This window comes from Nonomuraea cavernae (assembly GCF_014646355.1).
GTDB classification, from domain to species: domain Bacteria; phylum Actinomycetota; class Actinomycetes; order Streptosporangiales; family Streptosporangiaceae; genus Nonomuraea; species Nonomuraea cavernae.
The window spans coordinates 168356-225020 of the sequence record NZ_BMNH01000005.1; the positions used below are offsets into that span (position 1 = coordinate 168356).

Here is a 56665-nt window from a genome sequence, read left to right on the forward strand (position 1 = left end):
CGTCGCAGTGCCCGACGATCGCACCCGAATGGCAGGACCCCAAGGGCGTGCCCATCTCGGCGATCCTGTTCGGCGGTCGCCGCGCCACCGCGGTGCCGCTCGTGACCGAGTCACTGAGCTGGGAGCACGGCGTCTTCCTCGGAGCCAACGTCGCCTCCGAGAAGACCGCCGCCGCCGAGGGCAAGGTGGGCGAGCTGCGTCACGATCCGTTCGCGATGCTGCCGTTCTGCGGCTACAACATGGGCGACTACTTCGCCCACTGGCTGAAGATCGGCCGTCGCGAGGGTGCCCGGCTGCCGCGCATCTACTACGTCAACTGGTTCCGCAAGAGCGCCGACGGCCGCTACATCTGGCCGGGTTTCGGCGAGAACAGCCGCGTGCTCAAGTGGATCGTGGAGCGCCTCAACGGCGAGGCCAAGGCCGTGCCCACGCCGATCGGCCTGCTGCCCGAGACGCTCGACACCGAGGGTCTCGACCTGCCCGAGGAGGACCTGCGCACGCTGCTCTCCGTCGACCGCGAGGTGTGGCGCGAGGAGGCGGCGCTGATCCCGGACCACTTCGAGACGTTCGGCTCCCACCTGCCCAAGGAGCTGTGGAACGAGTACAACGCCCTGCTCGACCGCCTGTCCTGATCCTGTCCGGTACGGCTCGACGCGACGAGCCGTACCGGTTGATCCCGTTCTGTCCGGGGCCAAGGTACGGTGTGCTCGTACTTCAACCAAGCGCTTGGACGGGAGGCGGGATGCGGATCGTCGACCTGGGCGGCGGTGCACTCGGGCCGGGGGACGAGGCGCCGCACGAGCCGGGCCCCGAACTCCTGTGGAACGAGTCCTACTACTTCGACTTCGTCTCCGAGGACGGCGAGCTGGGCGGTTACGTCCGGCTCGGCCTCTACCCCAACTGGAACCGCGCCTGGTACTGGGCCTGTCTGGTCGGTACGGACGGCCGGCGGCACATGGTCGTCGACCACGACGCCAAGCTCCCGACCGGCGCCGACCTGGACGTCAGCGGCGACGGCCACACCGCCACCCAGCGGACCGTCGAGCCCATGGAGGCGGTCCGTCTCACGCTCGCCGCCGACGACCTCCGGCTCGACCTGGAGTGGCGGACCGCCGGCGGTGTCTACGGCTACGCGCTCACGTCGCGCTACGAGATCCCTTGCCGGGTGAGCGGCACCGTCGACGGCCGACCCTTCGCCGGCCACGGGCAGCGTGACCACTCCTGGGGCGTGCGCGACTGGTGGTCGGTCTCCTGGCTGTGGAGCAGCGGCCGGCTGGAGGACGGGACGTACCTGCACGGCATGCAGGCCAACGTCGGGGTCGCGCTGCCCTGGCCGGCGTTCACCGTGCCGCCCGGCGGACAGGTCGAGCACGTCGAGGGGTTCTCCGCGGCCACCGAGTTCGCGGGCGACCGGCCGAGCACCGCCCGGCTGGCCTTCCCCGGCCTGGGCACGACCGTCGAGCCGCTGGCCGACGCCCCTGTGGAGCTGACCTCACCGGACGGGGCCCTGGCCCGGTTCTCCAGGTCGATGTGCCGGTTCGTGACCGACGACGGGCGGGTGGGCCACGGCTGGACCGAGTGGCACCAGCCCCCGGGCTGGCGCGAGCACGGCTGGGGTCCCTTGCTCTGACGTGGCCGGACATCCTAGGTTCGGTGCATGATCGTGGACGCGCACCAGCACTTCTGGGACCTCGAAACCGGTTCCTATCCCTGGCTCACTCCCGAGGCCGGAGTGCTCTACCGGACCTATCGCCCGGAGGATCTGGCGCCCGAGCTCGCGGCGGCCGGGGTCGAGGCCACGGTGCTGGTGCAGGCGGCCGACTCCTACCAGGAGACCGACGGCCTGCTGGCCCTGGCCGACGCGCACGACTTCATCGCCGGGGTCGTCGGCTGGGTGCCGCTGACCCGTCCCGACGAGGCCGGCGAGGCTCTGGAGCGCTACCGCGGACATCCGCGCTTCTCGGGGATCCGTCATCTCATCCACGACGAGCCCGACCCCGACTGGGTGGTCCAGGACACCGTGCTGGAGTCACTCGGGCTGCTCGCGGAGGCCGGCCTGACCTTCGACGTCGTCTCGCTGCTGCCCCGTCACCTCGACCACGTGGTCACCGTCGCCGAGCGTCATCCCACCCTGCGGATCGTCATCGACCACCTGTCGAAGCCGTCCATCAAGGACCACGTGTGGGAGCCGTGGGCCTCCGGGCTGGCCCGCGCCGCCGCCTGCCCCAACGTGTACGCCAAGGTGTCGGGGCTCGTCACCGAGGCCGACCACGCGGACTGGACGGTGGAGGACCTGCGGCCCTACGTCGAGTACGCGGTCGAGACGTTCGGGCCCGAACGCCTGATGGCCGGCAGCGACTGGCCCGTCGCGCTGCTCGCGGCCGACTACCAGACGGTCTGGCAGGTCACGTCCGCCCTGCTCAGTGGCACGGACCGGAGCCTCGTCCTCGGCGGCACGGCGGCGCGTTTCTACGGGTTTAGCTGACTTTCGGGGGGAAACCCTTGTGTGGTGGGCGGACTTCGTTGCGTCGACGGATCTTTCCTGACCGTCACGCCCGTCGCGTGCACGGACAGCGTCGGCGCCCCGTACGAGATCACTCTGGAGCTCCGTCGCGACGGCACGCCGTACGGAACGGTGGGTGAGCGGTGCGGGTGGGTGCTCGCGCGGGTGGCGCGCGGCGTCGACGAGGCGCGGCAGGGGCGCGGAGAGGCGCGGCGCTGGTCCGACCCCGACGACAGGTTCCCCGACGAGGCGCCCGACAGTGAGCTGTTCTCGTTCCGCTATCGCACCCGGTCGGGCACCGTCGGCGGTGGCGAGCTGCGCTGCCAGCTGCGGACGATCCCGATGTGGGTGCCCGGACGGGAGCGTCCGGGCACGTGGCGGCTGACGCGGCGGGCCTTCGTCGAGGCGTGGGGCGCGGGCGGCGTGGGCATGCGGGCGGTGCTCACCTCGGCGGAGCTGGCATCGTTCGTACGGGAGCTGGTCGACGAGGCCGAGGGGTGTCTGGGGGGCCGCAACCTGGCCCGCAATCCGGTCGAAGATCTCGGCAGGAATCACATTGAGGGGGCGGGCAGGGGCTAAACCCGGTGATAATTGCCTGTTAGGTCATTCGACCCGAGGCACAGCACCGCTGGGGAGGACTCCGTGGGCCTGCGCGACCTGGTCTACCGGGTGTACGAGCACCGCTTGGAGACCAAGCTGTCCAAGGACAGTGTGCCCCGGCATGTCGGGGTCATCATCGACGGCAACCGCCGCTGGGCGCGTGCCATGGGCATGCGCGACGTGGCCAGCGGGCACCGCAAGGGGGCCGACAAGATCTCCGAGCTGCTCACCTGGTGCCACGAGACCGGGGTCGAGGTCGTCACGGTCTGGATGCTCTCCAACGACAACCTGAACCGGCCCCGCGAGGAGCTGGAGCCGCTCCTGCGCATCATCGAGGACGTGACGCAGGAGCTGGTGGACGCGGGCTGGCGGATAAGTCCGGTAGGGGCGCTCGACCTGCTGCCGGACAGAACTGCCAATGTCCTGAAAAATGCAAAAGAAGTTACATCACACCGTCCGGGCCTGATTGTGAACGTTGCAGTTGGGTATGGAGGAAGACGTGAGATTGCCGATGCGGTGCGCTCACTCCTCCAGGAGCATGCCAGCAAGGGTGCCAGCATCGAGGACCTCGTCGAGGTACTCGATGTCGAGCACATCGCGGAGCATCTTTACACTCGCGGCCAACCCGACCCGGACCTCCTCATCCGGACCTCGGGCGAGCAGCGCCTGTCGGGCTTCATGCTCTGGCAGAGCGCTCATTCCGAGTTCTACTTCCACGAGGCCTACTGGCCCGACTTCCGCAGGGTGGACTTCCTGCGGGCGCTGCGCGATTACGCTGCGAGACATCGACGTTACGGTTCATAACCGGACATCTGGGTATGATGCACGTAACGTTGTAAGTGTTCGACCGCAGGTCGGACGCTACGGAGGGGGCCCGCCTTTGCGCCAGGACACTGCCGAGGGGGGCCGGCACCCCGGCACCACCGGCCGGTCACGGCCGGAGATCCCGGGCCCGGTCCGAATCCCACCTCGTCTGCAGGGCGCCCGTCCTCTTGGGCGCCCGGGGGAGAACGTGTGGCAGTGTCCTCGAGCAACCCTTCGACCAAGCCCGCCAAGCGCACCTACGTTCTGGACACCTCGGTCCTGCTCGCCGACCCGGCGGCCATGACCCGCTTCGCCGAGCACGAGGTCGTCCTCCCGATCGTGGTGATCACGGAGTTGGAGGGAAAGCGGCACCATCCCGAACTCGGCTACTTCGCGCGGAAGGCCCTGCGCTACCTCGACGACCTGCGCGTGCAGTACGGCAGGCTGGACGAGCCGATGCCGACAGGGGATGGCACGATCAGGGTCGAGCTCAACCACAGCGACCCATCCATCCTGCCCGCCGGGTTCCGTCTGGGCGACAACGACACCCGCATCCTGACCGTGGCCCGTTCGCTGGCCGCCGAGGGCTGCGACGTCGTCCTCGTCTCCAAGGACCTGCCCATGCGGATCAAGGCGGCCTCGATCGGCCTGGCGGCCGAGGAGTACCGCGCCGAGCTGGTCGTCGAGTCCGGATGGACCGGCATGGCCGAGATGCAGGTGACGACCGAGGACGTCGAGACGCTCTTCGAGCAGGGCACCGCCGAGGTGGAGGAGGCTCGCGAGCTGCCCACGCACACCGGCCTGAGGCTGCTGTCGTCCAAGGGGTCCGCGCTCGGCCGGGTGCTGCCCGACAAGTCGGTGCGCCTGGTGCGCGGCGACCGCGAGGTGTTCGGCCTGCACGGCCGTTCCGCCGAGCAGCGCATCGCGCTCGACCTGCTGATGGACCCTGAGATCGGCATCGTCTCGCTCGGCGGCCGGGCCGGCACGGGCAAGTCGGCGCTGGCGCTCTGCGCGGGCCTGGAGGCCGTGCTGGAGCGCCGCCAGCACCGCAAGGTGATCGTCTTCCGGCCGATCTACGCCGTGGGCGGCCAGGAGCTCGGCTACCTGCCCGGCACCGAGGGCGAGAAGATGGGCCCGTGGGGGCAGGCCGTCTACGACACGCTGGGCGCCATCACCTCGCCCGAGGTGATCGATGAGGTGCTCGACCGCGGCATGCTGGAGGTGCTGCCGCTCACCCACATCCGGGGCCGCTCGCTGCACGACGCGTTCGTGATCGTGGACGAGGCGCAGTCGCTGGAGCGCGGCGTGCTGCTCACCGTGCTCAGCCGGATCGGCGCCAACTCGCGGGTGGTCCTCACGCACGACATCGCCCAGCGCGACAACCTCCGGGTCGGTCGGCACGACGGCGTCGTCGCGGTGGTGGAGAAGCTCAAGGGCCATCCGCTGTTCGCGCACGTCACGCTGACCAGGTCCGAGCGGTCGCCGATCGCGGCGCTGGTGACCGAGATGCTGGAGGACATCACGCTCTAGAGCATTCGAGAGCGGATCATTTGAGATCGCCGCAGATGAGCCGCCCCTCCGTCTTGGGGGGGCGGTTCCTGTACGTGTGGATGATCTTGACCTGTTCGAGGGCGGCGTCCTGCTGGGCCGTACAGACGATCTGAGCCATGGCCGGCCTGCTCAGCTTGCCCTCGCCCCTGACGTAGACCGTCAGCGTGGAGGTCCTGGGCAGCTGGACCTCGTCGCGCTGTACGGGATTGAGAGAGTCCTCGATGCGCTCCAGGGTGAATCCGCGCAGCGCGGTGTCCAGCTCGCCGAGCGGTTGCGAGGAGGCCGCGAACAGCGCGGTGAGCAGGCTCTCCACCGCGTCGGACTCGACGTCGGCCGGCTCCCTCGTCAGCTTGCCGTCCTTCAGCAGGAAGATGGTCTTGGACGGGGGCGGGACTTGGATCACCGGGGGTCTGGTCCGCTCCTGGACGTCGTTGGGCGAGATGCCGCAGCCGGCCACCGCGAGCCAGGCGGCCAGCACGAGTGCCGTACGGGTCCTCATGGCCGCGGCAGCCAGACCGTGAAGAGCGTCCCCGGGTCCTGGGCGCGTACGGAGATGGTGCCGCCGTGCAGGTGGACGTTGGCCCGTGCGATCGACAGGCCGAGACCGCTGCCCTGGCTGCGGGCCCGGCCCGCGCCCGCCTTGTAGAAGCGGTCGAAGACGTGGGCCAGCGCCTCCGCCGGGATGCCCTTGCCGTGGTCGCGCACCTTCACCTCCAGGCCGTTCTCGGTGCCCCTGGCGTTGACCAGCACGGGAGGCTGCCCGTGCTTGAGCGCGTTGCCGACGAGGTTGGCCACGACCACGTCGAACCTCCTCGGATCCAGGTTGACCGTCAGATTCCGCGGGGCGTTGACCCGCACCTGATCGCTCCAGCCGCGCACCTCCAGGCAGTCCTGGATCGCGTCGGCCACGTTGACCGGCTCCAGGTTGAGGGTCGCGGTTCCGGCGTCGAAGCGGCTGATCTCGATCAGGTGCTCGATCAGCTCGCGCAGCCGCTCGATCTCGCCGAGCACCAGCCGCACCGCCTCGGCCGACTCCTCGGGCAGCCGGTCGGCCTCGTCGTAGAGCACGTCGGCCACCGCGGTCATCGCGGTCAGCGGGGTGCGCAGCTCGTGCGAGACGTCGGCGACGAACCGGCGGGACATGGCCTCCAGCGAGCGCAGCTCGGCCACGCTCAGCTCCAGCGCCGCCGCCGCGTCGTTGAACCTGGCGGTGAGCTCGGCCAGCTCGTCCTGGCCGTGGACCGGCAGCCGGGTGTCCAGCCTGCCCTCGCCGAGGGCCTGGGCGGCCGCGCTGAGCCGCCTGACGGGCAGCAGCACCTGGCGGGCCGACAGCCAGGCCACGACGAGGGCGATCAGCACGATGACCGCGCCGCCCTGGGCGAGCGTGCTCCGCAGCGTGCTCAGCTGGCTCTCCTCGTCGCGCAGCGGGAAGAAGACGAAGGCCCGCAGCCCGGTCGGCTCGGCCGTGGGCCCGCTCTGGCGGTAGACCTCCGAGCCGACGATGAGCCAGAGCTCGCCGTGGATCACCTTGCGCTGACTGACCATGTTCTGCTTGGCCCTGCCGTACAACTCGTTGGGCACGTCGGCCATGGTCAGCGGGCCGTCGGCGTAGGCCAGGTTGCGGTACTCCACGGTGACGCTGCGGCCGGGGCCGTCGAGCGCCTGGGCCAGGTCGGCGAGGTTCTGGCTGGTGGGCGGCGCCTCGCCCTGCCTGAGCCGGCCGACGGGGAAGGTGATCCGGTTCAGCTCCCGGGCGACCACGTCCAGGGCGGTGTCCTCGGCCCGCTTGACCAGGGCGGCCTTGGCGAGTTCGAAGCCGATGGTGGCGACCAGGACCGAGGCGGTGACCGCGACCAGGGTGAAGGTGATGACCAGGCGCGCCCGCAGTCCGGTGGGCAGCGGGATCACGGTGGGCTGAACCGGTAGCCGAACCCGCGGACGGTGTGGATGAACACCGGCTCCGCCGGGCGTGGCTCGATCTTCGCCCGGACCCGCTGCACGCAGGCGTCGACCAGGCGCGAGTCGGCGACGTGCGTGTGGTCCCAGACGGCCCGCAGCAGGTAGCGCCGGTTGAGCACCTGGCCGGGATGCCGCACCAGCTCCAGCAGCAGCCGCAGCTCGGTCGGCGTCAGATGGATCTCCTTCTCGCCCAGCATGACCTTGAGGGCGCCCCGGTCGATCATCAGGTCGCCGAACGCGATGCGGTCGGAGGCGGCCGACTCGGCCCGGCGCAGGATGGCCCGGATGCGGGCGTCCAGCACCCGGGGCTCGACCGGCTTGACCACGTAGTCGTCGGCGCCCGCCTCCAGGCCCACGACCACGTCGAGGTCGTCGCCGCGGGCGGTGAGCAGGATGACGGGAAGCTGGTCGAGCCGGCGGATCCGGCGGCACACCTCGACGCCGTCGATGCCGGGCAGCATGACGTCGAGGATGGCGATCTCGGGGCGGCGCGACCGGATGTGGTCGAGGGCCTCCTCGCCCGTGGCGTAGGAGGTGACGGAATGTCCCTGTCTGGTCAGCGCGAGCTCGAGAGCCGTACGGACTGAGGGATCGTCTTCGACGAGGAGAATTCCGGCCACGCGCACATTATTCTTCCAACCTGCCTATATGTAGGTTGTGTCATAGAACTGTGACATGCCACGCACATGACCACAAAGAGCGCGCGAGACCCTGAAATACGGCCCTCCCTTCGGTTACGGGAGCCCGAGGGGCGGGCCAACCATGTGATAAAAGTCACACTATTTACGAAATGCCACGATAGCGCCATGGTTGCCCCGTGGAAGGTAAACCGAATATCCCGTTTCGGTTGCGGACCACCCCCCCACACAGGGCAAGCTCATAGGTCGTGAGCCCAGGTCCGCAGTTGAGAGAGCGCCGTGCGCCCGAAAGCTCCCGCTCGCGCCGTTCGTCCTCGCGGCTGACCCCGAAGCGGGTGCTCGGTGTCGGCCTCACCGTGGTGATCGTCCTCGGTGGCGGCGGCTATGTCGCCTACCGCGCGGTGCAGAACGCCAACACCCCGCCCACCCCGTTCTCGGCCGAGGAGTTCGGCAAGATCGCCAGCGGCGACCTCAACGCGCCCGACCCGGAGACGGACGCCCTCAAGGAGGCGGCTGTTCAGGCCTACAAGGCCGACGAGCTCAAGAAGGGCCGCGCGGGCGGCAGCAGCAAGGACTTCGACTGGGTCGAGGTCAAGGAGAGAGGGCCCGGCGGCAACGGGTTCCCGCCCGCCAACTTCCCGCCCGGCAGCAACCCGTCCCCCGGCAGCAACAAGGCCGCCGCCAGGGGCATGCTGGCCTCGTTCGGCTTCGGCGCCGACCAGTGGGGCTGCCTGGAGAGTCTCTGGCAGAAGGAGAGCGGCTGGAACGAGCGGGCGATGAACCGCTACTCCGGCGCCTACGGCATCCCCCAGTCACTGCCCGGCAGCAAGATGGCCAGCGCGGGCGGCGACTGGCAGACCAACGCCGTCACCCAGATCAAGTGGGGCCTCGGATACATCAAGGGCCGCTACGGCACGCCGTGCGGCGCCTGGGGACACTCCCAGGCCAGGGGTTGGTACTGACAGGTCATCATTTCCCTCTGTAATCGGCAAGCCGTCGCGCCCGGCGAGATAGGGCGGCGCACGCTGACCCCATGGGTGTGAAGGTCAGTGTGATCGTCAATGTCCACAACCCGGGTGATACGGCCGACGCGTGCCTGCACTCCGTGCTGGAGCAGACTCTGCCCGCGGACGACTATGAAGTGATCTTCGTGGACGACGGGTCCACGGACGGGATCGCGGAACGGCTCGACACCGTCTCCGCGGTGCGCCGGAACGTGAAAGTGCTGCACCTGCCCCACACGGGCTCGCCGATGCGGGGCCGCAACGTCGCCATCGCGGCCGCCCAGGGCGACTACGTCTACCTGATGGACCAGTGCGACCGGCTGGAGCGCGACGCCCTCGCCCGGATGTACGACAGGGCCGTCGAAACCGACGCCGACGTGCTCGTCGGCCGGCTCGTACGCGACTGGGGTCCGCCGGTGGCCGCCTTCGAACAGAGCAGGGCCCGCGCCGACATCCTGCGGGACCGGCTGTTCAGCCTGCTCACCCCGCACAAGCTCTACCGCCGGGCGTTCCTGGAGGAGCACGGCCTGGGCTTCGCCGTGCCCGGCGGGCGCGTCGCCGAGCAGGCGTTCGTGGTCCGCGCGTACCTCCAGGCCAAGATCATCTCCGTGCTGGCCGAGCACGTCTGCTGCCACCTGGGCGAGCGGACCGAGCCGGAGGACGACCCGCGCACGCTCGTGGCCGAGCTCCGGTCGCTGCTGGACGACATCGACGCCTTCATCGGCGAGGGCCGCCACCGCGACCGCATGTACGGCCACTGGTTCCGCTCCACCGTGCTCAGGCCGTTCGTGGGAGCCAGGTTCGCCGCCTCGTCCGTCGACCGCAGCCTGTACTTCACCCTGCTCAGGGAGCTCGTACTGGAGCGCTTCCCCGAGCGGCTCGACCGTTACCTGCCCGTCCAGCTACGGGTCGTGGCGGCCCTGCTGCGCCTCGGCCGGCTCGATCAGCTCGTCATCCTGGCCAACTCCAGGGGACGCACCGGGCTGCGCGCCGACCTGACCGAGGTCCGTTGGGACGCCCAGGTGCTGGTGCTGGAGCTGGCCGTCGAGCTCCTCGGCAACGACGGCCAGCCGGCCAGGTACCGCACCGAGAACGACCGGCTCTACTGGATCCCGCCCCGCTCCGTCGACGCCCGGCTCCTGCCGGACGACGTCACGGAGGTCAGCTCCGCCGTCGAGCGCGCCCGCATCGAGGTCTACGTACGGCACGCCGAGACGGGCGTGGTGCACTTCCTGCCCGTGGCGTACCGGGTGGAGCGGTTCAAGGACGGGCGGCGGCACACCAGAGTGCGGATCCTCGGCGAGGCCCGGGTCGACGTGACGGCGGCCGCCCTGGGAGAGCCGCTGCGACCCGGCCAGTGGGAGGTGCACGTCCGCATGTACGGCGGGGCGCACCAGGCCAGGAGCCGGGTCGGGCGGCCCGAGGGCCCGCTCAACTGCATGGGCGTGCTGTCGCAGCGGCCCAGGACGCGGTTGGTGGTGCCCTGCTGGAGCGACGTGGGGGAGCTGGGCCTGGCCATCGAGCCGCGCTCGTTCTCCGAGTCGGTCGCGCTGGTGTCGCCGGGCGTGTCCATCCGGCGGCTGGACGGGCACGTGTACGTCGTGCTGCCGGTGCCGTACGTGCCGCCGAGCGGCGGGCCGCCGGTGGAGCTGGTGCTGCGCAACGCCGCCAGACGGTCGCGTGAGGTGTCAGCGCCCGCCCTGGTGGAGCCGGGGCTCCCGGGCAGGCTCGCCGGCCAGCTCGTCGCCAAGGTGCCGGTCAAGCGGATGCTGCCGGGACGCGACCAGCTCGGCCCCGGCGCCTGGCTGTCGTCGCTGCGCACCGCCGACGACGAGATCGGACTACGGTTCGGGCTGGAGGTGCGCAGGGGGAAGATCCTGGTGCGCCCGTCGGCCGCCGTCGACCCCGAACGCCGCTCGCCGATGGGCAGGGACACGGTGTGGCACCGGCTGGGCCGCCGCCTGCCCGGCGCGCGGCACCTGGTGCGGCTGGCGCGCGCGGGCAAGCACCGCTACCTCAGGGACTGAGCCGCTGCTCGGTCGGCGAAGGAGTACCCGAAGACGGGACGCCCGGCAGCACTTCCTGATCGCGTGATCACGAGCGGCTGATAAACTGGCGTCATGACCGCGTACCTGTCCAGCTGGTGGCCCGCCTCCTAGGCGGCATCCGCAGCGACAGTTACGCGTCCGGCCGCCTCGACGAGGCGGCCGTCGGCATTTCCAGGGGCGTCCCGTCGAGCATCTCGACAGACGAAAGGCACAACCCGTGACCACCACCTGGGCCGCACTGCTCGGCACACTCCTCGACGGCACCTCGCTCACCACCCGGCAGGCCGCCTGGGCCATGGAGCAGATCATGTCCGGCGCCGCGACGGACGCGCAGATCGCCGCGTTCGCGGTCGCCCTGCGGGCCAAGGGCGAGACCGTCGCCGAGGTCGCCGGGCTCGCCGACGGCATGCTGGCGAGGTCGTCCGCCATCCGCGTCTCGGGCGACACCGTCGACCTGGTCGGCACCGGCGGCGACCGGGCCAACACGGTCAACGTCTCGACCATGGCCGCCATCGTCACCGCGGCCGCCGGAGCGCGGGTCGTCAAACACGGCGGCCGGGCCGCCTCGTCCTCCACGGGAGCCGCCGACGTGCTGGAGGAGCTCGGCGTCCGGATCGACCTGCCGCCCGCCGCGGTCGTCCGGGTCGCGGAGGAGGTCGGCATCACGTTCTGCTTCGCGTCCACCTTCCACCCGGCGCTCAAGCGCGCCTCCGGTCCCCGGCGCGAGCTCGGCATCCCCACGGTGTTCAACTTCCTCGGGCCGCTCACCAACCCCGCCCTGCCGGCGGCCCAGGCCGTGGGTGTGTTCGACCCGGGCATGGCTCCGGTGATCGCGGGCGTCCTGGCCGAACGCGGCGGCTCCTCGCTCGTCTTCCGCGGGGACGACGGCCTCGACGAGCTCACCACCTCGGGCCCGTCCACCGTCTACGTCGTACGGCGGGGCACGGTCACCCGCACCGCCCTGGACCCCGCCGACCTCGGCATCCCCCGGGCCCGGCCCGCCGACCTGCGGGGCGGCGACCGCGCGCACAACGCCCGGGTGGTCCGCGCGGTCCTCGCCGGCGAGCCCGGCCCGGTCCGTGACATCGTCCTGCTGAACGCCGCCGCCGCACTGGTCGCCGCCGAGGGCGCCCCGCCGCCGGCCGACCTCACCTCGGCTCTGGGGGCCGCCCTCAAACGCGCCGCGGACGCGGTCGACTCCGGTGCCGCCGCCGGCCTGCTCTCCCGATGGGCCGCGGCGACCTCCCGCTGACTCCCGGAGCCGTCAGGACGGGGGCCTGGTCATGGCCAGCACGTCGAGGGCGGCGTCGAGCTGCTCCTCGGTGATGCGGCCCTCGGCCACGTGGCCCCGTTCGACGACGACCTCGCGGATGGTCCTGCGTTCGGCCAGGGCCTGCTTGGCGATCTTGGCGGCCTCCTCGTAACCGAGATACCGGTTGAGCGGGGTGACGATCGACGGCGAGGACTCCGCGTACTCGCGCAGCCGTTCCACGTTGGCCGTGATCCCCGACACGCACCGGTCGGCCAGCAGCCGCGACACGTTGGCCAGCAGCCGGATCGACTCCAGGACGTTGCGGGCGATGACCGGAAGCTGCACGTTGAGCTCGAAGGAGCCCGAGGCGCCCGCGAACGTGATGGCGGCGTCGTTGCCGATGACCTGCGCCGCGACCATGGCCGTGGCCTCGGGGATCACCGGGTTGACCTTGCCGGGCATGATGGACGAGCCCGGCTGCAGATCCGGCAGGTTGATCTCGCCGAGCCCGGCCCGAGGGCCCGACCCCATCCAGCGCAGATCGTTGGCGATCTTGTTCAGGGAGACGGCCACCACCTTCAGCTGGCCGGAGAGCTCGACCATGGAGTCCTGGGCGCTCTGGGCCTCGAAATGGTCCATCGCCTCGCGGAACGGGATGCCGGTCGCCTCGCGCAGCCTGGCGATGGCCTTCTCGGCGAACCCCGGCGGCGTGTTGATGCCGGTGCCCACGGCGGTGCCGCCCAGCGGCAGCTCCAGCACGTGGCCGAGGGCCGACCTGACCCGCACCAGTCCGTGCTCGATCTGCGAGGCGTAACCGCCGAACTCCTGACCCAGTGTCACCGGTGTCGCGTCCATCAGATGGGTCCGGCCCGACTTCACCACCTGGTCGAACTGGATCGCCTTGGCCCGCAACGCCGCCGCCAGATGTTCGAGGGAGGGCAGCAGATGGTAGGTCACCTCGGTCGCGGCGGCCACGTGGATCGAGGTCGGGAACACGTCGTTGGACGACTGCGAGGCGTTGACGTGGTCGTTCGGGTGCACCGGACGGCCCAGCCGCTCCTGGGCGAGCGTCGCGACGACCTCGTTGACGTTCATGTTGGACGAGGTGCCCGACCCGGTCTGGAAGACGTCGATCGGGAAATGCGCGTCATGCTCGTTCTCCGCGACGTCGGCCGCCGCCTGCGCGATCGCCTCCGCGATCTCCTTGTCGACGACGCCCAGCTCGGCGTTGACCTCTGCGGCGACCGCCTTGATCAGGCCCAGCGCGGCGATGTGAGACGGCTCCAACCGCCGCCCGGAGACCGGGAAGTTCTCGACCGCCCGCTGCGTCTGCGCCCGCCATCTGGCCCCCGTGGGTACGCGCACTTCGCCCATCGAGTCATGTTCGATACGGAACTCGCTCATGCCTCCAGTCTGACCCACGGGTGCCGGATCAGCTCGGCCCGAGCCCGCCGGATCGGCTCGCGCACCGGCCCCGCCAGGTCAGCCCGACAGCACGGCCACGATCAGAATGGCGATCACCACGGCGGCCGCCGCGGCCACGGCCATCAGGATGAGCATTCCGGTGCGGTTGCCGCTCGACGGCTGCTCGGGCCCGACGATCGAGAACAGGTCGGTGCCGAGCCCCTGGGCGCGATCCTCCTCGCGCGAGGGCAGCGGGGCCGGGATCTGCTGCGGCCCCGCCGGCGACATCGGTGGCGACATCGGTGGCGAGGGCAGCGGGTAGACCTGCTGTCCCGGCGAGTTGTTGTGGGGTTTGGGCTGCTGCACGCGCCGGGTGGTGACCGCGCCCTCGTCGCCCGGCCAGCCGGGAGCGGGGCTCTGCGGCAGCGGCGTCTTGGGCCGCATCATGCTGACGGTCCGCTCGGGATCGTGACCGCCCTGAGCCTGGGGCCCGGGAGCGGCTCCGCCCTGCGTGGGCCGCGGGACCGTGCCGGGCCCGCGCGGGCCGGCCGTGTCCGCCTGCTGCCCGAACTGCTGCGGGCCTCGCCCTCGCGGTTCCTGCGGGCCGGGTCCTTGCGGGGAACCCTGCGGACCCGCCGGGCCACGGCCGTAGGCGGCGTCGGCACCCGGCCCCTGCGCGCCGGGCCCGCGCGGACCTGGCGCCTGCGGACCGGGACCGTGCGCGCCAGGTCCGTGCGGACCTGGCGCCTGCGGACCGGGTCCGTGCGGACCTGGCGCCTGCGGACCGGGGGCGTGCGGACCGGGGGCGTGCGCGCCGGACGCGGAGCCGCGGCCATGGGCTGGCTCACCACGCACCTGTTCGTACGGCGAGCCGGGCCCGGTGCCCGGACCGAACGCGCTGGGCGCCTGGTCGAATGCGGAGCGCGCTCCCTGGAAGGGCGGCTGGGCATGGGGCACGGGGGCCTCCCGAGCGGTCAAGGCCTCCGCCGTGATCGCCGGCATCTCGTTGGTGGGCGTGTCGGCGACCATCCGGAGCAGCGTCTCCGCCTTCGCCGCGGACAGCCGCTGCTGGTAGTCCTTGTTGAGCAGCCCGACGAGCACCGGCCGGAGCTGACCGGCCTGGGTCGGCGGATCGGCCGTCTCGCTGAGCAGTGCCGCCAGCGTCTCGGCGATCGTGGCCCGCTCGTAGGCGGGACGCCCCTCCACGGCGAAGTAGAGCGTGGCGCCGAGCGACCAGATGTCGGACTCGGGGCCGGTGTATTCGCCCCTGGCACGTTCCGGGGCGGTGTAGCCGGGAGACCCGATCACCATGCCGGTCTTGGTGAGCTTGGGGTCGCCCTCGGCCTTGGCGATGCCGAAGTCGGTCAGCACGACGCGGCCGTTCTGGGTGATCAGCACGTTGCCCGGTTTGACGTCGCGGTGCGTGATGCCCTGAGCGTGCGCGGCGCGCAGCGCGCCCAGCAGGTCGACGCCGATCTCGGCCACCAGCCGGGGCGGCAGCGGACCCTCCTCGTCGATCACCTGTTCCAGCGAACGGCCCTCGATGAGCTCCATGATGATCCACGGGCTGTTGCCGTGGATGAGCACGTCATGGATCGAGGCCACGGCCGGATGGTTGATCCGGGAGGCGATGCGCCCCTCGCGGACCATGCGTTCGCGCAGCTCGGCGCGTTGTTCTTCGGTGAGCCCGGAGTCCTGGCGGATCTCCTTGACAGCCACCTCGCGCCCCAGAGCACGGTCACGGGCCCGCCACACGGTGCCCATGGTGCCTCGGCCGAGCGGCGAGATCAGCTCGTAGCGCTCTGCGAGCAGGCGTGTCTGCTGTTCCGGCATGAAAAGAAGATATCGATTCTCGCTTGGGAAGTGCTTTAGCCTCGCTTGCGAAGTTCTCTTGGCCAGAACCGTCGAGGGAGGCACAACTTTATCACCGTCGTCTTGAAACGGGCATAAGCGGAAGGCACCGGTCGCGCTTCGACTCGTTTCCGGTGCACTCCCTCGCCGGCCTTGCGCTCCTGCCGGGGCGCGGGCACGGTGACCGCCACCGGCTCGGCCCGATGCAGGCCGCGATGCGTCGATCTGCGGGCGAACGCGGGCGTCGGGGGAGCGGCCGGTGAGCGTACGGGCCGCCGCGCGGCCAGTGGCTCCTCGGCCGAGCCGCCCGCCGCCACGCGCGCCAGCATCAGCGAGGCTCGTACGGAGTCGAGCCTGGTCTGCGGGTCGATGCGGAGCAGCGCGTCGAGCACCGGGGCCAGCGGGCCCGCCTTGGTCATCGGGATCGGCTCGCCGCTGGTGAGCGCGGCCAGCGCGGCGGCGGCCGTGCGGCGGCCGTGCAGGCCCCTGCCCTCGACGGCCGTGTAGAGCGTCGCGCCGAGCGACCACAGGTCGCCGGCGGGGCTCGCCTTCGAGCCGAGCACCCGCTCTGGCGCGATGTAGCCGGCGGAGCCGAGCACGATGCCCGCCTGGGTGATGGAGACGTCACCCTCCAGCGCGGCCAGACCGAAGTCGGTGAGCACCGCGCGATCCTCGGTCACCAGCACGTTGCTGGGCTTCACGTCGCGGTGCAGGATGCCCTTGGCGTGGACGGCGCGCAGCGCGCCGAGGATCTGCCGGCCGATCTCCGCCGCCTGGCGGGGGTGGAGCGGTCCGTTCTGCTGCACGAGCTGCTCGAGTGACCTGGCCTGGAGCAGCTCCATCACGATCCACGGGCGGTCGTCCTCGGTGACCACGTCGAACACGGTGATGACCGACGGGTGCGCGACCATCGCGGTCGCCCTGCCCTCACGCTCGGTGCGCGCGCACAGCTCGGCCCGCAGCTCCTCGTCGAGCACGGCCGGCAGGCGCACCTCCTTGACCGCCACGTGACGGTCGAGCAACTCGTCGTGCGCCCGCCAGACGGTGCCCATGCCGCCGCGTCCGACCGGCTCCAGAAGCCGGTAGCGCGCGGCGAGGAGGTAACCGGAGGGCGCACGCATGCCTGGCAGCTTACCTATTTGTGTAAACCGACCAGTAGAGGCGTGGCCGATAAAATGTTGCGATTATGAGTCAACCCGCCTGACTCGGCGCGTCAGTAAAGCGACGGTCATATCAGGCCGGCCGACCCCGGCTTTCCGCCGTCGGAGTGACGGCCGCCATGCCGCCTTTCGGGCCGGCGAGGCCGCCGAAGCCCTGGTCGATGCCGGGTCCGGGCGACGGACCGGTCGATCATGGTCGCGATCCGAGGAGGCCGGTCCGGCGTCTGACCCGGAGCCTGATGCGGCGGCCCCGACTCGCCGGGACCTCCCGCCGCCACGGGCCTCCACGCCGCTTCGGGGGCCGCCCGGACGGCCCCGTCAGGGGCTCGCTTCCCTGCCGCCGGGCGCCGGGCGCGGAGCCCGGACAGTGCCGGGACCCGAATGCGGACGTGTTCGCGCAGCTCACCGCATTGTGTGCGCTGTCCGCTCACTTCGTACGAAAAGGTGTGTGTTGCCCAGTAACTGCTTCGCAGGTGTCAGGCCTGGTTGCTGACAAGAACTCTCCGGAAGGCGTCAGCAGGTTGTAAGGGTGCCGTAAGGGGCCGGGGGCAGAGTGAGGGCACACGTAAGTAAGCCCGGTGAAGAGGTCCGGAAAGCGCCGCCTTCTGAAACCCGCGCAACAGGAGCGTCATCTGAGAGGTGCACCATGTGCAGTCACTTCCCCCTTTGCCCCAGCGCCGACTCGCCCGACCGTGAGGCGTCGCACGTGATCTCGGCCCACCCCGACCAGGGGTGGAGCCTGCTCTGCAACGGCGTGGTGCTGTTCGAGGACACCGGCCTGCTGCTGCCCGACGGCCGGGTCGTCGCCCCCCACCGGGCACCCGTCGCCGCGTGAGCCCCCGGCGGGTGGTGCCGAGCGGCGGGAGCGCCCACCCGGCACCTTCGCGGCCGCCCGCCTAGCGGCGGCCGATGCTCAGCACCGGCCCCGTGGTGTCGGTGAAGAAGTCTTCGCCCTTGTCGTCCACGACGATGAACGCGGGGAAGTCCTCGACCTCGATCTTCCAGACCGCTTCCATGCCCAGCTCGGGATACTCCAGGACCTCGACCTTCCTGATGCAGTCCTGTGCCAGCCGGGCCGCCGGGCCGCCGATGGAGCCCAGGTAGAAGCCGCCGTACTTCTGGCACGCGTCCGTGACCTGCTTCGACCTGTTGCCCTTGGCCAGCATCACCATCGAGCCGCCCGCCGACTGGAAGCGTTCGACGTAGGAGTCCATGCGTCCGGCGGTCGTGGGCCCGAACGAGCCGGAGGCGTAGCCCTCGGGCGTCTTGGCCGGGCCGGCGTAGTAGACCGCGTGGTCCTTCAGATATTGCGGCATCTCGCCGCCGTCGTCGAGCAACTCGGCGATCTTCGCGTGCGCGATGTCGCGGGCGACCACCAGGGGGCCGGTCAGGGAGAGCCGCGTCTTGACCGGATATTTCGTCAGCTCGGCCAGGATCTCGGGCATCGGGCGGTTGAGGTCGACCGAGACGACGTCGTCCGAGAGGTGCTCGTCGGTGGTGTCGGGCAGGAAGCGGGCCGGGTCGGTCTCCAGCTGCTCCAGGAAGACGCCCTCAGCGGTGATCTTGGCCAGGGCCTGCCGGTCGGCCGAGCAGGAGACGGCGATGGCCACCGGGCAGGAGGCGCCGTGCCGGGGGAGCCGGATGACGCGGACGTCGTGGCAGAAGTACTTGCCGCCGAACTGCGCGCCGATGCCGAGCTTCTGGGTCAGCTCGAAGACCTTCGCCTCCAGCTCCAGGTCACGGAATCCGTGCCCGGCCGGCGACCCTTCGGTGGGGATCGAGTCGAGGTAGCGGGCGCTGGCGTACTTGGCGGTCTTGAGGGCGTACTCGGCCGAGGTGCCGCCCACGACGATCGCCAGATGGTACGGCGGGCAGGCGGCGGTGCCGAGCGAGCGGATCTTCTCCTCCAGGAAGGCCAGCATGCGCTTCTCGTTGAGCACCGCCTTGGTCTCCTGGTAGAGGAACGACTTGTTGGCCGAACCGCCGCCCTTGGCCATGAACAGCAGTTTGTACTCGTCGGCGTGGCCGAAGGGGTCTTCGGCGTAGAGCTCGATCTGGGCGGGCAGGTTGTCGCCGGTGTTCTTCTCCTCCCACATGGTCAGCGGGGCCATCTGGGAGTAGCGGAGGTTGAGCTTGGTGTAGGCGTCGTAGACGCCGCGCGAGATGTGCTCGGCGTCGCGGCCGTCGGTCAGCACGTGGCGGCCGCGCTTGCCCATGACGATCGCGGTGCCGGTGTCCTGGCACATGGGCAGCACGCCGCCGGCCGAGATGGAGGCGTTCTTGAGCAGGTCGAGCGCGACGAACCGGTCGTTGCCGCTGGACTCGGGGTCATCGATGATCTTGCGGAGCTGGGCCAGGTGCGACGGCCGCAGGTAGTGCGAGATGTCGTGCACGGCCGTCTCGGTGAGCAGCCGCAACGCCTCGGGGTCGACCTCCAGGAACGTACGGCCCGCTGCCTCGACTCTCCGCACCCCCTCCGATGTGATCAGCCGGTATGCGGTCTCGTCGGCGCCCAGCGGAAGCAGGTCGGTGTAGTCGAACTCGGCCATGACCATCCTTTCGATTGCCCAAAGGGTACGCCCACGGCCACCCGCGTTCGTGCCATGGGGGCGTACGGTATGGGTGGTCTGTCAGGTGGCGTCGGCGGTGAGCCGGACCGGCTCGGGGGTGCGGTCGGCGGTGAGACCCACCACGATGCCCGCGATCACCAGGCCCGCGCCGAGCAGGTCGTAGCCGGAGGGCGTGGCGACGCCCAGCACCAGCCCCGTGACGATCGCGCCGACCGGGATGAGCCCGGCGAACAGCCCCGCCCGGCCGGGCCCGAGCTTGGGCAGCGAGGTGTACCAGAGGAAGAACGCCAGCACCGTCACCACCGTCGCCAGGTAGCCGAACCCGAGCGCCTCGGCCGCCGTCGGCGTCCGCAGCATTCCGGTGCCTTCTCTGACCAGTCCGATCAGGGCCAGCATGGGCACCGCCAGCATCGTCGAGCAGGCGCTCACCCGGATCGCCCCCAGCTTGGGCAGCAGCGGGATGGCCAGCAGCGAGAAGCTGATCTCCCCGGCCAGCGCGCCGAGCGCCCACAGCAGACCGGGCAGGTTGCCGCTGCCGAGCCCGGTGGCGAGCGTCGCGCCGGTCACCACCACGCCGGCCCCGGCGAGCAGCCGGGGTGAGGGCCGGCCACCGGCCAGCGCGAGGGCCAGCGGCACGGTGCCGAGCACGGTGCCGACCAGCGCGGGGCCCGAGGCGCGGGTCGACTCGATGACGCACACGTTGAAGATGACCAGTCCGAGCATGGCCAGCCCGCCGAGCAGCGCCCACTCCTTGGCGGTGAGCCGGACGAACCGCAGGCCCATCGCCCAGGTCACGATGAGCAGGATGACCGCCGCCACCAGGTAGCGCACGGCCTGCCCGCCGTAGAGGGGGTAGTCCGCGATCAGTCCGGACACGCCGGCCAGCGTCCCCACGATGAACATGGCGCTGGCCGCGCCGGTGACGCCGTTTCTCATGGAACGGATGGTAGGGAGACAATGGTTCTACTAAACAGTCCAATCAGCCGACATGTGAGAGGACCAATGTGGCCGACCTTCATGTGTCGATCAATCCTGCCGAAGGGGGCATCGCCGCGCAGATCGCCGCCCAGCTGCGCGAAGCCATCCGGCGCGGGCGCCTCACTCCCGGCATCCGCCTGCCCGCCAGCCGTGACCTGGCGGCCGACCTGGCGGTCTCGCGCGGGGTCGTCGTGGAGGCGTACGAACAACTGGTGGCCGAAGGCTTCCTGATCTCCCGCGTCGGCTCCGGCACCCGGGTGGCCCCCGCCGCCGCCCGCCACCCGGCTCCGCCGGCCCCGTCGGCACCCGAGGGCGCCGGCCCCTACTACGGCCACCGTCCCACCTCTCCCGACCTGGGTCACTTCCCGCGCGAACGCTGGCTGGCCTCCGTCAGGCACGTCCTCACCACCGTGCCCTCCGACGCGCTCGACTACGGCGACCCGGGTGGTGTCCGGGAGCTGCGCGAAGAGCTGGCCGGCTATCTCAGGCGGGTGCGTGCCGCCGACGTGGCCCCGGAGAACCTGGTGATCGTGGGCGGCGTGGCGCAGGGTCTCAGCCTGGTCCTGCACGTCCTCACCCAGCGGACCGGAGCCGGGCCGTACACCCTGGCCGTCGAGGACCCGACCAGCCACCGCCAGGTCCCGCTGCTGCGACGGGCGGGCGCCCACCTGCTGCCCGTGCCGGTCGACGACCAGGGCCTCGACGTGGCGGCGCTGCGCGGCGGGCGGGCCGAGGGGGTGCTCGTCACGCCCGCCCACCAGTACCCGACCGGCGTGGTGCTCTCCCCGGCCCGGCGGGCCGCGCTCATCGCCTGGGCCCAGGCGGCCGGCGGCTTCGTGCTGGAGGACGACTACGACGCCGAGTTCCGGTTCGACCGTGACCCGGTCGGCTGCCTCCAGGGGCTGGCCCCCGGCCGGGTGGTCCTGTCGGGCAGCGTGAGCAAGGCCCTGGCGCCCGGCCTGCGGCTGGGCTGGGTGGCCGCGCCCGCCGAGCTGGCCGAGGCGGTGCGCCGGGCGCGCGGCGAGCTCGACCTCGGCTCCCCGGTCGTCGAGCAGTACGCGCTGGCCCACTTCCTGCGCACCGGCGGCTACGACAAGCACCTGCGCCGGATGCGCCGCGAATACCATCGCCGCCGCGACGCCCTGGTGGCCGCGCTGGCCGAGCACCTGCCCGAGGTCCGGGCGCACGGCATCGAGGCGGGCCTGCACGTCCACCTGGCACTGCCCGACGGCTGGGACGAGAGCCGGGTGTCCGAGCTGGCCCAGGAGCAGGGGCTGGCCGCCGAGCCGGTCGCGCCGATGCGCTTCGCGAAGGGCGGCCCGGCCGTGGTCGTGGGCTTCGCCCGGCTCCCGGCCCACCGAGCGGCGGAGGCCATCCGAGGCTTAAAGGTAAGAATGTCTGGACAAATCATTGACTGAGGGAGAAATTCTCGCTTACAAAGAAAGCCCACTTCCCTTGGAGGCGTCATGCGTGTGGGACTGCTGGGCCTGGGCCGGATCGGCGCGTTCCACGCGGCCACCCTGGCCGCGCATCCGCTGGTGGACGAGCTGATCGTGGCCGATCCCGTCCGCACGTCCCCGTACGGCCGGCCGGGTGATCCGTTCGACGCCGACGCCGTGGTCATCGCCACCCCGACCGGCACGCACGCCGAGCTGCTGATCGAAGCCTGCCGCAGGGGCATCCCGGCCTTCTGCGAGAAGCCGGTGGCCGGTGACGTCGAGCGAACACGGGAGGTGCTGGAGGCGGCCCGGGGCAACCGGGTGCAGATCGGCTTCCAGCGCAGGTTCGACGCCGGGTACGCCGCGCTGGCCCGCGCGCTCCGCGACGGCGAGCTGGGGGAGTTGCAGCGGATACACATGATCACCGCAGATCCGGCGCCTCCGCCGCCCGAGTACATCCGGCTCTCCGGCGGCATCTACCGCGACTGCCACATCCACGACTTCGACATCCTGCGCTGGGTGACCGGCCGCGAGGTCGTCTCCGTCTACGCGACCGGCTCCAACCGGGGCGCCGCCTTCTTCGACGAGGCCGGCGACGTGGACAACAGCGCCGCCGTCCTCACGCTCGACGACGGCACGCTGGTCACGCTGCAGGGCTCCCGCTACAACGGCGCCGGCTACGACGTGCGCATGGAGGTGGCGGGCACCAAGGGCACCCAGGTCGCCGGGCTCGACCCGCACGTCCCGCTGCGCTCGGCCGAGGGGCTGCAGCCGTCCGGGGCGCCCTGGCCCGACTTCGTCAGCCGCTTCCGCCAGGCCTACACCGACGAGATCGACGGCTTTCTGCGCAGCGACCGCAGCCTGTGCTCGATCGAGGACGCCCTGGAGGCGCTCTACATCGCCGAGACCGCCGAGCTGTCCCGCCGCGAGGGCCGTCCCGCCCGGCTGCACGAGGTCCGTACGACCGACGAGAACGAGGTGCCCAGGGTTGGCTGACTACCGGGAGCTACGCGAGACCAGGGCGAGGTTCCCGGAGCGCGTCGCCGAGGCGGCCGCGGCCCGGCGGCGCAGGCCGCTCTTCGGCGCGCGCGACCAGCTACTGATCATCGCCGCCGACCACCCGGCCCGGGGCGCCCTCGCCGTGGGAGGCCGCCCGCTGGCCATGGGCAGCCGCGTCGAGCTGCTCCAACGGCTCACCGTCGCGCTGTCCCGCCCCGGCGTCGACGGGCTGCTGGCCACCCCCGACATCGTCGAGGATCTGCTGCTGCTCGGCGCGCTCCATGACCGCGTCGTCATCGGCTCGATGAACCGGGGCGGCCTCCAGGGAGCGGTCTTCGAGTTCGACGACCGGTTCACCGCGTACGACACCGGCACGATCAGGCGGATGCGGCTCGACGGCGGCAAGATGCTCTGCCGCATCGCCCTCGACGAGCCCGGCACCGCCCCGACGCTGCAGGCGTGCGGCCGGGCGATCACCGAGCTGGCCGAGAGCGGGCTGGTCGCGATGATCGAGCCGTTCTGGTCCGGCAGAGCGGGCCACGACCTGTCCCCCGAGGGCGTGATCCGGGCGATCAACGTGGCCCAGGGCCTCGGCGCGACCTCGGCCCACACCTGGCTGAAGATCCCCGTCGTCGACGGCATGCAGCAGATCATGCAGGCCACCACGCTGCCCACCCTGCTGCTCGGCGGTGACCCCGGGGACACTCCCGACCTGGCGTACGCCTCGTGGCGCAAGGCGCTGCGGCTGCCCGGCGTGCGGGGGCTCGTGGTCGGCCGGGCGCTGCTCTACCCGCCCGACCACGACGTGGCGGCGGCCGTGGACACCGCCGTGGCTATGCTCGGGCCTTGACCGCCGGCTCGAAACCCCTGGCCAGTGCGATGATCGCGGCTGCCAGCACGAGCGGCGCGGCGAACGCCACCCGCATGTCCGCGGCGTCCGCGATGCCGCCGACGAGCGCCGCGCCGACAATGAAGCCGACGTAGTTGAACAGGTTGACCCGGGCGATCGCCACCCCGGTGCCCGCCGGGTCGAGCCTGCCCGCCGCCGAGAACGACTGCGGAGCCACCACCGACAGCCCGACACCGGTGAGCCCGAACGCCACGATGGCCAGCGGCTGGCTGGGCGCGAAGACGATGCCGAGGAACCCGAGGGTCGCGATGGCCCCGCCGATCCTGACGATGGCGGCCGGGCCGTACCTCCGCACCGCGAGGTCGCCGCCGAGCCGTACGGCCAGTGTGGTGGCCTGGTAGGCGGCGTAGCCGAGCGGCACCACGCTCGCGCCCGCGCGCAGGACGTCCTGCATGAAGACGGTGCTGAAGTTGGAGACCGCGGCGTCGCCGACGTACAGGAAGCCCATCGCCAGGCAGAGCGGGATGATCGGCTTCCACGGGAACCGGCCGGCGACGGCCTGCATGGACTCGACTTTCTCCTCCTGGATCGTGCAGAGCCGCGGCCCGGCGTAGACCGAGCCCGCCACCGCCAGCAGCATCGGCGCGCTCATGATCACGGTCAGGTCGAGCGAGGCCGCGGCGGACGCCCACAGCGCGCCGGCCAGGCTGAAGACGCTCCACACGCAGTGGAAGCCGTTCAGCACGGCCCGCCCGTACCTCCGCTCGACCGCCACGCCCTGCATGTTGATGCCCGCGTCGACGGCGCCGACCGCCAGCCCGAAGAGCAACAGCGCGAGCACGAGCAGCACGACGTCGGGCGCGAGCCCGGCGAGCACCACGCCGGACGCCACCGCCGGCTGCGCGGCGCGCAGCAGCGGTTTACTGCCCTTGTGTGAGGCGAACGCGCCCGCGGCCACGCTGCCGATCCCGGCGAAGACGGGGACGATGAGCAGCAGCAGGGTCAGGGACCCTTCGCTGAGGTGGTGCTTGTTCTGCAGGTTCGCGACCTGGGTGAGCAGTGTCGCGAACGACAGCCCCTGTACGGCGTAGGCGACGAACGTGGCGATGCGGGCCTGGCGATCACGCGGGGTCGGCACGGAGGCCTCCAGATGGGGGGAATCAAACGTGAGGCGCGGTCAGGTTATTCGCTTCACCGGCGCCTCCGCCAGCAGGCGCCGGCCGGTGCCGGGCGCCCCACACGCCGAGGGCGACCACGGCGGCCACCTCGGTCGCCGCGAGACCGCGTTCGACCAGGCCGAGCGGCATGACCTGCCACCAGGACAGGCCGGCGCGCGTCCCCACCAGCACCGTCGCGCCGATGCCCAGCACCCAGAGCACCGACAGCAGACCGAAGCCGAAGGCGAACCGCGCGTGCCCGCGCCCCTCGGTGTGCCGCCAGGGCCGGGCGATGACCAGAGCCGCCAGCGGCAGGCCGAGGAACGCCACCAGACTGCCCGCCCGGTGGATGCTGCCGCTCAGGCTCGGGCCGACCGACCAGTCGTGCTTGGGAAACCAGGCCGTCACCAGCAGCCCGGCGCTCCACGCCATCAGCGCGAACGTGCCGAAGATCCCGGCCAGCCGGACCCGGGCCAGCGCGACGCCGATGGCCGCGGAACCGCCCGCCAGCGACGCGACCGCGAAACCGAAGATCCACCCCTGCGCGCCGAGGCCGTGCTCGCTGATGGTCCGCCGCAGCGGATTGATCTCCCCGAGGCTGACCAGGTCGAGACCGGCGATCACCACCACACCGGCTCCCACCGCGCCGAGTCCCCACCGTGCCGCCTGCCGCACGACCACCCCTCTCCGTACGGGCCGGGAGAGTCCTCCCTGCGGCCGGTCTCCGCGCTCGCGCGGGCCGGTCTTCACACCGGTCTTCACACGGGTCTTCACACGGGCCGGAAGAGTGCCCGGAACCACCGGTCCTGTCCGGTCAACGGGCGAATGGCCCGGCGGATTCCGCGGTTCGGCCGCTGGTGCCGACGAATCGGATGACACGGTCCAACAGACCTGAGCGAACATCCCGCCTGCCGGATATCGTCGGAAGTGTGAACGAACGCCCGGGGTCTTGGCTCCCACGCCTGCAGGAAGTCGGAGAGCGACTGGCCGAGGAGTGGGTCACCGCGCGTCGATCCACGCCCAAGCAGGCGGGGCCGCAGCCGCACGAGCTGCGCGCCTCCGACTACGACCGCGAGCGCATCGCGCAGGTGCTGCAGGACGCCCACGCCGACGGCCGCATCACCCTGGAGGAGCTCGAGGAACGGCTCGGCACCGTCTACTCCGCCCGCACCCTCGGCGAGCTCGCCGGAGTCACCGTCGACCTGCTCCCCGCCGAGCAGCAGCCGCTCAACCTCGACGGCCGACCGGTGTCGGCGATCTTCAAGCAGCAGGAGCGGGGCGGCCGGTGGGTGGTGCCCGCCGAGCTCGACGTCACGGCCATGTTCGGCACCACCAAGCTCGACCTGCGTGACGCGATCCTGCAGAACCACCGCATCGTGATCAACGCCACGCTGGTCTTCGGCGGCCTGGAGATCCAGGTGCCGGCCGACCTCGAGGTCGTCCGCGTCGCCAAGGGCAAGACCGTGCGGCTGACCAAGCAGCCCACCGAGCCCGGAGCGCCCGTGGTCGAGGTGCGCACCAACAACTTCGCGGGTGACGTCAAGGTCAAGGAACCGCCCCGCCGCAAGCGCCGCCGCTGACCGGCCCCTCCGCGACCGGCCCGCGGCCGTCCTGCCCTCATGCCGTTCCGCCCGCGATCGGCCCGCGGCCGTCCTGCCCTCAGCCGCTCAGCCGGCGGAGTCGAAGTTGATCGCGCTGTAGGCCCGCAGCTTCCACAGCTGGTGCTCGCTTTCGACCTTGCGGATCGTCCCCGAACGCCCGCGCATCACCAGCGAACTGGTCCGCGCGACCCCGCCGCTGAACCGTACGCCCTGCATGAGCTCGCCCTGGGTGATGCCCGTCGCCGCGAAGAACACGTCGTCGGACCTGACCAGGTCGTTCGTGGTGAGCACCTGGTTGAGGTCGTGCCCGGCGTCGAGCGCCTTGCGGCGTTCGGCCTCGTCGCGCGGCCACAGCTTGCCCTGGATGACGCCGCCCAGGCACTTGAGCGCGCACGCGGCCACGATGCCCTCCGGGGTGCCGCCGATGCCCAGCATCAGGTCGATGCCGGTGCCGTCGCGCGCCGCCGTGATCGCGCCCGCCACGTCACCGTCGACGATGAACTTGATCCGCGCCCCGGTCGCCCTGATCTCCTTGACCAACTGCTCGTGCCGGGGACGGTCGAGCACGATCACGGTGACGTCGGAGGCCGAGCAGCCCTTGGCCCTGGCGACCGCGTTGATGTTGGCGGACACGGGCGCGTCGATGTCGACCACGTCCGCCGCCTGCGGGCCGGTGACCAGCTTCTCCATGTAGAACACGGCTGACGGGTCGTACATCGACCCGCGCTCGCTCACCGCGATCACCGACACCGCGTCGGGCATGCCCAGCGCGGTCAGCCGGGTGCCGTCGATCGGGTCGACGGCCACGTCGCAGTCGGGGCCGCTGCCGTCGCCGACCTGCTCGCCGTTGAACAGCATCGGGGCATGGTCCTTCTCACCCTCGCCGATGACCACCACCCCGTTCATCGAGACGGTGTTGATCAACTGGCGCATCGCGTTGACCGCGGCTCCGTCGGCGCCGTTCTTGTCACCCCTGCCCACCCACCGTGCGGCGGCCATCGCGGCGGCCTCGGTGACGCGGACGAGCTCAAGGGCGAGGTTTCGATCAGGGGCGTGCTCGCCCGTGGCCAACGCGGGAGGGACGGACGTCTGATCGGACATGATGAAGGGACCTCCTTGTGGGCAACTGTCTCGATGGTAGTTGTCCCTGTATCCCCGGTCAGCGGAGGATAATGTGCCTGCCATGAGCAGCGATGTGGAACAGCCGGTCACACCACGCATCTCCGAGCGCGGTGCGGCCACGCGCGGCGCGCTACTCAAGGCCGCCCGGGAGGTCTTCATCTCCAAGGGCTTCGCCGAGGCCGGGGTGACCGATGTGGTGGGCCGGGCCGAGGCGAGCGTCGGTAGCCTCTACCACCATTTCTCCGGCAAGGCCGACCTCTACCAGACGCTGTTCGAGGAGTTCCAGGCCAGGCAGTCCCAGCGGACGAAGAAGGCCGCCCGCGAGACCAGGGCCGCGGGCGAGAACGACCCGATGCGGGTCTTCGTCGGCGCCGCCCGCGCCTACCTCGACGGCTGTCTGGAGGAGCGCGAGCTCGCCGCCCTGTTCATGCGCGGTGACGGCCCGCCCGGCTTCGAGGTCGTCATGCGCGACCGGCTGCGCACCTGGGCGCAGCGCAACGCCGCACTGTTCGACGACGACGAGGCCGCGCTGGTCGTGGTCATCACGGGAGCGCTGGCCACCGCCGTCTCCGAGGTCGTGGCCTCGGGTGACAGAGGGCTGGCCGAGGAGGTGCTCGCCATCATCGGACAGATCCGTCCGGCCGCTTCGGCAAGCGGCCCCACCAGCGGGTAACCTCACCAGATGTGCGACGGTTCACCGAGGGTTTCTACGGCTACGCGGTAGCAGTGTTCGTATGTCTCGCGGCAGCGGGGCTGTTCCTGCTGATCGCGCCGCAGAGCCGTGAGGAGCACATCCCTCGGCGCGAATACTCGATCACCGTCGCCAACTTCGGCCACAGCGTCCCCTACGGCGTGTGGGCTCCCGCCAAGGACCCGGCCGGCTGGGTGCCCAACAGCAACCGCATCGCCAAGGGCGAGAACAACGCGCAGGTCCTCTCGCTCGGCTACGCCACGGCCAAGCGCGAGCACGCCATGTTCGTGCAGAGCGACGAGAAGCCGGCGGCCGCCTTCGCCAGCCGGATGGCCAACTCCGAGCGCGTGGTGGGCACCGAGCAGGTCGCCGGCCAGACGTGGGAGCGGCGCCTGCGCGAGGACAAGGACCAACGCTCGCTGGTCCGCATGCTGCCGGAGGTCACGCTGGTGGTCACGGGCACGGCCGACTGGCCCGAGCTGGCCGAGCTGGCCGCCTCCCTCCAGCAACGTCCCCGCGGCTGACCGCGATTGTCGGCCGCCGACCCTAAGGTGGTGCCTGTGGCAGACGAGAAGGCACCCTCATACGAGCAGGCCCGCGAGGAGCTGACCGAGGTCGTGCGCCGCCTGGAGACGGGCGGCCTCACCCTGGAGCAGTCGATCGAGCTGTGGGAGCGCGGCGAGAAGCTGGCCGCCATCTGCGAGGAATGGCTCCAGGGCGCCAGAGTCAAGCTCGCCGCCGCCATGGCCCGCCGGTCCGACCCGACCGCCTCCCGAGACGACGACGCTCCCTTCTGAGCTGTTCCGGGCCGCTTGTGGAGCCCGTTTCTGGCCCCCTGAGCCGGTTCAGGCCTTCTCCTGTGGCGGTCCCGCGCGCCAGACCTTCGGGGGCCGGTTCTACGCGCCGGGGCTCGGGCGGCTGGGAGTCCAGGCTCAGGCGGTCGTACGCTCCCGCTCAGGCGTTCTGGCGCTCCAGGGCGACCACGGGGATGCGCCGGGTGGTCTTGGCCTCGTAGTCCGCGAAGCCGGGCGCGATCTCGACCATCCGGGCGTAGAGCCGGTCGCGTTCCTCGCCGTCGATCACGACCGCCTCGGCCTCGAACGTCTCAGTGCCGATCTCGGCCGTGACCCTCGGGTTGGCCCGCAGGTTGTGATACCACGCCGGGTGGTTGTCGGCTCCGGCGTTGGAGGCGATGACCACGACCCTGTCACCGTCGCGCAGATACATGACCGGGGTGGTGGCCGGCCGGCCGGTCCTGGCTCCCCTGGTCGTGAGCAGGACCAGGGACGAGCCCTCGAACGCCCCGCCGACCCGGCCCTCGTTGGCGCGGAACTCGTCGATGATCTGCTGGTTGAAGTCGTTCGGCATGCAGGCTCCCATTGAATCGGAGGGTTCTCCGCTTATTTCAGGGAAGCCTATCCGGAGGCTTTTCCGGTTACAACCGATAAGCTCTCACGCGTGTGCGGACGCCGACCGCTGCCGATGATCGGACAGCCCCCACCCGAACGTGCCGACGCCGCGCGCAACCGCCAGAAGATCATCGAGGTCGCCTCCCGCATGATCGCCGAACACGGCGCCGACCAGCTGTCCCTCGACGAGGTGGCGAAAGAGGCGGGCGTCGGCGTCGGCACCGTCTACCGCCGCTTCGGTGACCGGGCGGGGCTGGTGTGGGCGCTCATCGACGAGCGGGAACACCGCTTCCAGCAGGCGTTCCTGAGCGGGCCGCCACCGATCGGCCCCGGAGCCCCGCCCGCCGAACGCATCCGCGCCTTCCTGAGCGCCGTCGTCGACCGGGTGATGGACCAGGAGGACCTGTTCCTGCTGGTGGAGCTGGGGTCGCCGAAGGCGCGCTTCGGCGGGCCGTACAAGGTGCATCACACCCACCTGGCCGGCCTGCTCGCCCAGGCCCGTCCCGGCGCCGACGCCCGCTTCCTGGCCGACGCGCTGCTCGCCTCGGTCAACGCCTATCTGATCCGCTATCAGCGTGACGAACGGGGCATGTCCGTCGAGGCCATCAAGTCGGCACTCGACGACCTGGCCCTCTCGGTGACCGGCGGTCCGCCCACCTCGCGCCGGCGCGGCTGAGACCCCTCAGGCCGGGTCGGCGGGCTTCTTGCGCGGTTTGCGCGGCTTGGCGGCGGGGGTGTCGTCGCCGCCCGGTGCCTCCGCGCGGACCGTCAGGCGGTCGTCGGTGAGCCGGATCGTCAGCAGGGCGCCAGGTGAGACGTCCTTGGCCAGGCGTACGACGTCACCGGACGGGTGCTGGACGATGGCGTAGCCGCGTTCGAGCGTCGCGGCCGGCGACAGGGCGACGAGACGGGCGCGCAGGTGGGACAGGGAGTCCTCGGCCCGGTCGAGAGAGCCGGCGAGCGAGCGTCTCGCCCGGTCGCGGAGGGCCTCGGCCTGCTCGGCCCGGCGTTCGAGCTCGCGTACGGGATCGGCGAGGGAGGGGCGGGAGCGGACCGACGTGAGCCACGAGGTCTCCCGGTCGAGCCAGCCGCCGACGACCCTGCGGCCCCGGTCGCGGAGCTGGCGCACCAGGGTCAGCTGCTCGCCCACGTCGGGCACGACCTTCTTGGCGGCGTCGGTCGGGGTGGACGCGCGCACGTCGGCCACCAGGTCGAGCAGCGGACCGTCCTGCTCGTGACCGATCGCGCTCACCACGGGAGTGCGGCAGGCGGCCACCGCGCGGACCAGCGTCTCGTCCGAGAACGGCAGCAGATCCTCCAGCGAGCCGCCGCCACGGGCGATGACGATCACGTCGATCGACGAGTCGGCGTCGAGCTTGCGCAGCGCCTCGGTGACCTCGCCCACGGCGTAGGGCCCCTGGACGGCCACTTCCTCGACCTTGAAGCGCACGGCGGGCCAGCGGCGCCGGGAGTTCTCCAGCACGTCGCGCTCCGCCGCCGAGTCACGCCCGCAGATCAGCCCGACCGTGCCCGGCAGGAACGGCAGCCGCCGCTTGCGATCGGTGTTGAACAGCCCCTCGGCGGCCAGCAGCCGGCGCAGCCGCTCCAGGCGGGCCAGCAGCTCGCCGACGCCGACAGGGCGGATCTCCAGCGCGGTGAAGGCGAACGAGCCCTTGTTGATCCAGAAATCGGGCTTGACGTGCACCACGACCCTGGCGCCGTCGGCGGGACGCGGCAGGGCCGCCTCGTAGACGCCGCGCGGTGCGGTGACCCGGGCCGACACGTTGGCCACCGGATCGCGCAGCGTCAGGAACACCGTGCCGCCGCGCGCCGTCAGGTCGGTGATCTGCCCCTCGACCCAGACCGTGCCCAGCTTGCCGATCCAGCCGCCCACCATCTGCAGGACGGTGCGGATCGGCAGCGGAGACTCGGGCGACGTCTTCGAGGTCATGCCGGAAGACTACGGTGCCGGACCGACTATTCCCCGGCGCGCAGCTTGGTCAGCCGGTTCTCGAACATCCGGATGACCTCGGGCCGCGCGGCCGTCGCCTGCTCGTACGCCAGCAGCTCGGTCATCTGCTCGGCCGACTTGCCGCGCATCCTGGCCCGCAGCGACGCCACGGTGAGGCCCGAGTAGCCCGGCAGCGGCTCGGCCGGCCCGGCGCCTCCGGCGGCAGCCTTCGCCGGCTCCGCCACCGCCTTGGCCTCGTCCTCGGTCTTCGCGGCGGTTGCGGCCTTTCCGGCACCCGCCGTCTTGGCGGCGTCCTCGCCCTTCGCGGCGGTCTTGGGCTTGGCCGCGGTCTTGGGCTTGGTGGCGGCCTTCGGCTTGGCGGCAGCCCTGGACTTCGTAGCCGCCTTCGGCTCGGCCACGGGCTTGGCGCCCGTGCTGGCGGCCGTCTCGGCCACCGGCTCAGTGGTGGCTTCGGTGGCGGGCGTCACGGCCGTCGGCTTCGGCTTGACGGGCTCGGCACCGGCGGGCGGCTCGGCCGCGACGGCGGGCTCCGCCGTGGCGGCGGCCGGCTCAGCACCGGCCGGCGGCTCGGTGGTCGTGGCCGCGGCGGGCTCGGTCTTGGCGGCCTTGGCCTGCTCCGCGGGCGCGGCGGACGCGGCCTTGGACTCGCCGGCGGGCGCGGCAGGCTCGCCCTTGGCGGACTTGGCAGGCTCGCCCTTGGCGGGCTTGGCGGGCGCGAAGATGACCGGCTCGGGCGTGGTCTTGGCGGACCCGTTGGCGGCGGCCGGCTCCGCCGAGGGGCGCGGCGCGAAGATGACCGGCTCCCTGCGCGCGGGCTTGGTCTCCTCGACCGGCGCGGGCGCCGCCACCTGGTCGGCGGCGGAGGGGCGGGAGTCGTGCGACTCCTCCTTCTCGCCCTTGCCGGCCAGGCCCTTGAGCGAGCTCTTCATCCGGTCGACCAGGAGCAGTGCCTGACCGGCGGCGCTCAGCGTGGACTGGACGACGAGGAGCGGAAGCTCTTTCGCCTTCTCCTTGTCGGTGACGGACTTGGTGATGTTGCGTATCACGTCGCTAAGGGACATGACATCTCCCTGGGAGGTCAGTATTGGACGGCCAGTCTGGCAAACGGCGGGCAAGCGTGCACGCGCGGGCCTGTCGGCCGCTCCACGTAGCATAAGAAGTATGGAGCCCCAGTCCCGCACTTCCCGCCGTGTCCTTGTTGCCAAGCCGCGCGGCTACTGCGCCGGAGTCGATCGAGCCGTGGTAGCGGTCGAGAAGGCTCTGGAGCAGTACGGTGCGCCGATCTACGTGCGCAAGCAGATCGTGCACAACACCCACGTGGTCAAGACACTCGAGGCCAAGGGCGCCATCTTCGTCGAGGAGACCGAGGAGGTGCCCGAGGGCGAGATCGTCGTCTTCTCCGCCCACGGAGTCTCGCCCGCCGTGCACGGCGAGGCGAAGCAGCGCGGGTTGCGCACCATCGACGCTACCTGCCCGCTGGTGACCAAGGTGCACAACGAGGCGAAGAGGTTCGCCGGCCAGGACTACGACATCCTGCTGATCGGCCACGAGGGTCACGAGGAGGTCGAGGGCACCTCGGGTGAGGCGCCCGACCACATCCAGCTGGTCGACGGCCTCGAATCGGTCGGCAAGGTTCAGGTCAAGGACCCGTCCAAGCTGGTCTGGCTGTCGCAGACCACGCTGTCGGTCGACGAGACGGTCGAGACGGTCGCCCGGCTCAAGGAGCGTTTCCCCACGCTGATCGACCCGCCCAGCGACGACATCTGCTACGCCACCCAGAACCGCCAGGTCGCGGTCAAGGAGATCGCGGCGCGGTCCGAGCTGGTCATCGTGGTCGGCTCGGACAACTCCTCCAACTCCAAGCGGCTGGTCGAGGTGGCCAAGGAGTACGGCGCCGACGCCGCCTACCTGGTCGACAACGCCACGTTCATCAAGGACGAGTGGCTCGACGGCGTCACCACGGTCGGCGTCACCAGCGGCGCCTCGGTGCCCGAGGAGCTGGTCGACGAGGTGCTCGCCCGGCTGGCCGGCCACGGCTTCGCCGACGTCGAGCAGGTCGAGTCGGTGAAGGAGAGCATGAGGTTCGCGCTGCCCCACGAGCTGCGCAAGGACCTCCGGGCCTCCTAGTCCTCGCCGCGCGGCGTCCCGTAGACCTTGGGCTCGAAGTAGCCCTCGGGCTCGGGCACGAACGGCTGGCGCGGGCGCGGCACCTCAGCGCCCGCGCGGAGCTCGTCACGCAGCTCGCGTACGTTGTCGCGCAGGCCGCGCCGCCAGGCCACGCCGAGCACGACGGCCGAGCCCGCGAACAACCAGGGGGCGCCGTTCGACAGCGAGCTGTACAGGCCGAGCGCGAGTGACTGCGCGATCGAGATCGAGACGAGCGCCCGGCCGAGCTCGACGAAGAACGTCGCCGCGAAGAACACCAGCGGCGGCGTGACGACCAGCGACAGCAGCTCGCGCGGGTTGACCAGCAGCACCCCGAGCAGGCTCGCCAGCACGAACGCCACCCCGGTGACGATCGGCAGATCGACCAGGGCGGCCAGCACATAGCCCGCCAGAGTGGCGATCAGGGCGAGCGCGATGGCGCCGCGGGCGGTCAGCTTCACCGCTGAACGCCGGCCTTTCTCACTCACTGGCCCCGCCCCCCTTACTGCGACCCGTGGGCCAACTTACCGTTCACGTGCGAAATGAGAGACGAGGTTTCGAGCAGTTCGGGCGAGGCCAGCGGCCTGGGCAGGTCTTCGAGCATCTCGGGGGAGTCGAGCTCACCGTCGACAACTCCCAGATCGTGAAGTTTGCGCGCACTGACCAGGACGCGGCTTTCGAGCGATCCCACAGTCTTGTTGTACGCCTCGACCGCCCGGGTGAGCGACTTGCCCAGCGACTCTACATTCCTACCCAGTGACGACAGCCGTTCGTACAGCTCCTTGCCCAGCTCGAACACCGCGCGGGCGTTCTCGCTGAGCGCGGCCTGCTGCCAGGCGTAGTGCGCGGTGCGCAGCATCGTGATCAGTGTGGTCGGGGTGGCGATGTGCACCCGCCTGGTCATCGCGTACTCCAGCAGACCGGGATCGCGCTCCAGCGCCGGCGCCAGGAACGCCTCGCCGGGGATGAACAGCACCACGAACTCGGGTGACGGATTGAACGCCTGCCAGTAGGTCTTGGCGGCCAGCCGGTCGACGTGCTCGCGTACGTGCCGGGCGTGCGCGTCGAGGCGGACGGTGGCCAGTGACTCGTCGGACGCCTCGGCGGCCTCCAGGTAGGCGGCCAGCGACACCTTGGAGTCGACCACGATGTTCTTGCCGCCGGCCAGCCGCACCACCATGTCGGGCCGCATCGCGCCCTCGGTGACCTGCTCGTCGAAGTCGCAGTGGCGCTGCATCCCGGCGATCTCGGCCACCCGGCGCAGCTGCAGCTCCCCCCACCGGCCGCGCGCCTCGGGCCGTTGCAGCGCGCGCACCAGCGCCGTGGTCTGGGAGCGCAGCTCCACGTTGCTCTGCCGGACGAACTCCATCTGCTTGGCCAGCTCGGCGCGGGCCGCCCGCTGGCCGGACTCGGTGTCGCGCAGCTGCGCCTCGACCCGGGCGAGCGCGTCCTTCAGCGGCTCGACCAGGTGCTCGACGGCCTGCCTGCGCTGGTCGAGGTCGCCGGTCGCCTCCACGCGGCTGGCGTTGAGCCTGGTCTCGGCCAGCTCCAGGAAGCGGAGGTTGTTGACGTCGAGCGCGCGCGCCGACAGGGCCTGGAAGCGCTCGGTCAGCTGCTCCTCGACGTAGACGAGCTTGTCGGCCGATGCCTTGGCCCGCGCGTCGGCCTCGGCCACCCGGACCGCCGCGCGAGTGCGGGCCACCAGGAACCCGATGGCGAACCCGGCGACGAGTCCGAGGAGAAGCGAGACGGCGTCCACTCCATCGATGATTGCAGGACATCGGGCTCGGATCCGCCAGACACGCTTGCGCGGCCCCCCATCGTCACGCACAGTATCCCTATGATTACGGGGATCCGCATGGTGGTGGCACTCCTCGCGACCATCGCCATCGTGTCCGGGGTGGTGGCCGCGGCGTTGGCGCTGACCGGAGGCGGCGCCCGCACCGGCTCGCCGGAGCCGTCGATGAGGGTGGTGTCCGCCCAGCCGCTGCGGTGGTCCCCGGGCGCCTGTGTGCGCAGGTCCGGCGACAGATATGACCTGACAGGGTGCGACAGCGGTCAGTCCGAGGTGGTGGCCGTGGCCGCCGACCCGCCGGGCCTCGGTCAGTGTCCCGACGACACCGATGACGTCGTCCGCATCGGCGACGCCCGTACGGCCTGCGTGCGTGACTTCCGTGCTCCGCACGCGGGCGTCCCGGGCGGTGGCGGCGGGGTGCTCAGGGCCGGCGACTGCGTCGCGCTCGACGGCCGCGAGCGGCCGTGTTCACGACCCGGCTGGTACGGCAGGGCCATCGCGGTCACCCGCGAGGCGGCCGGTTGCCCCGCGGCCACCCTCGACACGTTGACCGCGGACGGCGTGATCTGTCTCGGCGGCGGCGGCCGGGTGCTGGAGCGCGGCATGTGCGTGTCCCGGCCCGCCCGCGACGTGGTGACCAGGTCGGCGATCACTCGCGTGGCCTGCTCGTCCGGCCGGGCGTGGGCCCAGGTGAGGTCCTTCGAAGCGGCTCCCGCGCGCTGTCCGAAGGGGGCCGACCACTACCTGGAGAGCCGGGGGGCCTACCGGCCGGTGACCTGCCTGCGTCTGCGCAGCAAGTAAACTCGCTGCACGTGAGCGAGCGTAGCGAGGCAACCATCCAACACTGCAGCCCAGGGCGCGTGCGGCCGGTTAAGGAGGAGGCATGAGCCTCTCGATCGGCATCGTCGGCCTGCCCAACGTCGGCAAGTCGACGCTCTTCAACGCGTTGACCAAGACCGGCAACGCGCTCGCCGCCAACTACCCGTTCGCCACCATCGAGCCCAACGTGGGCATCGTGGGCGTTCCCGATGATCGGCTGCCGGTGCTGGCCGGGATCTTCGGCTCGGCCAAGGTCCTGCCTGCCAAGGTGGAGTTCGTCGACATCGCGGGCCTGGTCAAGGGCGCCTCCGAGGGGCAGGGGCGGGGCAACCAGTTCCTCGCCAACATCCGCGACACCGACGCGATCTGCCAGGTGATCCGGGTCTTCGGCGACCCCGACGTGACGCACGTCGACGGCGAGATCTCCCCCAAGCGCGACATCGAGACGATCAACACCGAGTTGATCATGGCCGACCTGCAGACGGTCGAGAAGGCCGTTCCGCGCCTGCAGAAGGAGGCGCGCAACAACAAGGACAAGAAGGCCGCGCTGGAGGCCGCCGAAGAGGCTCTGAAGGTCCTGGAGACCGGCAAGACCATCTTCGAGAGCGGTCTGCTCGACCGCGAGGAGCTGCGCGAGCTCCACCTGCTGACGGCCAAGCCGTTCCTCTACGTCTTCAACCTCGACGCCGACGAGCTGATCGACACGGCGCTGCGCGAGCAGCTGTCTACCCTGGTCGCCCCGGCTGAGGCGGTCTTCCTCGACGCCAAGATCGAGTCCGAGTTGGTCGAGCTCGACGAGGAGGAGGCGCTGGAGTTGCTGCAGTCGGTGGGCCAGGACGAGTCGGGCCTGTCGCAGCTCGCCAGGGTCGGCTTCGAGACGCTCGGTCTGCAGACCTACCTGACGGCCGGCCCCAAGGAGACCAGGGCCTGGACGATCCGCAAGGGAGCCACCGCCCCCGAGGCGGCCGGTGTGATCCACACCGACTTCCAGCGCGGTTTCATCAAGGCCGAGGTGGTCTCGTTCGACGACCTGGTCGAGGCCGGTTCGATCGCCGCCGCGCGTTCGGCGGGCAAGGCGCGCATCGAGGGCAAGGACTACGTCATGCGCGACGGCGACGTGGTCGAGTTCCGGTTCAACGTGTAGGGCGGGTCAGCGGACCAGCGCGCGGCGCAGGCACCAGCTGCCGAGCGCGAAGAGCACCGCCGCGTAGCCGGCCAGGACACCGAGCTGGGACGAGATGCCGGGCAGGTCGGCGTCGTGCCGCACCAGCTCGGCGAAGCCGTCGTAGCCCCAGGCGTGCGGGGTGAGGTGGGCGATCGTCCGCAGGGTGCCCTCGAAGGAGTCGAGCGGCACCATGGTGCCGCCGAGCGCGCCGAGACCGAGCCCCAGGATCACCGACACGGAGATCGCCACGCCCTCGTTGCCGACCAGCGCTCCCAGGAGCGTCGCCGCGCCTCCTCCCACCAGTGCGAACAGGATCACCATCGCGGCGGCGCCGAGCGGATCGCCCCAGTCGACCCCGAACAGCACGGCCGAGCCCAGCATGATCAGCAGGCTCTGGAGGAGGGCGATGGCCAGCCGCCCGGCCGCCTCTCCCGCGACGATGGTCCTGGCGGGCGTCGGCGAGGCGTACATCCTGCGGGAGATGCCGAGCCGACGGGTCTGGACCAGCCCGATCGAGGCGGTCAACGCCGTCAGGAAGGTGTAGAGCAGCAGCAGAGGCGGCGCGGAGAAGGCGAACTGGCCGAACCCGGGTGGGATCTCGCTCCGCCCGACGGTGACCACCTTCACGTCCACCCCGGCGTTGCCCGAGGCCAGGCGCAGGCTCTCGTCGAAGGCGGAGGCGGCTCCGGCGTCCGCTCCTGCGTCCGCTCTGCCTGCCGTGCCGCCTTCCGCGGCGCCGAACTGGGCCGCCTTCAGCACGGCGGCTTCCCGTGAGACCGCCCACCGCACCCGGCTGCCCAGGTCCGCGGCCGCGGGGTCACCGGGGCGGCTCACGTATCTGACTTCCGCCCGGCCGCCGGCGCGGAGCGTGGCCTCGTACCCGGCGGGGATCACCAGTCCGCCGTGCAGCCGGCCGCGTTCGACGTCGGCGAGCAGGCGTTCCTCGCTGCCGAACCGGGCGACCTGGATGCTCGGCGAGCCGAGGGAGGTGGCCAGCCGGTCGGCGAGCGGCGTCGTGCCGCCGGCGACCCCGACGTGCAGTTGACGGCCGCCGCCGAACAACAGTCCCATCAGGAAGATCATCACGAACGGAGTGATGATCACGAAGAAGATGTTGCTCCGGTCCCGGAAGAGCCGGCGCACGTTGAGAAGCGCGATGGCGAGCGGTTTCATCGGATGTCCTTTGCTGGAGACCCGGGCTTCAGCCCTGGGGGGTGAGTCACGTGCGGGTCATCCCGCCGACACGGGTCAGGGCGAGCCCGCCGGTGGCGGCGGCGATGGCGAGCAGGACGAGGACCGGCGTCAGCAGCGCGCCGGGCGACAGACCGGCTGCCAGGTCGGCCAGACCGGTCAGAAACCACCGGTGCGGCGTGAGATGGCTCGCCACCTCCAGCACGCCGAGCTGGGGGATCGGGAACAGGGCGCCGCCGAAGACACCGAGAACCATGGCGACCACGGATATCCGGTTGGCGGCCTGTTCGGAGGTGTTGGAGAAGCCGGCGACCGCCGCCGCGATGCCGGTCACGGCCAGCACGCCGGCGATGACGAGGGCCACGACACCGAGCGGCGGCCCCCATCGGGCGCCCATCAGCCAGGTGGAGGCGGCCACGACCACGGCCATGCTCATCAGGCCGATGAGAATCCCGCATAGCGCCTTGCCGCCCAGGACCGCGGCCCGGGGGACCGGAGCGGCGAGGACCCGGGCCAGCACCCGCGAGCGCCGCTCCTCGAAGACGGCGGCCATGACGAACATGGCGACGAAGAACTGGAAGAAGATCGCCATCCCGGCGGCGTGGTAGGTGGCCGTGTCGAGCTGGCGACGGGTCGCGGAGGTGTCGGAGACCAGCGTCAGGGGCGCGGCCACCTCCTGCGCGCGTCGGGCGAGGCGGCTGTCCCGTTCCTCGTCCACCGGCAGGCCGCGTGAGGCGGCGAGCACGGCCAGCCGGATCGACTGCCGTTCCATCGCGAAGGCCTGAGCCATCTCCCTGGCGACCTGTACGGCGATCGGGGCGTGCGCGCCGCCGATCACCTCCGGCGTGGTGGCCGAGGAGAAACCGGCTGGGATCACGAACACCGCGTCGGCCTCCTTCCGCTCCAGCAGGCGGGCACCGTCCTGGACGGAGGAGACCCGCTGGAGGCTGACGGTGCCGCGCCGCTCCAGGGGTTCGAGCACCTGCCCGACGAAGGCCGTGGCGTCGGGGCCGCGGTCGAGGTCGGCGACCGCGTACCGGGCGTTGAAGCGGCTGCCGTCGCCGCCGCCGAGCATCAGACTGAACAGGAAGGCCAGGCCGAGCGGCAGGAGGACGCCGAAGAGCAGGAGCGTGCTGTCACGTGAGCGCTGCCGGAGATCCTTGAGGAGGATGGCCATGACGGGAGGCATCGGTCGGCTCCTCAATCCCGCAGTGCTTTGCCGGTGATGTGCAGGAAGACCGATTCGAGGTCCGGCTCGCGCACCTCGACCGACCGCACCTCCACCCCCGCCTCGCCCAGCGCGCCGATGATCGCGGGTAACAGGCTGCGCGCCTCGTTCACGATCAGCTCCAGGTCGCCGTCCTCGCCGCCCGCCTTCAACACCCCCGGAAGGTCCCGCAGAGTGGGTACGGCTCGCGCCGCTCCGTCCGCGACCCGCAGGATGACCCGGTCGTGCTCGTCCAGCAGGCCGACCAGTTCCCGGCGCGTCCCCTCGGCCAGCATGTGGCCGGCGTCCACGATGCCCACCCGGTCGCACAGCCGTTCGGCCTCCTCCATGTAGTGCGTCGTGTAGAGGGTGGCCACGCCCTCGGCCGCCAGGCGCTGGACGCTCTCCAGGATCGCGTTGCGGCTGTGCGGGTCGACGCCGGCGGTGGGCTCGTCCAGCACCAGCAGGCGTGGCCGGTTGAGCAGCCCGATGGCGATGTTGAGCCGGCGCATCATGCCGCCGGAGTACTTCGTTACGGCCTCGTCCGCGCGCTCGTGCAGCTCGACGAGCTCGAGCACCTCCGTGATCCGCATTCTCGCGGGGCGGGCGGTCAGGCCGTACAGGTGCCCGAAGAAGCGCAGGTTCTCCCTGGCCGTCAGGTCCGGGTACAGGGCCAGCTCCTGCGGCACGTACCCGATCAGTGCCTTGGTCTTCACGGACGTCACGTCGTGCCGCAGACCGTCGATCAGCACCTCGCCGCCGTCGCGGTCGAGGACGCCCACGACCATCGAGATCGTCGTGGTCTTGCCCGCGCCGTTGGGGCCGAGGAGTCCGTAGGTCTCGCCCTCCTCGACGGCGAAGCTCATGTGGTCGACGGCGAGGAGGTCGCCGTAGCGCTTGGTCAGGTCGGTGATCTCCAGGACTGGCATCATGGCCCTTTCGTTCTCTGGTTCACTACACTAGTAATGAACCAGAGAGGCCAGGAAAAGTCCAGCGGGCATTGTCTGATTCCGGGACAGATGAGACGTCAACCACCGTGCTCCCCCGCGCGTCGAATCGTCACGGCGTTCACGCTGACTCGGGAGGCCCCCTCATGATCCGTCGCATCATCCAGAAACGACGTCCCGCCCCGTCACTGGCGGGCATCAGCCTCGAAGAGGAGCTCGCCCTGCTCAGGGTCGAGCTCATGTACGGCCTGCGCGTCAACCGCGAGGCCTACCTGCGAAGGAAGGTGGACGAGCGAGAGGAGCTCGCGTCGCGGTTGCGTGAGCGCGACGCCACCGCGATGCTCGCCGACCTGCGTGGCTCGCTCGAGCGGGCGCTGCCACGCAACGGGCCGGCGGCGCCCGTGGTGGACCTGCGCAGCAGAAGGCAGCCGACCTCCCTTCAGGATCCCGAGCCGGCCTGACCACGCCGTACGGACCGGCCGCATGCCCTCGGCGGGTATGCGGCCGCTCGCGTCTTATACCAAATGCGTAGTTCGGGACAGTCCCTACGCCAATCGGACAGGAATGTCTGGCCGGCGGGTAATGCGGTCAGGCGTCTGGCCTGGCCAAATGCCAATTGGGGATGATTGTGGAGGTACTGGGCACTCCTTCGCGTCATGCGTACTCGGTTTGCCCCCGGACGGCGATGCCTGCAGCATGGGCGTGGCTTTCCTGGAACAATGGCGGAGACCGGATAGGGTGACTGCTTCACCACGGATGATGGGGATCGGCAACGGACGACACCGCGCCAGCCGGGGGGACGGGCGCGAGCGGAGGCGTGATGGCTCGTAGGTCAACCGTCCAGCACGGTCCTCGGATCGCTGGCGACCCCGAGCTTTCGGCACGCCCGGACATGGCCGACTACGACGCGCCGCCGCCGCGCAGGTCGCGGCGGGGCTGGTCGGGCGGCGGCGGGCGCTGGCTGGTCTGGATGGGGCGCATCATTCTTTGGGCGCTTATCGTGGTTATCGTCGTTAATGGGGTCCGTGCCCCATTTGAGAGGTTTACTCAGCAGGAGGCCGCGGCGCCGAATGGCGTCGTCGACGTCCACCACGGATTCCCGGTCGACCGGGGCATGGCGTTCGCCGCACAGTTCGCCGGCGTTTATCTGAATTTCAACCCGGCCGACGCCGCGAGCAGGGCGGGCAAACTCGAGGCGTTCCTGGCCGAGGGCATGTCGCCCCAGCTGGGCTGGGACGGCAATGGCAAGCTGTCGGCCGTGGCCATTCAGCCCTACGACATCCGGGCCGACGATGCCAGCAACGCCGTCGTCACGGTGTCCTTCCAGTCGGGGGCGCGCAGGCTCATGCTGTCCGTCCCGATCTACTACTCGGGTGACGACGATGACGGCGGCAGGTTCGTGGTGTCCGGCCGGCCCGCCATCCTGCCCGCGCCCGCACCGGCCGACCTGCCCCAGATCGCCGAGCCGGAGGGTGACGACGTCGCCGCCGCCGAGCTCAAGCCCCAGCTGGAGGGGTTCTTCAAGGCGTACGCCTCGGGTGACACCGCGGGGCTGCAGCGCTACCTCGCCGTCGGCAAGAGCCTGCCGAGCTTCGGCGGCGCGTTCACGTTCGGCGGGCTTCAGGAGCTGGTGGTGCCTGTGGGGGGTGCCACGCGAGAGATCAAGGCAGTGGTGGTGTGGGTCGTGCCGACCGGCGCGGCGCCACCGACCGACCCCAACGCCACGGACCCGAGCGAGGTGGCCGGCCGCCTTGAGCAGGCCTACCACCTCACCGTCGAGAAGCAGGGCGACAAGTGGTACGTCAACGACATCCGCGGCGCCGGTCGGGCTGTTGGGTAGACGTACGACCACGCTGCTGATCGGCACCCCCCGGGAGGACAAGAAGTGATCTTGAAGACCGTAGTGCTCAACCTGATCGAAATGACGCCGTCACCCGCTCCGACCGGCGTCAACACCGAAGGACTCGCCAGCTTCCTGCGCGCGTTCTTCGCCCCGCTCTTCCTCGTCGTCGTCTCGGTGGTCGCGCTCTTCTTCCTCTTCACGCGTGAGATCACCCGATTCGTGCAGTTCCTCATTCTGGCCGTGGCCATCGGCGTGATCTTCTACGTTCCCAACATTATCGAGGTGACGGCGAAGGCAATCGCGGGCGCATTGGGCATCAAGTAAGGGGTTGGGACCGCTCCGCGGCGGTCATGAACGAGCGGGTGGAGAGGAGGACCGCGTGGACCTGCCCACGTACACCAACATCTGGCGAATCGAGAAGCGGCTCTACAAGCTGTACGACCTACGGCTGCCGATGCCGCTCCCCATCGTCTGGATCGGCGTGTTCGTCGGCGTGTTCGTGCCGTGGTCGCTCCTGTTGTTCCTGGTCGGCGTGCCGGTGGCGATGCCGTGGCACGTTCTCTATCTCGTGCCGCCCGGGATCGTGACCTGGCTGTCCACCCGGCCCGTCATCGAGGGCAAGCGCCTCACCGAGCTCCTGGAGTCGCAGCTCCGCTACCTCGGGCAGCCGCGCGCCTGGTACCGTCTCGCGCCCGCCACCGAGCCCGAGACGATCACCTTCTCCGGCCGCGTCTGGCACACCATGCCGGCCCGCGTACGCGTGAAGAAGCGGCGCAAGGCGCGCCAGCCCAAACGCTCGGCCCAGCGGGCGGGCGGGCCGCGCCAAGTGCGTCCCGCCGTGGCCGCCGCCGCTGCCGCGGCCGCCCAGGCCCCGCTCGCCGAGCCCGCGTCCAGCCGCTCAGCCCGGGGTTCCGCCTCCCGCCGAGGCACCGCCCCCGCCCTCTCACAGGATCTTCACGCGGTGCGTGGCGAGGTCGTCACGAAGGACGTCTCGCCCATGCGGTGGGGGGAGTTGTCCGTTTCCGGCGATTCCCCAGGCGTCACTCGGGCCCTCGATGCGGGCACCGGCGCGCCCCCCGCTACGGAACTGTCACCGGCCGGAACATCCCCCGTCCGGAGCGCCGCGACGGGTGCCGCCCAGCCCATGACGGGGACCGCCCAGCCCGCTACGGATCGCTCGCCGCGTGGCCCCGAGAGACGTGCCGCCCGGGATGCCGGGCCCACGGAGGCGCGTGAGCGGTCCGGGCCCACGGTGGGGAAGCCCATCGACACCGAGGCGTTGCGGCGGCTGCGCAGACTCGCGGCGACCGCCGACGCCCAGCCGTCCACACCTTCGCCGACGTCCGCGGCAGCCTCTCCCGTCTCCGACCGCGCGACCTCCGGAGCCTCCACGTCGTCCGGACCGGCAACTGACGGCTCCGCCTCCGATGACTCGACATCCGCCAAGCCCGTGCCCGCCGGACCGGTGTCCGCCGAATCCGTGTCCGTCGAGTCCGGGGGCGTTGGAGCCGCGCCGGATCGGTCGGTGTCGGCCGGGTCCGCGGCTGTGACGTCTGGGTCCGGAGAGTCCGAGTCGGCCGGGTCCTCCTCCGACGAGCCTGCGGTGGCTGACGCGACCTTCGGAAGGTCTACGTCGCCCGGGTCAGCGGCTCGTGGGTCCATGTCGGCCGGGTCTGTGTCCGATGGGTCGGCGGTCGGCGATTCGGGGGCCGATGAGCCGGTGCCCGCTGAGTCCGCCTCCACCACGTCCCCGTCGGGTGAGCCCGCGCCGGCCGAGCCGGTGGCCGGAGAAGCGGTTTCCGCTGGGTCGGCGTCCAGCGGGTCGGCGTCCAGTGGGTCTACGTCCGGCGGGTCCGTGGCTGGTGAGGTGGAGACGGCCCGTGAGGACGAGGTCGCGCGGATGCAGCACCGTAAGGGGCAGCCGCCCCGGCAGGTGCCGCCGCTGGACGCGCGGCGGAGCCGGCCGCAGGCCGGTCAGACGGTCCGTCGCGACCAGGGAGCCGGCGCCCCGGTACGGCGGGCCGGTGAGGGCGTCTCGGCCGGTGCTCGTCGCGACGAGGACACCAGGCGGAACGACACGGCTCCGGCGGCCCGTGAGGGCAGCGCACGGCGGGGCGAGGGGGTCGCCGACACCGGCGTCACCAGGCGAAACGAAGGCGTGGCGGCTTCGGTGGCTCGTGACGGGGGCACCGGACCGCGGCCTGTGGTGACCGGGTCGCGGGAGGCACGGGTGCGCCGGGTGGAGTCCGTCGTGGGACGTGACTCCGGCGGGTGGCGGCGGATCGCCCAGGTGGTCGTCGGCGGCGGCGGGGTGCGGAGCGACGGCTCGGAGATCGACGAGGCCAGGGCGAGAGGGGTGTTCAGCGGCAGCCGCCGGATCGTGGTGCTCGGTTGCACGGGCGGCGCCGGACAGAGCACGACCGCGTTGATGCTCGGCCACACGCTGGCCACCTACCGAGACGACAAGGTGATCGCCGTCGACGCCAACACCGGCGGCAACACCCTGACCAGCAGGATCACGCCGGAGACGCCGGAGACGCTCGCGTCGCTGCTGGCCGGGCTGCACCAGGTCAGCGGCTACCTGACGATGCGCGGCTACACGACCCGTACGGCGTCGGGCCTGGAGGTGATCGGGGCCGACTCCGACGCGGAGGCGGAGCAGCGGCTGACCGATCGCACGCTGTTCTCCGACCACCGGCTGGGGCAGGTCATGCACCTGCTCGACCGGCACTACAAACTGGCCGTCATCGATCCGGCGGCCGCGCTGGCCGCGCGGGTCCTGCCGTACGCGGACCAGCTGGTGCTGGTGGTGCCCGCGAGCGAGGAGGCGCCGGAGGCGGTCGCGATGACGTACGAGTGGCTCGACGGGCACGGGTGCGCGGACCTGCGGCGGCGGGCGGTCATGGTGGTCAACGGGGTGAGCAGGCGTTCGATGGCCGACGTCGAGCAGGCGGAATCGGTGGCCAGCGGCAGGTGCCGGGCCATCGTCAGGGTCCCCTGGGAGGACGACCTGGCGCCGGGTGGCGCCGATGTCGTCGACCCGGGGCAGTTGCGCGCGGCCGGGCGGCGGGCCTATCTCGCCCTCGCCGGTGTCGTGGTCGCGGGCTTTTCGGCACAGACGGTGCGACCGAGCGAGGAGGAGTTGGCGAGTGACCCCCCGGGCACGAGAATCGGTGAGCGATAAGTGAACAAGCGAGCAGGTCTGGCCCGTTCATGCGCCGAGGGGGCGGCATGAGCAGGGCGTCGCGAACGCATCAGCGTCTGGCGGTCCGCTACTTCGACGACCGCATCCTGCTCAACGACACCAGCGCATGGGCGTACTTCCGCCTGCCGACGGTCAGTTACGAGTTCGTCACGCCCGAGGAGCGTGAGGCGCTGGCCACCAACATCACGATCGCGCTGGCCGCGATCAGGATGCCCGACGCCGAGGTCCACCTGAGGGTCGCGCACCGCACCTACCCGGCGGCCGAGTGGGCGATGGCCCTCAACGGCACCTCCGACGAGGGCCCGGGATGGCGCGACTACCTGGAGGAGATGTACCGCCACGTCTGGGCGAAGGACTTCTGGTCCAAGGAGGTCTATCTCGGGGTGCGCCTCGGGGTGCGCGGCAAGCAGCTCGGCAGCGGAGTGCTGTCGCAGCTGTTCGGGTTCTACCAGCGGACCGAGAAGGCGCTCGGCCTCGAGGACGACAACGTGCCCGCCGCCGAGATCGGCAGATGGACCGAGCAGGCCGAACGGCTCGGCCGGGCACTCGCCTCCAGCGCCCTCTACGCCCGGCACGCCACCTCGGTCGAGGTGGCGTGGTTGTTCCAGCACGCGGCCATGGGCGCGCTCGGCGACCCGCCGCCGTCGGCCAGCCCGAAGCGGCGCTGGGGCAGGGGGGAGATCGAGTCGCTGGTCGAGGGGGAGATCCACAACGGCAGGTCGCTGCTGCGCGTCGTGCAACCGCAGGGCGACTCCTTCGTGGCCCACCTGTCGTTCGCCCGCTTCCCCGACCTGATGCCGTTCCCCGACGGCGAGCCGTGGATGCACTTCGCCGACCAGTTGCCGTTCCCGGTGGAGATCTCGTCCAGGATGCGGCTGATCCCGCCGGTCAAGGCGTCCAAGGACGTCGCCCGCAAGCTGGCGCACGCCCGTGACATGGACATCCACATCCGAGAGGCGGGCGCCGAGGCGCCGATCGCGCTGGCCGAGCAGATCGACGCGGCCCGCATGCTGGAGCACGGCATCACCAAGGAGCGGCTGCCCTTCGTGTACGGCTGGCACCGCCTGATCGTGTCGGCCCCGACCGAGGACATCTGCGTGCAGCGGGTCGAGGCGGTGGTCGAGCACTACCGCGACATGGGCATCGACGTGGTCAACTCGACGGGCGACCAGTTCTCGCTGTTCCGTGAGGCGTTGCCCGGCGAGAAGGTGGGGGTCAACGCCTACGCGCAGCGGCAGCCGCTGCGCACGATCGCGGGCGGCATGTGCACCGCGACCGTGGATCTCGGCGACCGGCTCGACGACGGCGCCGACGGCTGGCTGGGCCCGTACATCGGTGAGACCGTCGGCCGGGCCCGCAGCATCGTGCACTTCGACCCGCTGCTGGCCGCCTCTCGCAACCGGCCGACGGCCATCGCGATCACCGGCGAGCCGGGCGGCGGCAAGACCACGCTGGCGCTGCTGATGATCTACCAGATGGCGCTGCGCGGGGTCACGGTCGCGGTGATCGACCCCAAGGGCGACGCCGAGTCGCTGGTGCGGCTCCTGCGGAAGCGGGGGCGCAAGGCGCGGATCATCCCCCTGGGCTCGGCCTCGCCGGGCCTGCTCGATCCGTTCTCGTTCGGCGACGATCTCGCCGCCAAGAAGACCATGGCCACCGAGACGCTGCGGCTGCTGCTGCCGCGCATGTCGGAGGAGCGCGAGTCGGCGATGATCCAGGCCGTCGCGGCCGTCTCCAACGGCACCGACCCGTCGCTGGGCAAGGTCGTGGAGTTCCTGGAGCAGTCGCCCGACGCGGCGTCGAAGAACCTCGGCGCGGTGCTGCGTTCGATGTCGGAGATGCACCTGGCCAGGCTCTGCTTCGACCCGTCCGGTGGCGAGCAGATCGACAGCGAGGGCTGGACCACGGTGTTCACGCTGGGCGGGCTGACGCTGCCCGACGTGGCGACGGGCCGCGACGACTACTCCTACGAGCAGCGCCTGTCGGTGGCCCTGCTCTACCTGGTCTCCCAGTTCGCGCGCAGGCTGATGAACGGGCTCGACCGGCGCGCGCCCAAGGCGATCTTCCTGGACGAGGCGTGGGCGATCACCTCGACTCCCGAGGGCGCCAAGCTGGTGCCCGAGGTCAGCCGGATGGGCCGGTCCCGCAACACCGCGCTCGTCCTCGTCTCCCAGAACGCCGGTGACCTGCTGAACGAGCAGGTGACCAACTGCCTGTCGTCCGTGTTCGCGTTCCGGTCCACCGAGCGGGTGGAGGTGGACCACGTGATGTCGTTGCTCGGCGTGGAGCCGTCCGAGGAGCACAAGGCGGTGCTGCGCTCGCTGGGCAACGGCGAATGCATTTTCCGCGATCTGGATGGCAGGGCGGGGCGCATCGGAGTAGACCTGATCTCCGAAGAGCTGCTCCGCTGGCTCGACACGAATCCAACGCACGACAAACCCGACGACAGCGGGCATGATGATCTTCAAGGGGGAGTGGGCACCAGAGCGCAGGAGGTGCGGTCATGAAGATCCGGCTACCCAGGCGGCTCGCGTTCGTCCTGGCTCTCATCGTGGGCATCCTCGTGGTCCCGGTCGTCGTGGGCGGCTTCTCGCCGGCCGCCGCGGCTCCGTGTGACCTGTCGCCCGAGCTGACCCCCGAGGTGATCAACAGCGGCGTCGACGGCATGATCCAGCCGCCGACGCCCGAGGGCACCGCCCCGGCGCCCACCACCAACTACGCCCAGTTCGGCATGAGCGGCCAGTTCTGGCACACGTACGATCTGGGCTGTTCCGACATCGCCGCCGTCATGGGCAACGGCTGGGCCAACACGGTCTTCCTGTGGGCCAAGGCGATCGACCGGGTGACGATCACGACCTACCAGGCCGCGGCCACCGAGGGACCGCTCCAGTCGATCAAGGACGTGGTCGACGACATCGTGATCAACCTGTCCAACGCGATGTACTGGCCCTACCTGCGGCCGATCGTGATCCTCGGCGCCATCTGGCTGGCCTGGTACGGCCTGATCCGCAAGCGGGCCACGACCACGGCCGAGGGCGTCATCTGGATGGTGCTCGCCGTCACGGTGGCGACCTGGTTCTTCAGCAGGCCGGGCGACTTCACCGGGCTCGGCAAGGTCGTCACCGACAAGACGGGCGAGGTCGTCAACTCCGCCTTCTCCGGGCTGCCCGGCGCGGGCGGCGCCTCCTGCCTGCCCGGACCCGGCCAGAGCAATCCCGAGGTCAAGGCGGGCGGCTACGGCCAGGTCGGCACTCCAGGCGTCGACCAGAACGCCGACGCGCTGTGGTCCACGCTGGTCTGCAAGCCGTGGCTGGTCGGCATGTTCGGCACGTCCGACCCCAACGCGCCCGTGGTGCGCGACTACGGCCGGCTCATGCTGGAGACCCAGTCGATCCCCATGCCGCAGGCCGGTCAGGCCGCCGCCGACCCGGCCGCCCACCAGGCGAAGTACGCCGAGATCGCGGAGAAGCTCAAGGGTGATCCGCGCTTCGCCATCTTCCAGGGCAAGGACTGGACCAGCCGGCTCGGGGTGGCGATCGGCGCGCTCATCGCCGCCCTGGTCGCCGGGGTGCTCATCTTCCTGGTGGCGGTCTCGCTACTGGTGCTGAAGGTCGGCTTCCTGCTGTTGCTGATCCTCGGGCCGGTGTTCCTGCTGATCGGGGTCCATCCGGGCAGCGGCCGGATCATCGCGATGCGCTGGGTGGAGATGCTGGTCGGCACGCTGCTCCGGCAGGCCGTGCTGGCGCTCGTGCTCGGCGTGCTCGTGTACGGCTACGCGCTGATCATCTCCACCGCGATGCCGTGGGGGCTGCAGATCCTGTTCATGGCCCTGCTGACGATCGCGGTGTTCTTCTACCGCAGGCCGTTCCAGCATCTGTTCGCCTCGATGAACGGCCACACGCTCACCACCCGGATGCTCGGCGACGCCGCCAGCTCGCGCACGCTGGAGCGGTCGTCGGTGGCGCTGCCGCCGGTGGCCGCGGCCCGCATCGGGCGGTGGGGCGCGAGCAAGGCCGAGCCGCTCGTCCAGGCGGCCGCGACGGGCACCGCGGCCGGTGCGGCCGCGGCGGCGGGCGTCGCGCAGGTTCGGGCCCGCGGCGAAGAGGCGGGCGGGGCGGGAGTGCAGCCGGGCACCCGGGTGCCCGCCACGGCCGCGCCGCTCAACACCGACCAGCAGGGCGGGAAGGCGGCGGGCCGGCAGGTCCCCGCACCGCGCAAGGGCGCGGCCCCGCCGCTCAACCTCGGCGGCACGCCGACTCGCACGCGCGGCGCCGCCGCCCCGGGCGGCCCGCCCGTGTCGTCGGGCGGGAGCGCTTCGGGGAGTGCTTCGGGCGGGAGCGCTTCGGGTGGTTCCGCGGGCGCCGGCGCCCGGGGGGGCTGGTTCGGCGGGCGTTCGGGCGGTGGGTGGGCGCCGCGCGCCGGCTCCCGGCCCCGGTCGAGCGGCTCGGGCGGTTCGGGTGGTTCCGGCTCTGGCGCGGGCGGGCTGCTCGGCGGCGGTTCGCGCTCCGGTGGCGGGTTGTTCGGCGGCGGATCCCGTTCGGGTGGTTCCGGCTCGGGTGGTTCCGGCGGTGGCGGGTTGTTCGGTGGCGGATCCCGGTCCGGTGGTCAGGGTGGTTCGCGGTCCGGTGGTGGTTCCGGTTCGGGGGGTTCCCGGTCCGGCGGCTCGGGCGGCTCCAGCAGCCGCCGATCCTCGGGCGGCGGGCCGTTCGGCGGCTCCTCGCGTGCCGCTGACGTGCCGTCGCCGCGCTCCGAGGCGCCCCCGCTCTGGCTGCCCAGCCGCCGGAGCAACGGCTCGGGCGGTGACGACCCGCCGGTGCCCTTCTGGCTCAAGCCCAACAGCCCGGACAAGGACTGAACATGGCTCAGCAGGGTGACAGGCGGGGGCTGGCCTTCGCCGCCATCGTGGTGGTGATCGCCGCCGTCGGTCTCTACCTCACGATGTGGCCCGATTCTGGCGAATCGTCCGGTGAGCCTGTCGCGACCGCCAGCACGAGCGGCGCGCCGGCGGTTCCGGTCAACACGCCGCTGGCCACCGCGAGTGACGCGCCGTTCGACATCTACTCCTTCCTGCCCATGTCCAAGGAACAGCTCGCGGCGGCCGCCGACCTGGCTGAGCGGTTCACGGCCGCGTACGGCACCTTCAGCTACGAAGAGGACCCGGTGGCCTACGCCGACCGGGTGAAGGTGTTCACCACGGCCGACCTCGGCAACGTGCTGGCGAGGACCCTCTCCTCGCCGGGCACGGTCGACCGCAACCGCGCCGACGAGGTGGTCTCCACGGCTACGGCCAGGACGAAGGAGATCAGGTCGGTCGAGAAGACGTCCGTCGTCCTCGTCGTCACCGGCACCCAGCAGATCACCGCCAAGAGCGGGTCCAGGCAGCTCACCGAGGACTACGCCGTCACCGTGAGCCAGATGGGCACCGACTGGCGGGTCTTCGACCTTCAGCCGGCCGGTGACGGCCAGGACGGGGACACCGAGGGGTGAACTTCTCCCGCACCCGCGTGGTCCTGGCGTTAGGCGTCGCCGGGGCCCTGCTGCTCGCACTGATCATCATCTCGCCGATGCTCATGACCTCGATCCCCTCGTTCATCGGCGACGGCGCGACGGACCCCGACTGCACCGGCGGCTCGCAGTCGGAGGAGGCCTCCGACTCGGCCGCCTCCGACATCCCGGCCGACTACCTGAAGCTCTACAAGGAGCACGGAGAGAAGATCGGCGTGCAGTGGAACATCCTGGCCGCGGTCGGCAAGCGGGAGACCGACCATGGCCGATCCGAACTGCCCGGCGTCAAGAGCGGCACCAACTCGTCGGGCGCGGCCGGACCCATGCAGTTCCTGATCAGCACCTGGGGCGGCAAGGCCAGGATCGAGATGTCCTCCCGCTTCAACGGCTACGCCTCCGACGGCGACGGTGACGGCATCGGCGACGTCTACAACCCGGCCGACGCCATCCTGGGCGCCGCCAGGATGCTCAAGCGCAACGGGGCCCCGGAGCAGGTCCGGCGGGCGCTGTTCGTCTACAACCGGGCCTGGTGGTACGTCGACCAGGTCGAGGAGATCGCCAAGCGTTACGCCAAGTCCGGCGAGGTCGAGGTGCCGCCGCAGGCCGACGACTCGTGCGACGAGCCGCTGGTCGAGGCCGCGCCCAACGACGTGGTCGCCAAGATCCTGTCCTTCGCCCTGGCCCAGCGCGGCAAGCCGTACCTGTGGGGGGGCACCGGGCCCGACGCGTTCGACTGCTCGGGCATCATCTACGCGGCGTACCGGACGGCGGGGCTGTCGATCCCGCGCACCACGTTCGGGCAGTGGCCGTTCGGGGTGAAGGTCTCTCAGGGCAGCGAGCAGCCGGGCGACCTGGTCTTCTTCAACTCGGGGCCGGGCACGGGGCCCGACCGGCCCGGGCACGTGGGAATGGTCGTGTCGAAGGGGCAGATGATCGAGGCGCGGTGCCGCCTGTGCGGGCCGATCAAGGTCACGGGCTACGCGTCACGGGGCAACATCGTGGGCTTCACCCGGCCGCTGCAGAACTCCGACGTGATCGAGCAGCTCACAAGGCTGCGGAAGGCCTCTCTATGACAGTCGTCGTGGTCGCCGCGGTGATCATCTCGTCCGGCGCGCGGGTGCTCGCCGCGCAGCGGGCCGAGCCGCCCGCGCTCGCCGGGGGCTGGGAGTTCCCCGGCGGGAAGGTGGATCCGGGGGAGAGCGAGTTCGAGGCGCTGGTGCGGGAGTGCCAGGAGGAGCTCGGCGTGCGGATCGCCGTGGGCGAGCGGGTGGGCGGCGACTGGCCGCTGACCGACGGGTACGTGATGCGGGTCTGGCTGGCTTCCGTGGCCGAGGGGACACCTGAGGCCAAGGAGCATCTGGCGTTGCGGTGGCTGGCCCCCGGCGAGTACTACGACGTCGAGTGGTTGGGTGCGGACCACGAGATCATGAAGGCCGTGGAAAGAGTTCTCCAGCAGGATTAGCCCGTCGCTCTCTGCTACATAACGATTACTAGGTGTAATTTGTCGCAGCGGGGGGAAACGCGGCGTGATCAATCGAGGCTGGATCGTGACGGGGGCGTTGATGCTGGTGGCAGCGCCGGTCGTGCCTGCTGCGGCGGCCGGGATGGCGATGGTGCTGGAGCGCGTGGACGTCCCCGCCGGGTTCGGGAAATGGGTCAGGACCGGCGACGTGCTGCGCTTCCAGGTGCGGCTCGAAGGGACCACCGGCGAGGTCCGCGTCGCGGTCGCCGCCAGCCCGGTCCGCGCCCTGTCCGCCGTCACCTGCCCGGCGGATCAGGAGCCCGTACGGCCCTTCGACGCCGCCCGGATGATCGCGCAGAGCCGGCCGGTCGCGCCGGCCCCGGCTCCTGCCGCCTCCGGTGAGCTGCCGGCATCAGCGCCGGGCATGTCGGGGATGATGCCGACGGCGGCTGCGGTTCCAGACAGGTCCGGGATGATGCCGACGGCGGCTACGGTTCCAGACAGGTCCGGGTCGGCGCCGACGGCGGCTGTGGTCTCGGGCGGCTCCGGGGCGGCGCCGGCACTGGCTCCGGCTTCCGCGTCCGGGTCGAAACCGGCTCCGGTCGTGTCCGGGGTGCTGCCACGACCGGCTCCGGTCGTGTCCGGGGTGCTGCCACGACCGGCTCCGGGGGAGGCCGGTACGGCGCCGGCTTCCATGCCGGGAACGGCGCCGATTCCGGAGGTGTCCGGGTCGCCGGTCGACACGGGATTGATCCTCAGGAATGAACGCAGATCGGTGGAGGATCGGGCGTTGGCCGCGGTGCGCGCGCCGGTTCGCCGGGCCGCCATGAACGTGGCCCAGGTGTGTCACCTGGGAGACAGCGCCGGGCAACAGACCGTTGACGTGCGGCTCACCGTGCCGGAAGGGGCGGACGAGGTGGTGCTCGCGAGCGCCGCCCGGATGCCCGGGGCGTCCGGTGGGGCCACGACTCTGAGCGGCACCGCCACGACGTCCGTCGACGGAGCCGCGCCTCCTGCCGGGAACTGGCCGGAGCCTCCTCCCGCGACCTCCGCGATGACCGGCCACGCGACCCGCGTACCACCCCGATCGGGCGATCCGGGGCGCGCGCTGGGCGAGAGTGGACGCACCGGGACCTCGGCCGCCCCGAGCCCCGCCGACGCTCATACCGGCAGGTCGAGCGCGCCGGGCCGGGGCGATGGTCGTGCCGGCCTGCCTGGTGTGGCGGGTCGCGGCGGCCGGGGACAGGTGGCGACCCGGGCTGATCGTGCCGCCACGGCCGACGTCGCGGGTCGCGTGGACGGCGGTGCCGGTAGGCCGGGTGTGGCCGGTCACGATGGGGCGACGGGTGTGGGTGGCCTGGCTGCCGTGTCCGGGCGTGCCGCCCAGCGTGCGGGGATGCGAGCGGTGAACACCGGGGAGAACGCTGTCGCCGAGATGCGTGCGGGATCTTCCGGAACGGGTGCGGCGATGCCTTCGCAGCAGGCGGGGATCAGTACGACGCCGTCCGGCGGGCAGCCCCTCGTCATGCCGCAGGCCCAGCAGCAGCCGGTTGACGCGGCCCCGCAGCCCTTTGTCGCCGCGCTCGAAAGCAGCGGGTCGGCCGAGCTGGGAGCGCCGTTGCCGCGCCAGATCGCCGTCTCCACGAGGCGGGCGCAGCGGCTGGAGCCGGCGAATCCGCTGGCGGGGGCACGGGGGGCGCCGGCCGTCGCGGGGGGCATCGCGGTGCTGCTGGGCGGACTGTGGGTGGTCGCCTGGAAGCAGCGCGCACGTATCCGGAAAATGGAACAGTAGATCGGTCTTTACTGTTACTTTGACCCGACTAGTATTCCCTTGACTATTGTTCGGGATTACGCGGAGGGCACTGGTGGCACGCACGCGAGCGACGGCCGTCTCCGCCATGGTCTTGGCCCTGGCCTTGACCGGTGTCGGCACGGCGCCTTTCATCATGCAGAGCGCGAGTGCCTCGGTGGCGTACGACCCCGGGGTCGAGCCGTGTGAGGCCGGTCAGGCGTGCGAGAGCGACCCGCAGGTCACGGTGACGGTCACCACGACGCTGGGCACGCCCACGCCAGACGAGCCGGAGACCACGATCACGCGGACCGTCACCAAGTCGCCCTCGAAGGCCCCGACGCCGAAGAAGACCACGTCCAGCCCGCCGCAGAACCTCCCGGAGCCCACGCAGGCGCAGAACCCGCAGCCCTTACCGACGCAGAGCGTCCAGGTGCCGGTCCCCAGCAGTGAGCCGACCGAGGAGCAGTCCGTCGAGATGCCGACGGTCGCCGGTAGCGAGACTCCCGTGGAGACCCTGTCCAGCGCCGCGCCGGAGATCACGACCAGCGAGCCGGTCCAGCTGGAGGTGCGCAACGCGGCGCCCGAGTTCGACCAGCGGGACGTGACGCAGAAGCTCAGCATCCCCGCGCTGATCCTGGTGCTGCTCGCGCTCTTCGCGGTGCTGATCTTCGAGGGCCGGCTGCGCCGGTTGGCTCACGCGGCGGCCGTGCGCCGGGCGGGCCCCTACCCCGGCGCTTCGGGCGAGGCCGCCGGCCACCCCGCGGGCCCTGGCTATCCCGCGGGTCCCGGCTTCCCGCCGGGTCCCGGCTTCCCGGGCGGTCCCGGCTATCCTTCCGCCGGCTACCCGGCGGGTCCCGGCTACGCGAGCGTGGGCTATCCGGCGCCGCCCGGCTACGCGCCGTACGCGCCGATCATCAGTTTCGTCCCGGTCCATACTCCCGGCGGCCCGGTGCAGTACGGCGCCGTGTACCAGGACCCCGCGTACGTCCCCGAGGCCCAGCCCGAGCCCGTGGTGCTGCACCCGGACGAGTACACCAGCGAGGAGGAGTCCTATCGGGCCCCCTTCGAGCCGCTGGTCCCGGTGGAGGAGCCGCCGGCAGACATTCCGGCGGGTGGCGCGGAGCCCTATGACGACTCGCCCGAACGCCCTCTGGGGGCCGCGTCGGCGGCGGAGACGGGCGACTCCGAGCCCTGGCAGCAGACCGTGCAGGAGGCGCGGCCGGCTGAGGCCGGACCGGGCGTTTCGCAGCCGGTGGCCGACGAGGTGACGGCGGTGCAGCCGCTGCCTCAGCAGGAGGAGCGCGGGCGCGGCTGGTGGCGGCGCTCCAAGTGATGTTCTCCGGCCGGTGGGGCCAACGCCCCACCGGCCCGGGAGTGGTTACTTCGCGCGCTTGAAGATCTTGTTTCCCAGCCACACGATCGGGTCGTACTTGCGGTCGACGACGCGCTCCTTCATGGGGATGAGGGCGTTGTCGGTGATCTTGATGTGCTCGGGGCAGACCTCGGTGCAGCACTTGGTGATGTTGCAGTAGCCGAGCCCGTGCTCGTCCTGCGCCGACTGCTGCCGGTCGGCCACGTCGTACGGGTGCATGTCGAGCTCGGCGATCCGCATGAGGAAGCGGGGCCCGGAGAAGCTGGGCTTGTTCTCCTCGTGGTCACGGATCACATGGCAGACGTTGTTGCACATGAAGCACTCGATGCACTTGCGGAACTCCTGGGACCGCTCGACGTCGACCTGCTGCATGCGGTATTCGCCGGGCCGCACCCCGTCCGGAGGCGTGAAGGACGGGACCTCCCGGGCCTTCTCGTAGTTGAACGAGACGTCGGTGACCAGGTCCTTGATGACGGGGAAGGTCCGCATCGGTGTGACCGTGATCGTCTCGTCCTCCTCGAAGGTGGACATCCGGGTCATGCAGCCCAGCCGCGGCTTCCCGTTGATCTCCATCGAGCAGGACCCGCACTTGCCGGCCTTGCAGTTCCAGCGGACGGCGAGGTCGGGCGCCTGTGTGGCCTGCAGCCGGTGGATG

Annotated in this window: 53 protein-coding genes (2 of these 53 cut by a window edge); 32 read left to right on the forward strand and 21 right to left on the reverse strand. The window is 71.1% G+C overall.

The features are described from left to right. From IEY82_RS12015 to phoH2, 6 genes are all read left to right on the forward strand, one after another. A protein-coding gene (locus IEY82_RS12015) for a phosphoenolpyruvate carboxykinase (GTP) (RefSeq protein ID WP_189124141.1) crosses the window boundary here: on the forward strand, nt 1-632 show its end. The gene continues 1162 nt to the left of window position 1, outside the view; the window shows 632 of its 1794 coding nt (coding positions 1163-1794); its start codon lies beyond the left edge, outside the window; its stop codon occupies nt 630-632. Between the two features lie 110 nt (nt 633-742). Beyond that, nucleotides 743-1630, forward strand: a complete 888-nt coding sequence (locus IEY82_RS12020) for a DUF7064 domain-containing protein (protein ID WP_189124142.1) — start codon at nt 743-745, stop codon at nt 1628-1630. 27 nt (nt 1631-1657) lie between these two features. Continuing rightward, nucleotides 1658-2485, forward strand: a complete 828-nt coding sequence (locus IEY82_RS12025) for an amidohydrolase family protein (RefSeq protein WP_189124143.1) — start codon at nt 1658-1660, stop codon at nt 2483-2485. Between the two features lie 24 nt (nt 2486-2509). Continuing rightward, the gene (locus tag IEY82_RS12030) at nt 2510-3082 is read left to right on the forward strand and encodes a hypothetical protein (protein WP_189124144.1); all 573 of its coding nucleotides are present in this window, start codon (nt 2510-2512) and stop codon (nt 3080-3082) included. A gap of 63 nt (nt 3083-3145) precedes the next feature. Beyond that, nucleotides 3146-3907 carry an isoprenyl transferase gene (locus tag IEY82_RS12035; protein ID WP_189124145.1) on the forward strand — a complete coding sequence of 254 codons (762 nt, stop codon included), beginning with the start codon at nt 3146-3148 and terminating at the stop codon, nt 3905-3907. A 210-nt stretch (nt 3908-4117) separates the two neighbouring features. Continuing rightward, a complete protein-coding gene (phoH2, locus tag IEY82_RS12040) occupies nt 4118-5437 on the forward strand; it encodes an RNA 5'-3' helicase PhoH2 (RefSeq protein ID WP_268241128.1) in 1320 nt (439 codons plus the stop codon). Nucleotides 5438-5453: 16 nt separating this feature from the next. Here the strand turns inward: phoH2 and IEY82_RS12045 are convergent, their stop codons facing one another. The 3 genes from IEY82_RS12045 to IEY82_RS12055 are packed head-to-tail and all read right to left on the reverse strand — an operon-like array spanning nt 5454 to nt 8037. Continuing rightward, a complete protein-coding gene (locus tag IEY82_RS12045) occupies nt 5454-5957 on the reverse strand; it encodes a hypothetical protein (protein WP_189124146.1) in 504 nt (167 codons plus the stop codon). Further along, complete coding sequence (locus tag IEY82_RS12050; protein ID WP_189124147.1) at nt 5954-7366, reverse strand: ATP-binding protein; 1413 nt, start codon at nt 7364-7366, stop codon at nt 5954-5956. Before IEY82_RS12050 ends, IEY82_RS12045 begins: the two co-directional genes overlap by 4 nt. After that, a complete protein-coding gene (locus IEY82_RS12055; protein WP_189124148.1) occupies nt 7363-8037 on the reverse strand; it encodes a response regulator in 675 nt (224 codons plus the stop codon). The genes IEY82_RS12050 and IEY82_RS12055 overlap by 4 nt, the downstream gene beginning before the upstream one ends. A gap of 284 nt (nt 8038-8321) precedes the next feature. On the opposite strand from IEY82_RS12055, the gene IEY82_RS12060 reads away from it, so the two are divergent. From IEY82_RS12060 to trpD, 3 genes are all read left to right on the forward strand, one after another. Next, entirely contained in the window at nt 8322-9017 is a 696-nt protein-coding gene (locus IEY82_RS12060) for an aggregation-promoting factor C-terminal-like domain-containing protein (protein ID WP_225263042.1), read from the forward strand. Nucleotides 9018-9088: 71 nt separating this feature from the next. Continuing rightward, entirely contained in the window at nt 9089-11086 is a 1998-nt protein-coding gene (locus IEY82_RS12065; RefSeq protein WP_189124149.1) for a glycosyltransferase family 2 protein, read from the forward strand. A gap of 238 nt (nt 11087-11324) precedes the next feature. Continuing rightward, complete coding sequence (gene trpD / locus IEY82_RS12070) at nt 11325-12359, forward strand: anthranilate phosphoribosyltransferase (RefSeq protein ID WP_189124150.1); 1035 nt, start codon at nt 11325-11327, stop codon at nt 12357-12359. 12 nt (nt 12360-12371) lie between these two features. Here the strand turns inward: trpD and IEY82_RS12075 are convergent, their stop codons facing one another. The 3 genes from IEY82_RS12075 to IEY82_RS12085 all read right to left on the reverse strand — a co-directional run bounded on the left by IEY82_RS12075 (nt 12372) and on the right by IEY82_RS12085 (nt 16735). Next, the gene (locus tag IEY82_RS12075; protein WP_189124151.1) at nt 12372-13763 is read right to left on the reverse strand and encodes a class II fumarate hydratase; all 1392 of its coding nucleotides are present in this window, start codon (nt 13761-13763) and stop codon (nt 12372-12374) included. A gap of 78 nt (nt 13764-13841) precedes the next feature. Next, the gene (locus tag IEY82_RS39860; RefSeq protein ID WP_189124152.1) at nt 13842-15596 is read right to left on the reverse strand and encodes a serine/threonine-protein kinase; all 1755 of its coding nucleotides are present in this window, start codon (nt 15594-15596) and stop codon (nt 13842-13844) included. A gap of 35 nt (nt 15597-15631) precedes the next feature. Beyond that, nucleotides 15632-16735: a serine/threonine-protein kinase gene (locus tag IEY82_RS12085; protein ID WP_189124153.1), complete on the reverse strand. Its 1104-nt coding sequence runs from the start codon at nt 16733-16735 to the stop codon at nt 15632-15634. 685 nt (nt 16736-17420) lie between these two features. On the opposite strand from IEY82_RS12085, the gene IEY82_RS12090 reads away from it, so the two are divergent. Next, nucleotides 17421-17609 carry a DUF5999 family protein gene (locus tag IEY82_RS12090; RefSeq protein WP_189124154.1) on the forward strand — a complete coding sequence of 63 codons (189 nt, stop codon included), beginning with the start codon at nt 17421-17423 and terminating at the stop codon, nt 17607-17609. Between the two features lie 61 nt (nt 17610-17670). Here IEY82_RS12090 and IEY82_RS12095 read toward each other — a convergent pair whose 3' ends face one another. Then, on the reverse strand, nt 17671-19323 hold the full coding sequence (locus tag IEY82_RS12095) for a fumarate hydratase (protein WP_189124155.1): 1653 nt from the start codon (nt 19321-19323) through the stop codon (nt 17671-17673). Between the two features lie 81 nt (nt 19324-19404). Then, nucleotides 19405-20280, reverse strand: a complete 876-nt coding sequence (locus IEY82_RS12100) for a DMT family transporter (RefSeq protein WP_189124156.1) — start codon at nt 20278-20280, stop codon at nt 19405-19407. A gap of 68 nt (nt 20281-20348) precedes the next feature. On the opposite strand from IEY82_RS12100, the gene pdxR reads away from it, so the two are divergent. Genes pdxR through IEY82_RS12115 form a run of 3 tightly spaced genes read left to right on the forward strand, consistent with a single transcriptional unit; the run spans nt 20349 to nt 23610 of the window. Continuing rightward, nucleotides 20349-21740: a MocR-like pyridoxine biosynthesis transcription factor PdxR gene (gene pdxR, locus IEY82_RS12105; RefSeq protein WP_189124157.1), complete on the forward strand. Its 1392-nt coding sequence runs from the start codon at nt 20349-20351 to the stop codon at nt 21738-21740. 48 nt (nt 21741-21788) lie between these two features. Continuing rightward, nucleotides 21789-22757 carry a Gfo/Idh/MocA family protein gene (locus IEY82_RS12110; RefSeq protein WP_189124158.1) on the forward strand — a complete coding sequence of 323 codons (969 nt, stop codon included), beginning with the start codon at nt 21789-21791 and terminating at the stop codon, nt 22755-22757. Next, nucleotides 22750-23610 (forward strand): Cgl0159 family (beta/alpha)8-fold protein, encoded by an 861-nt coding sequence (locus tag IEY82_RS12115; protein WP_189124159.1) that lies wholly within the window; start codon nt 22750-22752, stop codon nt 23608-23610. The genes IEY82_RS12110 and IEY82_RS12115 overlap by 8 nt, the downstream gene beginning before the upstream one ends. On the opposite strand, the gene IEY82_RS12120 is transcribed toward IEY82_RS12115, so the two are convergent. Together IEY82_RS12120 and IEY82_RS12125 are read right to left on the reverse strand one after the other, a co-directional pair. Continuing rightward, on the reverse strand, nt 23594-24748 hold the full coding sequence (locus IEY82_RS12120; protein ID WP_189124160.1) for an MFS transporter: 1155 nt from the start codon (nt 24746-24748) through the stop codon (nt 23594-23596). The genes IEY82_RS12115 and IEY82_RS12120 overlap by 17 nt on opposite strands. Before the next feature lie 22 nt (nt 24749-24770). Continuing rightward, nucleotides 24771-25541, reverse strand: coding sequence for a DUF998 domain-containing protein (locus IEY82_RS12125; protein ID WP_194518789.1), 771 nt, complete (start codon nt 25539-25541; stop codon nt 24771-24773). 155 nt (nt 25542-25696) lie between these two features. On the opposite strand from IEY82_RS12125, the gene IEY82_RS12130 reads away from it, so the two are divergent. After that, a complete protein-coding gene (locus tag IEY82_RS12130; protein ID WP_189124162.1) occupies nt 25697-26347 on the forward strand; it encodes a DUF1707 SHOCT-like domain-containing protein in 651 nt (216 codons plus the stop codon). 87 nt (nt 26348-26434) lie between these two features. On the opposite strand, the gene glpX is transcribed toward IEY82_RS12130, so the two are convergent. Beyond that, the gene (gene glpX, locus IEY82_RS12135; RefSeq protein ID WP_189124163.1) at nt 26435-27469 is read right to left on the reverse strand and encodes a class II fructose-bisphosphatase; all 1035 of its coding nucleotides are present in this window, start codon (nt 27467-27469) and stop codon (nt 26435-26437) included. 82 nt (nt 27470-27551) lie between these two features. On the opposite strand from glpX, the gene IEY82_RS12140 reads away from it, so the two are divergent. The 3 genes from IEY82_RS12140 to IEY82_RS12150 are packed head-to-tail and all read left to right on the forward strand — an operon-like array spanning nt 27552 to nt 28978. Next, nucleotides 27552-28163 (forward strand): TetR/AcrR family transcriptional regulator, encoded by a 612-nt coding sequence (locus tag IEY82_RS12140; protein ID WP_189124164.1) that lies wholly within the window; start codon nt 27552-27554, stop codon nt 28161-28163. 11 nt (nt 28164-28174) lie between these two features. Beyond that, a complete protein-coding gene (locus tag IEY82_RS12145) occupies nt 28175-28705 on the forward strand; it encodes a DUF4245 domain-containing protein (RefSeq protein ID WP_189124165.1) in 531 nt (176 codons plus the stop codon). A gap of 36 nt (nt 28706-28741) precedes the next feature. Continuing rightward, nucleotides 28742-28978, forward strand: a complete 237-nt coding sequence (locus tag IEY82_RS12150; protein WP_189124166.1) for an exodeoxyribonuclease VII small subunit — start codon at nt 28742-28744, stop codon at nt 28976-28978. 157 nt (nt 28979-29135) lie between these two features. Here the strand turns inward: IEY82_RS12150 and IEY82_RS12155 are convergent, their stop codons facing one another. Continuing rightward, a complete protein-coding gene (locus IEY82_RS12155) occupies nt 29136-29549 on the reverse strand; it encodes a nitroreductase family deazaflavin-dependent oxidoreductase (RefSeq protein ID WP_189124167.1) in 414 nt (137 codons plus the stop codon). A gap of 90 nt (nt 29550-29639) precedes the next feature. Here IEY82_RS12155 and IEY82_RS12160 point away from each other — a divergent pair, with 90 nt between their 5' ends. Continuing rightward, entirely contained in the window at nt 29640-30266 is a 627-nt protein-coding gene (locus IEY82_RS12160; protein ID WP_225263039.1) for a TetR/AcrR family transcriptional regulator, read from the forward strand. A 6-nt stretch (nt 30267-30272) separates the two neighbouring features. Here the strand turns inward: IEY82_RS12160 and xseA are convergent, their stop codons facing one another. Together xseA and IEY82_RS12170 are read right to left on the reverse strand one after the other, a co-directional pair. Continuing rightward, nucleotides 30273-31541, reverse strand: coding sequence for an exodeoxyribonuclease VII large subunit (gene xseA, locus IEY82_RS12165; RefSeq protein ID WP_225263037.1), 1269 nt, complete (start codon nt 31539-31541; stop codon nt 30273-30275). Between the two features lie 26 nt (nt 31542-31567). Next, on the reverse strand, nt 31568-32623 hold the full coding sequence (locus tag IEY82_RS12170) for a DUF8129 domain-containing protein (RefSeq protein WP_189124168.1): 1056 nt from the start codon (nt 32621-32623) through the stop codon (nt 31568-31570). A gap of 100 nt (nt 32624-32723) precedes the next feature. Between IEY82_RS12170 and IEY82_RS12175 the strand changes: the two genes are divergently transcribed. Continuing rightward, nucleotides 32724-33689, forward strand: a complete 966-nt coding sequence (locus IEY82_RS12175; RefSeq protein WP_189124169.1) for a 4-hydroxy-3-methylbut-2-enyl diphosphate reductase — start codon at nt 32724-32726, stop codon at nt 33687-33689. Here IEY82_RS12175 and IEY82_RS12180 read toward each other — a convergent pair. Further along, a complete protein-coding gene (locus IEY82_RS12180; protein ID WP_225263035.1) occupies nt 33686-34168 on the reverse strand; it encodes a DUF6542 domain-containing protein in 483 nt (160 codons plus the stop codon). The genes IEY82_RS12175 and IEY82_RS12180 overlap by 4 nt on opposite strands. A gap of 41 nt (nt 34169-34209) precedes the next feature. Further along, nucleotides 34210-35466, reverse strand: coding sequence for a DNA recombination protein RmuC (locus IEY82_RS12185; protein ID WP_189124171.1), 1257 nt, complete (start codon nt 35464-35466; stop codon nt 34210-34212). Nucleotides 35467-35547: 81 nt separating this feature from the next. On the opposite strand from IEY82_RS12185, the gene IEY82_RS12190 reads away from it, so the two are divergent. After that, nucleotides 35548-36303, forward strand: coding sequence for a hypothetical protein (locus IEY82_RS12190; protein WP_189124172.1), 756 nt, complete (start codon nt 35548-35550; stop codon nt 36301-36303). A gap of 82 nt (nt 36304-36385) precedes the next feature. Continuing rightward, a complete protein-coding gene (gene ychF, locus IEY82_RS12195) occupies nt 36386-37465 on the forward strand; it encodes a redox-regulated ATPase YchF (protein ID WP_189124173.1) in 1080 nt (359 codons plus the stop codon). Nucleotides 37466-37471: 6 nt separating this feature from the next. Here ychF and IEY82_RS12200 read toward each other — a convergent pair whose 3' ends face one another. Genes IEY82_RS12200 through IEY82_RS12210 form a run of 3 tightly spaced genes read right to left on the reverse strand, consistent with a single transcriptional unit; the run spans nt 37472 to nt 40816 of the window. Beyond that, nucleotides 37472-38659, reverse strand: a complete 1188-nt coding sequence (locus IEY82_RS12200; RefSeq protein ID WP_189124174.1) for an ABC transporter permease — start codon at nt 38657-38659, stop codon at nt 37472-37474. Nucleotides 38660-38705: 46 nt separating this feature from the next. Further along, nucleotides 38706-39866 carry an ABC transporter permease gene (locus tag IEY82_RS12205; RefSeq protein ID WP_189124175.1) on the reverse strand — a complete coding sequence of 387 codons (1161 nt, stop codon included), beginning with the start codon at nt 39864-39866 and terminating at the stop codon, nt 38706-38708. 11 nt (nt 39867-39877) lie between these two features. After that, nucleotides 39878-40816 (reverse strand): ABC transporter ATP-binding protein, encoded by a 939-nt coding sequence (locus IEY82_RS12210; protein ID WP_308015975.1) that lies wholly within the window; start codon nt 40814-40816, stop codon nt 39878-39880. Nucleotides 40817-40977: 161 nt separating this feature from the next. Between IEY82_RS12210 and IEY82_RS12215 the strand changes: the two genes are divergently transcribed. The 9 genes from IEY82_RS12215 to IEY82_RS12255 all read left to right on the forward strand — a co-directional run bounded on the left by IEY82_RS12215 (nt 40978) and on the right by IEY82_RS12255 (nt 52846). Next, the gene (locus IEY82_RS12215) at nt 40978-41292 is read left to right on the forward strand and encodes a hypothetical protein (RefSeq protein WP_189124176.1); all 315 of its coding nucleotides are present in this window, start codon (nt 40978-40980) and stop codon (nt 41290-41292) included. 359 nt (nt 41293-41651) lie between these two features. Then, nucleotides 41652-42671 carry a conjugal transfer protein gene (locus tag IEY82_RS12220; RefSeq protein WP_189124177.1) on the forward strand — a complete coding sequence of 340 codons (1020 nt, stop codon included), beginning with the start codon at nt 41652-41654 and terminating at the stop codon, nt 42669-42671. Between the two features lie 81 nt (nt 42672-42752). Beyond that, a complete protein-coding gene (locus tag IEY82_RS12225; RefSeq protein ID WP_225263094.1) occupies nt 42753-42998 on the forward strand; it encodes a hypothetical protein in 246 nt (81 codons plus the stop codon). Between the two features lie 55 nt (nt 42999-43053). Next, entirely contained in the window at nt 43054-45858 is a 2805-nt protein-coding gene (locus IEY82_RS39865; protein ID WP_189124179.1) for a TcpE family conjugal transfer membrane protein, read from the forward strand. 47 nt (nt 45859-45905) lie between these two features. Beyond that, a complete protein-coding gene (locus IEY82_RS12235) occupies nt 45906-48386 on the forward strand; it encodes an ATP-binding protein (RefSeq protein WP_189124180.1) in 2481 nt (826 codons plus the stop codon). Beyond that, nucleotides 48383-50734 (forward strand): type IV secretion system protein, encoded by a 2352-nt coding sequence (locus tag IEY82_RS12240; RefSeq protein WP_189124181.1) that lies wholly within the window; start codon nt 48383-48385, stop codon nt 50732-50734. Before IEY82_RS12235 ends, IEY82_RS12240 begins: the two co-directional genes overlap by 4 nt. Before the next feature lie 2 nt (nt 50735-50736). Next, complete coding sequence (locus IEY82_RS12245) at nt 50737-51366, forward strand: hypothetical protein (protein ID WP_189124182.1); 630 nt, start codon at nt 50737-50739, stop codon at nt 51364-51366. Continuing rightward, on the forward strand, nt 51363-52457 hold the full coding sequence (locus tag IEY82_RS12250) for a C40 family peptidase (protein WP_225263033.1): 1095 nt from the start codon (nt 51363-51365) through the stop codon (nt 52455-52457). The genes IEY82_RS12245 and IEY82_RS12250 overlap by 4 nt, the downstream gene beginning before the upstream one ends. After that, nucleotides 52454-52846, forward strand: a complete 393-nt coding sequence (locus IEY82_RS12255; protein WP_189124183.1) for a (deoxy)nucleoside triphosphate pyrophosphohydrolase — start codon at nt 52454-52456, stop codon at nt 52844-52846. Before IEY82_RS12250 ends, IEY82_RS12255 begins: the two co-directional genes overlap by 4 nt. A 312-nt stretch (nt 52847-53158) precedes the next feature. Here IEY82_RS12255 and IEY82_RS12260 read toward each other — a convergent pair whose 3' ends face one another. Beyond that, nucleotides 53159-53590, reverse strand: a complete 432-nt coding sequence (locus IEY82_RS12260) for a hypothetical protein (RefSeq protein ID WP_189124184.1) — start codon at nt 53588-53590, stop codon at nt 53159-53161. A gap of 661 nt (nt 53591-54251) precedes the next feature. Between IEY82_RS12260 and IEY82_RS12265 the strand changes: the two genes are divergently transcribed. Next, nucleotides 54252-54638 carry a hypothetical protein gene (locus IEY82_RS12265; protein WP_189124185.1) on the forward strand — a complete coding sequence of 129 codons (387 nt, stop codon included), beginning with the start codon at nt 54252-54254 and terminating at the stop codon, nt 54636-54638. A gap of 73 nt (nt 54639-54711) precedes the next feature. Continuing rightward, entirely contained in the window at nt 54712-55971 is a 1260-nt protein-coding gene (locus IEY82_RS12270; protein ID WP_189124186.1) for a superantigen-like protein SSL4, read from the forward strand. Between the two features lie 45 nt (nt 55972-56016). Here the strand turns inward: IEY82_RS12270 and IEY82_RS12275 are convergent, their stop codons facing one another. Then, on the reverse strand, nt 56017-56665 hold the 3' portion of the coding sequence (locus IEY82_RS12275) for a succinate dehydrogenase/fumarate reductase iron-sulfur subunit (RefSeq protein ID WP_189124187.1). 104 nt of this gene lie beyond the right edge of the window; only the last 649 of its 753 coding nucleotides appear in the window; the start codon falls outside the window, past its right edge — the gene reads right to left on this strand; it ends in the stop codon at nt 56017-56019.

Bases quoted from the DNA above. Each gene is read 5' to 3' on its own strand.
- IEY82_RS12095 (WP_189124155.1), bottom strand. From the start codon at position 19,323: ATGGCCGAGTTCGACTACACCGACCTGCTTCCGCTGGGCGCCGACGAG.
- IEY82_RS12215 (WP_189124176.1), top strand. From the start codon at position 40,978: ATGATCCGTCGCATCATCCAGAAACGACGTCCCGCCCCGTCACTGGCG.
- IEY82_RS12235 (WP_189124180.1), top strand. From the start codon at position 45,906: ATGAGCAGGGCGTCGCGAACGCATCAGCGTCTGGCGGTCCGCTACTTC.
- IEY82_RS12225 (WP_225263094.1), top strand. From the start codon at position 42,753: ATGACGCCGTCACCCGCTCCGACCGGCGTCAACACCGAAGGACTCGCC.
- IEY82_RS12155 (WP_189124167.1), bottom strand. From the start codon at position 29,549: ATGCCGAACGACTTCAACCAGCAGATCATCGACGAGTTCCGCGCCAAC.
- IEY82_RS12020 (WP_189124142.1), top strand. From the start codon at position 743: ATGCGGATCGTCGACCTGGGCGGCGGTGCACTCGGGCCGGGGGACGAG.
- IEY82_RS12255 (WP_189124183.1), top strand. From the start codon at position 52,454: ATGACAGTCGTCGTGGTCGCCGCGGTGATCATCTCGTCCGGCGCGCGG.
- IEY82_RS12200 (WP_189124174.1), bottom strand. From the start codon at position 38,659: ATGAAACCGCTCGCCATCGCGCTTCTCAACGTGCGCCGGCTCTTCCGG.
- IEY82_RS12205 (WP_189124175.1), bottom strand. From the start codon at position 39,866: ATGCCTCCCGTCATGGCCATCCTCCTCAAGGATCTCCGGCAGCGCTCA.
- IEY82_RS12245 (WP_189124182.1), top strand. From the start codon at position 50,737: ATGGCTCAGCAGGGTGACAGGCGGGGGCTGGCCTTCGCCGCCATCGTG.
- ychF (WP_189124173.1), top strand. From the start codon at position 36,386: ATGAGCCTCTCGATCGGCATCGTCGGCCTGCCCAACGTCGGCAAGTCG.
- IEY82_RS12100 (WP_189124156.1), bottom strand. From the start codon at position 20,280: ATGAGAAACGGCGTCACCGGCGCGGCCAGCGCCATGTTCATCGTGGGG.
- IEY82_RS12240 (WP_189124181.1), top strand. From the start codon at position 48,383: ATGAAGATCCGGCTACCCAGGCGGCTCGCGTTCGTCCTGGCTCTCATC.
- glpX (WP_189124163.1), bottom strand. From the start codon at position 27,469: ATGTCCGATCAGACGTCCGTCCCTCCCGCGTTGGCCACGGGCGAGCAC.
- xseA (WP_225263037.1), bottom strand. From the start codon at position 31,541: ATGACCTCGAAGACGTCGCCCGAGTCTCCGCTGCCGATCCGCACCGTC.
- IEY82_RS12075 (WP_189124151.1), bottom strand. From the start codon at position 13,763: ATGAGCGAGTTCCGTATCGAACATGACTCGATGGGCGAAGTGCGCGTA.
- IEY82_RS12110 (WP_189124158.1), top strand. From the start codon at position 21,789: ATGCGTGTGGGACTGCTGGGCCTGGGCCGGATCGGCGCGTTCCACGCG.
- IEY82_RS12090 (WP_189124154.1), top strand. From the start codon at position 17,421: ATGTGCAGTCACTTCCCCCTTTGCCCCAGCGCCGACTCGCCCGACCGT.
- IEY82_RS12170 (WP_189124168.1), bottom strand. From the start codon at position 32,623: ATGTCCCTTAGCGACGTGATACGCAACATCACCAAGTCCGTCACCGAC.
- IEY82_RS12085 (WP_189124153.1), bottom strand. From the start codon at position 16,735: ATGCGTGCGCCCTCCGGTTACCTCCTCGCCGCGCGCTACCGGCTTCTG.
- IEY82_RS12065 (WP_189124149.1), top strand. From the start codon at position 9,089: ATGGGTGTGAAGGTCAGTGTGATCGTCAATGTCCACAACCCGGGTGAT.
- IEY82_RS12190 (WP_189124172.1), top strand. From the start codon at position 35,548: ATGATTACGGGGATCCGCATGGTGGTGGCACTCCTCGCGACCATCGCC.
- IEY82_RS12175 (WP_189124169.1), top strand. From the start codon at position 32,724: ATGGAGCCCCAGTCCCGCACTTCCCGCCGTGTCCTTGTTGCCAAGCCG.
- IEY82_RS12210 (WP_308015975.1), bottom strand. From the start codon at position 40,816: ATGATGCCAGTCCTGGAGATCACCGACCTGACCAAGCGCTACGGCGAC.
- IEY82_RS12025 (WP_189124143.1), top strand. From the start codon at position 1,658: ATGATCGTGGACGCGCACCAGCACTTCTGGGACCTCGAAACCGGTTCC.
- IEY82_RS39860 (WP_189124152.1), bottom strand. From the start codon at position 15,596: ATGCCGGAACAGCAGACACGCCTGCTCGCAGAGCGCTACGAGCTGATC.
- IEY82_RS12220 (WP_189124177.1), top strand. From the start codon at position 41,652: ATGGCTCGTAGGTCAACCGTCCAGCACGGTCCTCGGATCGCTGGCGAC.
- IEY82_RS12045 (WP_189124146.1), bottom strand. From the start codon at position 5,957: ATGAGGACCCGTACGGCACTCGTGCTGGCCGCCTGGCTCGCGGTGGCC.
- IEY82_RS12140 (WP_189124164.1), top strand. From the start codon at position 27,552: ATGAGCAGCGATGTGGAACAGCCGGTCACACCACGCATCTCCGAGCGC.